The following is a 56617-nucleotide window of genomic DNA, read 5'->3' as shown; positions in this document are numbered from 1 at the left end:
GAACAGTATTGGCCACTGCTGGTCCTGACCCGCCGGGGGTGCGGGGAGCTGGGGGATACGGCCGCCCTGTGCCGGGTGCTGCTGGTGCCGGGGGACTGTACCGCGCCGCTGGAGCGCATCACGGCGGAGACGGTGGTCACCTATGGCCTGTCCTCCAGGGACGGTCTCACCCTGTCCAGCCTGGCGGAACCGGTCCTCTGCGTCCAGCGGCAGCTGCCTCGGCCGGGCGGCGGCGTGGTGGAGCCCCAGGAATTTCCCCTGCCGGAACTTCCGGCTCCTGCGGCGGAGCTGCTGCCGCTGCTGGGCCTGCGGCTGTTGCAGCTGCCACAGACAAGTGCCCCTTTGTGTGGTAGACTAAAAACAAAAAGGGGGGCTGCAACATGGCGTGGCATGAGATTCTGGCGACGGGGATCATTCTGGCGGGCACTGCGTTTTACTGTTGGGCGGCGTACAGCCGGAAGAGCGGACCTACCAGCTGCATCGGCTGTGGCAAGTGCGTGGCGGACGGCGTCTGCATTCTGACAGGAAAGAAGGTCCCGGGGATTTCCGGAGGCAAGGGAAAAAACCTGTGATTTTCCCGTTGACAACCGGGCAGAAACGTTTATAATAATTGTGTCTGAAAACAGCGAAAAGCTATGACAAAGCCAGCTTCGCGAGACCGGCCAAGCGAGAGGGGAGACGGTGCGAGCCCCTTGCCCACGCCGCGGAGCAGCCACTTTGGAGCGGCCTGCGGCGAGCGGGACGGCTCATCCCCGTTAGCGGATGACATGAGATGTCCCCATGGGACAGATCAGGGTGGTACCGTGGAAGTTCTTCCGCCCCTGACGTGCGTCAGGGGCGGTTTTTCTGCTTTAGAAAAGAGGGGATATACTGGTGTTCTTTCAGCGAGCCCAATCTCCGCACCCGTCCCGCCTGGGTGGCATCCAGATTTTTTCCGATTCAGAGGGGAGATTCCTTTTGTTTCCGGTGATCCGCAGCCGGAGCGGGCCTTCGCACATTCTTGCAGCGGTAAAGACCCTGTCCCCGCCGCTGACGGCTCCGGAGCTGGGGACGGCACTGCTGGCTCTGTGGGATCGATGGGAGGGCACTCCCTGCTGGGAGGAACTGCCGCCGGAGCTGACGGCGGTTCCCTTCTGGAAGGGAACCGCCCGGTCTTATCGGGCTTTCTTTCGGGCGCACCGGTTGATTGTCGCGGCGTTCGGACATCCGAACCCGGGAGACATCTCCTTGGCTTACTGGCCCCGGCATCTGGAGAACAACATCTGGGGCGTGGTCAAGGGACAGGTGGAGCTGCAGGTACGGCTGGACAGGGAACTGCCGGATCTGCCCCGGAAGATCGGCATGGCGGCCCGGCAGCTGCTGGCCGCGGCGGAGCTGACGGATCCCACCATGCCGGCGACTGGAAATAACAGGCGGTATTGCTTTTATTTATCATATATTATTGAGAATAAAAAGATATTTTTAGGAGGAAGAACATTTATGGCACATCCCACATACGGACTGAACGAGCTACGGGAGATGTTTCTCAAATTCTTTGAGACAAAAGAACACCTGCGGCTGCCCAGCTTTTCCCTGATTCCCCAGAACGACGCCAGCCTGCTGCTGATCAACTCCGGCATGGCGCCCATGAAGCCCTGGTTCACCGGGGAGGAGGAGCCCCCCCGCCACCGGGTCTGCACCTGCCAGAAGTGCATCCGCACCGGCGACATCGAGAACATCGGCAAGACCGCCCGCCACGGCACCTACTTCGAGATGCTGGGCAACTTCTCCTTCGGAGACTACTTCAAGCGGGACGCGATCCACTGGGCCTGGGAGTTCCTGACCTCTCCCGAATGGGTGGGTCTGGAGCCGGACCGGCTGTATCCCTCCGTGTTCGCCGGCAACGAGACCACCCCCGCCGACGATGAGGCCTTCGCCATCTGGCGGGACGAAATCGGCATCCCCGAGGATCGGATCTTCAAGTTCGGCAAGGAGGACAACTTCTGGGAGCACGGCTCCGGCCCCTGCGGCCCCTGCTCCGAGATCTACTATGACCGGGGCCCTGAGTGGGGCTGCGGAAAGCCCGGCTGCACCGTGGGCTGCGACTGCGACCGGTATATCGAGGTCTGGAACGTGGTGTTCTCCCAGTTCGACAACGACGGAGAGGGCCACTACACCGAGCTGAAGCAGAAGAACATCGACACTGGCATGGGCCTGGAGCGTTTGGCCTGCGTCAGCCAGAACGTGGCCAGTCTGTTCGACGTGGACACCGTCATGAACATCACCAACAAGGTCAGCGAGATCACCGGCGCCAAGTACGAGCAGAGCGACAAGATCGACGTCTCCCTGCGGGTCATCACCGACCATATCCGCTCCGCCACCTTCATGATCTGTGACGGTGTTCTGCCCAGCAACGAGGGCCGGGGCTATGTGCTGCGCCGCCTGCTGCGCCGGGCCGCCCGGCACGGCAAGCTGCTGGGAGTGAACCATCCCTTCTTATATGAGGTGTGCGACACCGTGGTCCATGAGAACGAGGGCCACTATCCCGAGCTGCGGGAGCGGCAAGCCTATATCACCAAGGTCATCCGCACGGAGGAGGAGAACTTCGCCAAGACCCTGGACGCCGGCATGAAGATCTATGACGATATGCTCTCCGCCCACAAGGCCCAGGGGGAGACCGTGTTCTCCGGCGCTGACGCCTTCAAGCTGTACGACACCTACGGCTTCCCCATCGACCTGACCGTGGAGATGGCGGAGGAGGCCGGCATGACCGTGGACCAGGAGGGCTTCAAGGCTCTGATGGAAGAGCAGAAGGTCCGCGCCCGCAAGGCCCGGGAGGCCCTGGGCGACCTGGGCTGGGCAGGCATCGAGTTCGGCAAGGACATGCCCGCCACGGAGTTCGTAGGCTATGATCGCTCCAGCGAGCAGGGCAGAGTCCTGGCCCTGGTGGCCGACGGGGAACTGCGGGACGAGCTGGCTCAGGGCGTGGAGGGCATCCTGGTGCTGGACCAGACGCCGTTCTATGCCGAGATGGGCGGCCAGGTGGGAGACCACGGCACCATTCAGGGACCCAACGGCACCTTCCAGGTGACGGATGTTCAGAAGAACAAGGGCGGCAAGTTCATGCACTCCGGCAAGGTGGTCTCCGGCACCCTCAGCGTGGGGGAGACCGTCACCGCATCCATCGACATGGAGCGCCGGAAGGCCATCATGCGGGCTCACAGCGCCACGCATCTGCTGGACGCTGCCCTGAAGAAGGTCCTGGGCGACCATGTGCATCAGGCGGGCTCCCTGGTGGAGCCGGACCGGCTGCGCTTTGACTTTACGCACTTTGAGGCTATCACCCCGGAGCAGCTGGCTCAGATCGACAAGCTGGTGAACGACGCCATCCTGGAGGGCTACCCCGTAGCGACGGAGGTGCTGCCCATCGAGGAGGCCAAAAAGAAGGGCGCCGTGGCCATGTTCGGTGAGAAGTACGGCGATATCGTCCGCGTGGTGGAGATGGGCGACTTCTCCATGGAGTTCTGCGGCGGCACCCATCTGGACAACACCGCCAAGGCCGGTCCCTTCCGCATCAAGTCCGAGGGCTCCGTCGCCTCGGGCGTCCGCCGGATCGAGGCCACGGTGGGCCGACTGAGCCTGGACACCATGAACCGGAATCAGGAGCTGCTGTTCCACGCCGCTCAAGTGCTGAAGACAACACCTGGTGAGCTGGCCGCCAAGGCGGAGCAGCAGGCAGCGGAGATGAAGGAGCTGCGCCATGAGCTGGAGAAGTTCAAGTCCGAGGCGTCCCTGGGCGAGGCCCGGCAATTCCTGACCGCCGCCAAGAACGTGGGCGGCCTGAAGGTCCTGACCGCTATCCGTAACGGCATGGATGCGAACGCCCTGCGGCAGATGGGCGATTTCCTGCGGGACAAGGCCCCGGATGTTGTGGCAGTGCTGGCTTCTGCCAATGGGGAGAAGATCACCTTCCTGGCAGTCTGCGGTCCCGAGGCGGTGAAGCGCGGCATCAAGGCCGGCGACCTGGTGAAGAGTGTCTGCGCCATCTGCGGCGGCAAGGGCGGCGGCAAGCCTGATAGCGCCATGGGCGGCGGCAGTGACCTGCTGAAGCTGGATGATGCACTGGCCACCGTGGATGATTTTGTGGCGGAAAAGCTGAAGTAAGCTGTAGATGACACCTTCCCCGGGGCCTCGCCGGGCAAAGGCCTGGCGGGAGCAGAGTGGAGTGGGAGAACTTTATGTCAACTCGAGAGGACGTCAAGACGTTTTTCGGCCTGCCTCTGGACTTCTCCATGCTGGAGCTGGAACCGGAGACAGACGCCGACCCGGTACGGTATTTCTGTACCCCGGAAAATGCCGAGATCATTGGCTGGGGCAGTTGCGGGACGCACTTCGTCCTCCTGCCGGGGGATGAGGCGGTGTACTGCGTGGAGCCGGAGCTGGCAGAAGAGGGCACCTTTGTGCTGCCGGTGGGGGCGGACTTCCGGGAGTTCCTTTCCCATCTGTTCTACTGCAAATGTACCAGTCCTCTGGCGCAGATCTTCATGCTGGACGCGACCCGGTTCCGGAAGCTTCTGGAGGACAACGATGCCAACACCTGGCCGGGCTGCGAGGAGGACTTCAAGAGCCGGGACGCATCCCTGGACCTGTTGGCGGAGACATTCCACATCCGGTCCCGGGACCCATTCCAGCGGGTGAAGGAGCTCCAGACGGGCTTTGACCCGTCGGTCCTGAATTTCTCCGACGCATATTATGACACACTGGGGTTAGAGAAGCCCAAGCGGGGGATGCAGAGGAAGGAAAAGCCCCTGTTTGAATTTCCACCTATCACATTTGATCTTTACCAGGAGGACGATCCATGAAAAAAGTCAAGATCACCGTCTTGAAAACCACCCTGGATGAAGAGCTGGCGGCGGAATACGGCGCTGAAGGGCTGGGCCCCTGCCCCATGCTGCGGGAAGGCCAGGTGTTCTACGCCGACTACGCCAAGCCGGATGGCCTCTGTGACGAGGCCTGGAAGGCTATCTATCAGTATGTGTTCGCCCTGGCCCACGGGGCGGGAGAGGGTCTGTTCTATTACGGCGACTGGATCCGCAGGCCCGGCGTGGCCATCTGCTCCTGCAACGATGGGCTCCGCCCCGTGATCTTCAAGCTGGAGACCACAGAGGAGGAAGCATCCGTCAACTACACACCCGTGCGGTAAAATTATTTACTTTCAGAATATCGCAAGTATTTTCCCTTTACAGAGAAAGGGGGCTGCCATGCTGCTGCCCAAGGACCCCTACATTCTTCTGAGCTTCCTCAACGCCCGCCTCCGGGACCAGTATGCGGACCTGGAGGATCTGTGCGCGTCCCTGGATGCGGACGAGCAGTCCCTGCGGGAGACGCTGGCGGGGGTTGACTATCGCTACGATCCCGTTTATCATCAGTTTATACCGATCACATCAAAGGAGGTTTGAAAATGTCCGATTGCCTATTCTGCAAGATCGTTGCCGGGGAGATCCCCAGCAGCAAGGTCTACGAGGACGACGTGTGCTACGCCTTCAATGACATTGATCCCCAGGCGCCCACCCACTTCCTGGTGGTACCCAAGGCCCACATTGGCTCTGTGTCTGAGATCACCGCGGACAACAGCACAGTGGTGGCTCATATCTTCGAGGTCATTGCCAAGCTGACAAAGGAAAAGGGGCTGGACAGCTACCGGGTGGTCTCCAACATCGGCGAGCAGGCGGGACAGAGCGTGTTTCATCTGCACTTCCATGTACTGAGCGGCAGAGATATGACGTGGCCTCCGGGCTGATGCCTGGGAGCCACGGCCCCGGCGGGGCCGCACGCGAGAGCGCGTGCAAGCGTTTTGCGAAGCAAAACCTTGGAGCGGGCGGGCTTTGCCTGCCCGCTCAAGTTTTATCCGGGGCCCCCACCGGGCTTGGCCAGGTGGGGAATGCAGGCGGGGCAGAGCGTGTTTCATCTGCACTTCCACGTACTGAGCGGCAGAGATATGACGTGGCCTCCGGGCTGATGCGGCCTTCGAGAGGGGCGGCTGTACCGCTGAGGCAAAATGATTTCAATTTCCTGATTTGCCGTCCGTTGGAGCATAAGAGAGCGCCGCGAGCTTTGCTCGCGGCGCTCTCTTACTGAATTAGAAGGGGGGGTTACAGCTCACCGCCGGAGAGGACCGGGGTCAGGTCCTCAAAGTTGGAGAAGCTGGGATAAGAGATGCGCACATCATCGCCGGTGGCGTTGACATCCATCTGCATATCCATCTGGAGCTTGGCAGTAATCTGCGCATTTTCGGTCTCCGTGACAGGCAGGCCCAGCACCAGATCCAGGTCGAAGTCCGCGGTGCAGGACTCCAGCTCTCCGTCGGAACCGACGGTGTAGACGTATGTGCAGCTCTGCAGATCTGCGGTGAGGTCCACCGGGCTCTCCATGGCGGCAAGCTCTTCCTGCAAGGCCGTCAGCAGATCCTCCAGAAGGCTGTTCAGGCTGTCATCCATCTTCATGGTGTATACGGTGCGGGAGCCCGTGCGGGAGACGTCGATGGAGTCGATCATGGGCAGCATCATGCTGTTCATCTGGCCGCTGATCTGCAGCATCTCCTGGTAAAACTCCGCGAACCCGTCCATGTTGCCAACCGGATATTTGTACCGGTCTGTGGTTCCGTCCATCTCCTCCTGGATATAGACCCAGCCGTCCTGCATCCACTCCTGAACAGAGACTTGATCCTGCATGGTCACATCGGGGCCGGCGCCTGCCGTGTTGGATTCCATGTTCATGTTCATGGAAATGGCCAGCTGGAGCGGGTCTTTCAGAATCATCTGGATGCGGCCGTTTCCGGAGACGGCCACGGACATGGTTTCGTGGATGGTCTCGGTCCCATCGGAGCCGTCAACGGCAATGTCCATCCCCATATTCATGGTATAGTCCGCGTCGATGCCGGTGGAGGAGGCCTGGCTGGCGGCGGTCAGGGCCCGGTAGGCCTCGATTTTCTCGGTAATGGGCCGGGCGGCCTCGGCGTCAATGGCGCCGCTCTCCACCAGGCTGGCCAGCAGATAGGTGCTGCCGTCCTTGAGATCAGCGCCCAGGGCCTGGTAGGTGACGGCAGCCAGATCGTCCCGCAGGAAGGGGGCGGCGTCCAGCATGGAGAGGTTGAACAGGCCGTGGAGCATGGCGAAGTCCAGCGTGTCTGCGTACAGGAAGTCCACGCCGTCCTCATAGCCTAGTGCCCGCAGCAGGAAGGCGCAATACATTTTTGCGCTGCACGGACTGGATGCGCCGAAAGTGGTGGCGGAGGTGCCGTTGGTGATGCCTTGGCTGTACAGCCAGGCGACGGAGGGGGCCGCGGTTTCGCTCACGTCGGTGAAGGGCATGGAGATCTCTCCCGCCTCATAGGCGGCTTTGGCCTCGTCCTCGGCGCCGTAGAGCCGCACCAGCATGATGGCGGCCTCGGAACGGGTAGGGGCGCGGTCCAGCTCAAAGCCGCCGGCGGTGCCCCGGAACACGCCGATGGCGGACAATTCCTCCGCAACGGAGTCGTAGGAAGAGGCGGAGGCGGTCCCGGCCATTGCCGCAGTCAGCAACAAGGTCGCGGCCAGTATGGTCAGAATGCGTTTCATGGTCAACGCTCCTCTCTTTTTTGGTGGAAGAATTTCCACTGATTACTGCTATCTTACGCCGGGCGGAGAGAGCCGTCAAGAGCAGGGAACATGATTTATGGAAAAAGGGCTGGTATTTCCCGCCGGTTCCCGGTATAATGTACCCAAATGGTTTCTCTTTCCCCATTTTTCCAAACAGCTGTGATCGGCTGGGGCGAGGCGGGAAAGCAGAATCATTGGGAGAAAGCGCGTCCGGCCAAAGGGCTGACACGGGGCAACGGAGCAGGTGCCGTGAATCCCGGCGGCCTATGCATGGATCCGGCGGAGAGAGCAAAATTGCGGCTCTTTTGCAGCCTGCCCGCTGTTCTGGGCAGCCGCTGGACGAGCTGTTTGGCAGGATGGAAAAGAGGAGAGACCATGCGCAAGCTGGCCGCGTTCACCGTGTCCTTCGCTCTGGGGATCTGTCTGGCCCAGTATCTGCTGCCGGAGAGGCTTCTTCTGCCCGTGGCGGCAGTTTTCTTTGCCGCGGCCTGCCTCGCCTTGCTGCTGCCGGGACTTTGGCGGAAGCGGGTGTTGCTGGTGGGCACGGGGCTGGCCCTGGCCCTGGGGTGGAACTGGCTGTACAGCTATGCTGTACGGGCGCCTCTTGCGGCCCTGTCCGGCAGCGAGGGCACCGCTTCCATGACTCTTTTGGAGTACGCCGTCCCCACGGACTACGGCGCCAAGGTGACAGTGAAGCTGGAGGGGGTTCCCCTGGGCAAGGTGGTCTGCTACGGCGGGGCGGACCTGCTGGACCTGGAGCCGGGCCAGACGGTGGCGGCACAGGTGAAATTTCAGGATTCCGCCCGGCTTCGGGAGGATACCATTACCAACTTCACCGCTCAGGGAGTGTTCCTGCTGGCCTACCAGCGGGGAGACGAGGCCGTCTACGGTGAGGGATCCGCCGGCTCGCCACGGTGGTGGCCCGCCCATGCGGCCCGGGCCATGCAGAACCGGGTGACGGCGCTGTTTGACGGAGATGAGGCCGCGTTCCTCAGCGCCATCCTCACCGGGGACACGTCCGGATTGTCGGAAGAAGCCCGGTCCGACCTGTCGGAGGCGGGACTCAGCCACATCCTGGCCGTGTCCGGGTTGCACTGCGGCTTTCTGATGACGCTGATTCTGCTGCTCACAGGACGGCACCGGCACCGTCTGGCGGCGGCGCTGGCGCTGCCCGTCCTGATGTTCTATACGCTGTTGACCGGGGCCAGTCCCTCGGTGGTCCGGGCCTGCATCATGGTGGTGTTCGTGCTGGCGGCACCCCTGTTTCAGCGGGACAGCGACCCGCCCACCACGCTGTCCGCCGCCCTGTTTTTGATCCTGCTGGCGAACCCCTTTGCGGCGGCCTCCATCAGTCTGCAGCTGTCCTTCGGAGCCATGGCGGGGCTTCTCTGGCTGACGCCGAAGCTCCAGGACCTGCTGTTGGGGGAGAGACCGAGTGGGAAGGTCTGCCGACTGCTGGTTTCCAGCCTGTCGGCCACCGTGGGGGCCATGGCATTCACGGTGCCCTTGTGCGCTGTCTACTTCGGGTCGCTGGTACTGATCTCTCCGGTAAGCAACCTGCTGTGCCTGACAGCCTCCAGCCTTGTGTTCACGCTGGGGCTTGGGGCAGTCCTGGCGAGCTTCCTCTGGGTGCCTCTGGGGACGGTGATCGGCTTCGTGCCGGCTTTGCTGACCCGGTATATCCTCTGGATATCCGGGGTTCTGGCGTCTGTCCCCCACCACGCCCTGTACTTCACCAACCCGTATCTGAAATACTGGCTGGTATTTCTGTATGTCCTCTTCGCCGCGGCCTTTTTCCTGCGGCCCAAGGCCCGGCGGAAGTATGCCGTGGCGGGTGTGCTGGCGGCGGTATCCCTGGCGGTGACGGTGCGGCTGGGCGCGCCCCACTACACCCGGGGCGGCCTGGACGCCTATGTGCTGGACGTGGGGCAGGGGGAGAGCGTGCTGCTGACCTCCGGCGGGAAATTTGCCCTGGTGGACTGCGGCAGCCGCAACAGCTGGTACGACGCCGGCGGCATCGCGGCGGATCACCTGGCCACCATGGGCTGCGGGACGCTGGACTATCTGATTCTGACCCACTATGACTACGATCACATCTCCGGCGTGGCGGAGCTGCTGGCAAGAGCGCGGGTGGACACTCTGCTCCTGCCGGACGTGTCCGACGATGCAGGGGCGCGGTTCCGGGTGGAGCTGGCCGCCCGGAACCACGGCGTGGACATTCAATACGTGGAGGCGGAGACGGTTTACACCCTGGGGGAGAGCAGCCTCACCATCTACCCGCCGGGGGACGTGGAGGGCGACAACGAACAGGGGCTGGCCGTCCTGTGCACCTATGGCGACTACGACCTGCTGATTACCGGGGACCGGAACATGGCGGCGGAGCGGCAGCTGATCGCCGACCATGATCTGCCCGACATCGAGGCCCTGGTAGTAGGCCACCACGGCTCCAAATCCTCCACCTCGAAGGAGTTGCTGGAGGCCCTGACGCCGGAGACGGGCATCATCAGCGTGGGGGACAACAGCTACGGCCACCCCACGGAGGACGCCCTCCGCCGCCTGGTGCTGGCAGACGTGGAGATCTACCGGACGGACAAGCAGGGTACCGTCCATCTATCTGTGAATTGAGGAGACACCATGGCATACGCGAAAAAGACATCCAAGGCCAACGAGGCCTTTCAGAAACTGAAAAACGACCTGGCCGCGGGAACGGCGGGGAACGCCTACATCTTCTACGGGGAGGAGACGTATCTCCGGGAGTACTATCTCAAAGAGCTGCGGAAGAAGCTGGTCCCCGCCGGGTTTGAGGAGTTCAACTACCACACCCTGGAGGGGAAGGACCTGACGGTCCAGACCCTGGCAGAGACGGCGGAGGCCATGCCCATGATGGCGGAGCGGACGCTGATTGTGGTGTCGGACTTCGACCTGTTCAAGCTGAACGAGGAGCAGCGGGAAAAGCTGATCGCCTTTTTGGAGGATGTGCCGCCCTACTGCTGCGTGGTGTTCCTCTACGACACGGTGGAATACAAGCCCAACCGCACCATGAAGAAGCTGTACAAGGCCGTCACCGACCACGTGGAAGCGGTGGAGTTCCGTCCGGCGGACAACAGCGACCTGGTGGTGTGGATCGCCCGGCGGTTCAAGGCCCTGGGGAAGGAGATCGACCGTCAGACGGCGGAGTACCTGATCTTCACCTGCGGCGGTCTGATGACGGGGCTGGTGCCGGAGATCGCAAAGATCGGCGCCTATGCCAAAGGCAGGGCCATCACCCAGAAGGACATCGACGCTGTGGCGGATCCGGTGCTGTCGGCGGAGGTGTTCCGCCTGTCCGACGCGGTGCTCCAGGGGAATTACGACGGGGCGGCCCGCATCCTGGGGGATCTGCTGAAAATGCAGACAGAGCCCATCATGATCCTGGCGGCTTTGGGCAGCCAGCTCCGGCGCATCTATACCGCCCGGATGGCCATTGACAGCGGCAAGGACAAGTACTGGCTCATGGAGCTGTGGGAGATGAAGAGCGACTATCCGGCCAAACTCCTGCTCTCCGCCGCCAAAAAGACCACGGCCGCCTGGTGCGCCGACGCGGTGCAGATGTGCCAGGTGCTGGACCGGCGGATGAAGAGCGAGAAGGGCGTGGACGCCGTGGGCGAGCTGAAGCTGCTGCTGGTGCGTCTGGGGGCGCAGCGGCGATGAAGAAAGCGATCCGAGAGGTCATTGTGGTAGAGGGCCGCTACGACAAAAACGCCCTCAGTCAGGTGGTGGACGCTACCATCATCACACTGGGCGGCTTCGCCGTGTTCAACGACCGGGAGAAGCTGGCCTTTCTCCGCCGCCTGGCGGAGCAGAGGGGGCTCATCGTGCTGACGGACAGCGATGGGGCAGGGTTCGTCATCCGGAACTATCTGAAGGGTGCCCTCCCACAGGATCGGGTGAAGCAGGCATATATCCCGGACATCCCAGGCAAGGAGCGCCGCAAGCGGACCCCCGGCAAAGAGGGCAAGCTGGGCGTGGAGGGTATGAGGCCCGCCGTGCTGCTGGAGGCCCTGCGCCGGGCGGGCGCCACCTTCGCCGACGAGGGGGCGACGGAGTGTCCGGGAGACCCTATCACCAAGGCGGATCTGTTCGCCCTGGGCCTCACCGGCGGAACCGACAGCGCCGCGAAGCGCCGGGCGCTGCTGAAGCAGCTGGACCTGCCGGAGCACCTGACGCCCAACGGCATGTTAGAGGCGTTGAACCTGTTATACAGCCGGGAGGAGTTCCTTTCCCGAATGGTGAAAACTCAGTAAAAAGCGGGAGGAAGCCGGGCCATCGACAGGGTTCGACAGCATTCCCCCAAACGGCAGTGCTACAATTTTTTTGTTCGTGTGTGACAACAGACAGAAGGAGGAAATCGAGGTGCGGGCCTTCCTGGTAGGAAGAAGGCCGTGCCGCGGCGTACCGGTGGACTACTTTCTGCTGGTGGAGGAGTGGGACGCCCTCTGGGAGTGCTACGGCATCCGCGTGGAGAGCGGCGGGGAGCGGACGGAGATCCCGGGGATCACCGCCTCGCAGTCTGGGATCCTGTCGCTGCTGTCCAAGCTGATGCGGGGGAGCGTGACGCCCGTCGCGGCGCGGGATGTGGTGGAGGACTGGTTGCTGGAATAGCGTGCAGTCCGGCCGTAAAAAGGAGTCCGGAGAGGATGCAGGGTGTGCATTCTCTCCGGACTCTTTTTACAAATTTCAGGGCGCTTTTGCCAACGCCGCCAGAACGGCGGACAGGAGCGGGCACAGGACCAGTCCCGCCGCCAGCAGCCGTCCCCGGCGGGAAGCGAACGTCACGCCCTTCCGTCCCGCCCGTTCCGCCAGCAGCCCCATGGGGAGGGACAGCAGATAGATGCATCCCCAGAAGGCCCAGCCGTAGTGCCCGTGTCCCATGGCCGCTCCCGGCGGGTGGGGCCCCAGAACCAGCCCCATCAAAAATCCGATGAGAAAATAGGCGCAGGTGGTGCAGGAGAGCCGGTACCACCCCAGCAGCGCCGTCAGGGCGGAGAGGGCCATGGCCCACCAGAAGAGACCGCTGCTGAGGAGCCAGCCGTAGAGATAGCTCTCCCCGCCGCTGGGCCGCTCCCACAGCAGCCAGCCCAGCAGGGAGCTGTCCTCCAGGGGGCACCAGAGGATGCGGCCCAGCAGGTAAAAGACAAGATACCCCGCAGTCACCGCCAGAGCCGCCAGGACCCGGGGACGCCAGCGGATCCGGGACCACAGGGGTGGAGGTGCCTCTGCCGCCGGAGCGTCCGCCCCCTCTGATGGGAGCAGCAGGTCCACCGTGGTGCCGAAGAGCTCCGCCAGGCGGAAGAGGTTCTCCGTGCTGGGGGCGCTCTGGCCGGACTCCCATTTGGTAACCGCCTGGCGGCTGACATCCATCCGGCGGGCCAGAGCCTCCTGGGACAAGCCTGCCCGTCGGCGGTGTTCCCTGATCCGCTGACCCAGCGTGGTCATGGACACACCTCCTTTCAGACTTTATGCTACCAGAATTCAACTCCTTTGACCACCAACTATCCGGCAACAATCGGTTGCGGCGGCGGAAAAGGGCAGCTTTACCGCTTCAGCAGCCGCCGTAGAGAAGCGGCGTCCAGCAGGTTCACCGTCTGGAAGGCACCGCCGTAAAACACGGCGTAGTTGTTGAACACGCAGGGAAGGGCCTTGGCCTTCTCCAATGTGTCCACAGGCACCAGAGAATACGGAGCCCCGGCCTCTCCACACACCTGCCGGATGATCTCCAGGCTGTTGACCGCATAGGGACACTGGTCACTGTAATAAATCGTCAGCGCCTTTTCCTCGATGGTCCCCGCCCTGGCTTGGTCCGTAAAGCGGGGGAGGGTACCGTCGAAGGATCGGGCCAGCAGGGTGTAGCCATAGCCCGTTTCATCCACCGTCTCAAAGCCGTACTTCCGGGCGAAGGACTGGTCGGAGAGCCAGGCCTTCTGTTTTTCCGCCCCCAGCATGCAGATGCCGGATTTTCCCCGGTCCCGGGCGTCCGCCAGGCAGTGCTCCATCAGCGCCCGGCCGTACCCCTTGCCCTTGTATGCACCGGCCACCCAGAGGCAGTAGAGGTACAGATAGTTGTCCCCCTCTACAGGGACCCAGGCGGTCTCCAAAGGGGCGTACTCGATAAAGACCTTTTCCTTGACATCCAGTTTCCGGAAGACGTGCCCCTCCGGCAGGCGGTCCACCAGCCATCGGCGTTTAGCCTCCACGCCGGGGTGGGGCTTTTTGCTGCGGATGATGCAGCACAGGTGCTGATCGGCGATGTTTTCCGCCGTCAGATCGATGAATCCCGGTTCCATACAGACGCTCTCTTTCCGCCGGAGACGCCGGCCTTTTTTTCGTATCGTACCAGATCCGGCGAAAGAACGCAACTGTCCTGCCGGTTCGCCAAAGGCGCTGCCAGCGGCAGGTTTATCTTAATGATACGGTGCCGGCGCATCCCGCTTTTGGGCATTGAGGAGAGGTCAATCTCCGTTTTGTGAATATGTGATCGCTTTTGACATATTCCCGCATACAGACAAGTTTTTGCTGTCCCCATGCCGCCAATGGCCGTCTAAAACAACGTATTGCATTTCCCCGTCAGATTTTGTATAATAAATATCCTAACGTGTACGCATACCAACGATACACTGCGCGAGAGGGAGGAATGACAGCGCATGGCAGAGGAGATCAAGCTGACGCAGGACGAGGCGCCGGAGAGCCGGAACTTTATCCACGCTTTCATCGAGGAGGACATCGGCCCCGGCGGCCAGTTCGAGGGGATGACCGTCCACACCCGGTTCCCGCCGGAGCCCAACGGCTACCTGCACATCGGGCACTGCAAGGCGCTGACCATCGACTTCGGCACGGCGGAGAAGTTCGGCGGCCTGTGCAACCTGCGGATGGATGACACGAACCCCACCAAGGAGGACGAGGAATTCGTAGACGCCATTCAGCAGGACATTCACTGGCTGGGCTTTGACTGGGGCGACCGGTTCTTCTACGGCTCGGATTACTTTGACGAGGATTATCGTCAGGCGGTGGGCCTCATCAAGAAGGGCCTGGCTTATGTCTGCGAGCTGACGCCGGAGCAGTTCAAGGAGTACCGGGGAGATACCACCACTCCGGCCCGCTCCCCCTGGCGGGACCGGCCCATCGAGGAGAGCCTGGACCTGTTCGAGCGGATGAAGAACGGCGAGTTCCCGGAGGGCAAGTACACCCTGCGGGCCAAGATCGACCTGGCCAGCGGCAACTTCAATATGCGGGACCCGGTGCTCTACCGGATCAACTACCTGCCCCATCACCGACAGGGGAACAAGTGGTGCATCTATCCCATGTACGACTTCGCCCACCCCATTCAGGACGCGCTGGAGGGCATCACCCACTCCCTCTGCTCCCTGGAGTTTGAAAACCACCGCCCCCTATACAACTGGGTGGTAGAGCACTGTGACCTGCCCAGCCATCCCCGGCAGATCGAGTTCGCCCGCCTGGGCATCGACCACACGGTGCTCTCCAAGCGCAAGCTCCGCAAGCTGGTGGAGGAGGGGAGGGTCTCCGGCTGGGACGATCCCCGGATGCCCACGCTCTGCGGCCTGCGCCGCCGGGGCTATACGCCCCGGTCTATCCGGAACTTCTGTGAGCGCATCGGTGTGGCAAAGTCTGCCAACGTGGTGGAATACGGCTTCCTGGAGCACTGCCTGCGGGAGGACCTGAACGAGACCGCCCAGCGGACCATGGCGGTGATCCGGCCCATCAGGCTGACCATCACCAACTATCCGGAGGGGAAAAGTGAGACTGTTACCGTGGAGAACAACCCCCTGGACCCCGCCGCCGGCACCCGGGAGATCGCCTTCTCCCGCAACCTCTGGATCGAGTCCGACGATTTCCTGGAGACCCCGGTGCCCAAGTACAAGCGGCTCTACCCCAATGGACCGGAGTGCCGCCTGAAAGGGGCCTATCTCATCCGCTGCACCGGCTGCGTGAAGGACGAGAACGGCAGCGTCACCGAGGTGCTGGCGGAGTACGACCCGGAGAGCCGGGGCGGCGACCCCGCTGACGGCCGGAAGGTGAGGGGTGCCACCATCCATTGGGTGGATGCCGCCACCGCCATCGACGCGGAGGTGCGGCTGTACGACAACCTGTTCACCGACGCGGACCCGGACGCGGCCGACAAGAACTTCCTGGAGTGCCTGAACCCCAACTCCCTGGAGGTCCTCACCGGCTGCAAGGTGGAGCCTTCCCTGGCGGATGCCGCAGCTCCCGCCAGCTTCCAGTTCATGCGCCTGGGCTACTTCTGCCTGGACAGCAAGGACTCCAAGCCCGGCCATCTGGTGTTCAACCGATCTGTGAGCTTGAAGGACAGCTTCAAGAAATAAGCATACAAAAAGACCGCCGAAGGGCGGTCTTTTTGTATGCGCTTCTCACAGCGGGATCTCCCGGTCCAGCTTGTAGAAGGTGAAGGATCCGTTCCCCAGCAGCGTCCCCGCCTGGTCCCGGATCTCCACCTCGTAAAAGCAGAGAGTTCGGCCGGGCTTGGTCTCCCGGGCCTCTGCCACCAGATGGTCCCCCAGCTTGGCGCTGCGGAGAAAGTTGTAGGAGGCGTTCACCGTCACGGCATAATATCCGTGGGAGGCCATGGCGGAGCCGCAGGCCGTGTCTGCCAGGGAGAAGTAGCAGCCCCCGTGGGCAACCCCCACAGGGTTGGCGTCCTCCGCCGTGATGTCCTTTACCGCCCGGGCGTAGCCGGGGCCGATCTCCTCCACAAAGATCCCCAGCCGCTGGGCGAAGGGGTTGGAGCTGTTCCGGGTGTCTCTGAGCTTTTTGTAGTCCATGTGTGCGGTCTCCTCGTTTTTGATGACTTGCTTTCAGCTTACTCCGAACTTGTGAAAAGGTCAATTTTTTTCCTCCTTTTTTCAGTGGAAATTCAGAAATCCATGATAGACTGCCTCCATCTTGACGGAAAGGATTTGCTGCAATGAAACGAATTGCTTCTCTCTTGCTGGGGCTGGCGATGGCTGCGGCCGCGCTTTCTGGCTGCGGCGCGCAGGGCCGCGAGACGGCCGCGCAGGAATTTCCGGACGCTGTTTCCATCGTCCTCTCGGATGACGGCATTATTGTGGACGGGAAGGCGGTCTCCACAGACGAGTCAGCCGCCGTCCACACGGCCCATGACATTGTCTGCTATGAATCCGGCCGCGACTTCACCTACGGCGAGGGCACGGAGGCCGACGAACACACCGCCGAAGAGGCGGAGGCCCACACGGTGGTCCACATCACACAACCCGGCACCTACGCCCTCAGCGGCACCCTGTCCGCAGGACAGATCGCTGTGGACCTGGGGGAGGACGCGGAGGACGACCCGGCGGCAGTGGTGACGCTGATCCTGAACGGCGTGGACATCACCTGCACTGTGGCCCCGGCGGTGATTTTCTATAACGTCTATGAGTGCGGCAGCACAGACGAGGACACCGCCTCGGAGACCGTGGACACCTCCGCCGCCGGTGCCAACGTGCTGATTGCTGACGGTACTATCAACAACGTCACCGGCTCCTATGTGGCCCGGATCTACGACCCGGACAGCGTGGTGCTCAGCGAGGACGGAATGACCGTGGAGGACAGCGAGAAGCTCCACAAATACGACGGCGCATTTTACTCCAAGATGTCCATGAATGTGGACGGGGGTGAGGCCGGCACTGGTGTGCTGAACATCACCGCCGACAATGAGGGGCTGGACACGGAGCTGCACCTCACCATCAACGGCGGCACCATCAACATCACCTCCGGCAATGACGGCATCAACACCAATGAGGACAATGTATCCGTCACCACTGTCAACGGCGGTTCCGTGAACATTCAGGTCGCCGGCGAGACCGGCGAAGGCGACAGCATCGACTCCAACGGCTGGCTGGTAATCAACGGCGGCGCCGTCACCGCCGCGGCCTGCTCCGACAGCGGGGACGCGGGTATCGACGCCACCATGGGCATCACCATCAACGGCGGCACAGTAGCGGCCTCCGGCAATATGTATGACCAAATCGACGGCGGGGCCCAGAACTATGTGGTGTTCTCCTTTGCATCCCGGCAGAACGGCGGCCAGACCTATACCCTGCAAAACGCCGACGGGGAGACTGTGGGCACCTGGACGCCGGCAAACGACTTCACCTGTCTGGTGGTGTCCTCCCCGGACCTGACGGCAGGGGACTACACCCTGTGGCAGGGAGACACCCAACTGGCCGGCACCATGTCCGACGGCGTGGGCAGCCCCGGCGGCGGTCGGCACATGGGCGGTGAGGCGCCTCCCGCGGACTTGGATCCCTGGCAGGCGCCGGAGGGCGAGGTGCCGGAGAACGCTGGCAGTGAAGTTCCGGACGATCCCCCTGAGCGCCCGGATGGGGAAATGGAGCCTGACGGTAGGGAATCTCCCGCAGGCGGCCGCGGCCCCGGCGGCGGAGAGGGCGGCCAGAGCGCCGCGGGCCTGTCCAAGACATTCACTTTGTCGGATGGCGGGAGCTTCTTTAACGGGCTCTCACCGACGGAGACAACAGAAGCCTCTGAGACGTAAAGACAGCGGGGCCGGTTTCCCGGCCCCGCCTGCTCATATATTTTTTTTGATGGTGTTGATGGCGCCCTTCTCCAGCCGGCTCACCTGAGCCTGGGAGATGCCGACCTCCGCGCTGACCTCCATCTGGGTCTTTCCCTCGTAGAACCGCAGGGAGAGGATGCGCCGCTCCCGGTCATCCAGCCGCTTCATGGCCTCTTTCAGGGCGATGCGGTCCGTCCAGGCCTCGTCGGTGTTCCGGGTGTCGCTGACCTGGTCCATGACGCAGATGGCGTCGCCGCCGTCGGAGTATACCGGCTCGTACAGCGACACGGGATCCACGATGGCGTCCATGGCGAAGACCACTTCCTCCCGGGGGATGCCCAGCTCCTGGGCGATCTGTTCCACCGTGGGCTCCCGCTGGTTTTCCGCCAGGTACTTGTCCCGGACCTGCAGGACTTTATAGGCCGTGTCCCGCATGGAGCGGGACACCCGGATGGCGCTGTTGTCCCGGAGATATCGGCGGATCTCGCCGATGATCATGGGCACGCCGTAGGTGGAAAACCGCACCGGCTGATTGATGTCAAAGTTATCGATGGCCTTGATGAGCCCCACGCAGCCCACCTGAAACAGGTCGTCGGCGTTCTCGCCCCGGCCGGCGAAGCGCTGGATGACGGAGAGCACCAGCCGCAGATTTCCCTCGATCAGTTCCCGGCGGGCCTCCTGGTCCCCGGCCTTGGTGCGGCGCAGGAGTTCCATGGTCTCCTCGTTTTTCAACACCTTCAGCTTTGCCGTGTTGACGCCCGCGATCTCCACCTTGCCCTGCATGGCTGTGCCCCCTCAAACCCTGAAACTTCATGAGTTCAGTATGGCCGGAGGGCTTTTTTCCTATACTGGAAGCTTTTGTCGCTTTCTGCCCGTCTGCATAAAACAGTGTTGGGACATTCCGTCCACTGCATAGTCTCAAGGCAGGGGGTGAGCGCGGTGCAGTGCAGGATCCGGGATTTCCGGTGCAAGGAGGTCATCAACGTCTGCGACGGCTGCCGCCTGGGCTACGTGTCGGACCTGGACGTGCGGGTGCCGGAGGGGCAGGTGGTAGCCATCATCGTCTACGGCCCGGGCCGCTTTTTCGGCCTGTTCGGCAGGGGGGAGGAGTTCTACATCCCCTGGGAGTGCATCCAGCGGATCGGAGACGACATCATCCTCATCGACAAGCCCTTTCAGCGGCGGGATCCCCGCCTGGAGCGGAAGCGGCGCAAGCGTTGCTGACAAATGCCCCCGCGGCTTTCACCGCGGGGGCATTTGCGTATGCCGGCGGAGCGGTCACGGCTCCTCCGGATAGCTGATCTTCAGCGTCATGCCGTCGTGCCAGACACCGGCGCTGCGGGAGATGGGCAGATACTGCCCCTCGGTAAAGCCGATGGTCTCCCCGTCGTGGAAGGTGACATCCTCCTCCAATACATAGCTGGCCAGATCCAACAGGAAGCTGTGCAGGTCACCCGGGGCAGCCTGGGTGTCCAGAACCTCTATCTCCTCCTTGCCGAAGGCCGCAAGGCCGTCAGTGTAGCCGCACAGGCCCTCTTCCCGGCGGTAGAGGCCCATCCACACCAGATCCAGCAGGGGCAGCTCCCCGTCCTCCATGGGTTGAGACGCGTTAAGATAGAACTCCGGCTGGTACACGGTGCCGTTGGCGTAGACACCCAGCGTTCCGCGCTGGCGGCAGGCGGCACACACCAGCTTCACCTGGAGTATGGCCGCCTCTCGGACGGATTCCTCCCGGGGCAGGACGGTCACCAACAGCTGGCCCCGGTGGCGGGCAGCAGATTCCGCTGCCTCCGGCCACAGGTAGTTGTGGGCGGCGTTTTCCTCCGCCTCGCCGTGGGGCACAGGGAATGGGTATAGGCAGACCGCCGCCAGCATTCCACTGACCTCAAAGGTCAGGGTGCTGCCGCCGTCTTCAGATTCCTCCGCCTCTGTGAGGCAGGGGATGCCGTACAGATCCCGCAGATCCCGGCGGAACTGGTCCGGGTCCCAGGCAGGCGCTTCCAGTAGGACAAAGGCCAGGAAGGCGCCGCCCTCCGGCCGGGTCAGGGCGGGCTGCCGGTCCTCGCTGCAAAGGGAGAAATCCCTGTCGAACAGGACCATCTGCTGGTCCTGCCCCCGGATGTAACACAGGCGCATCGTCCGGTCCGGATGGACCGCGAACCATTCCAGGGATAGTCCCTCCGTTCCCAGCCCCGCCTGGGCGGCCAGGAAGGTTCGGCCCCGGCGGTCCAGCTCCGGCAGCCGGCGCACAAACTCACGGACCCAGGAGAGGGGAAACTTGGACAGCGCCGCCTCGTTCATGAAGAAACGCCCCAGCAGGCTGCCGTTCTGATAGGGCAGCCGGAAAGTGCAGTAGGGGGCGTCCGCCTCCCACTCCGTGGGGGAGAGGGCGGTCTTGATGGCGGCGAGGTTCTCCGGATCGCAGCAGATCCCGGCGATGGACAGCCGCTTTTCCGCCTCGTTTTCGTCTCCGCCGGCCTGCAGAACCGCGTCGCACTCCGGATCGATCCAGTGGAACTCCATCTCCTCCAGAGTCCGGCCCTCCTGGATCTCCCGACGGAGGGTGGTGAACTCGTAGTCCCCAGGCACCAGAGCCAGCCCCCGGTCCACCGCCTCCAGAGCACCGGACGCATCGCCGAAGTGAGCCCGGAGCTTGGCGGTCTCCAGCCAGCCCCAGGGATACTCCGGGTCCAGGGACACGCCGGTCTCCGCATAATGCCGGGCCTCCTCCAAGCGGCCGCAGTACATCAGGGCGCAGGCGTAGCGATAGTACCAGATCCCGCTCCCGGCCGCCTCCGCCGCCGGTTCCGAGGCGGGCATCCACTGGGCAGCTTTATAATAGTAGTCATAGTCGTCGATGTTGTTGCAGGCATAGGCGTACCACAGGGCAAGATCCAGATCGCCCCGGGCCTGCTCCTCCGTGAACTCTCCCTGACGCACACCGTCCCGGACCCGCTGGTCTAGGTAGTCCAGCATTTTGTAAAAGTAGCCGGAGACGTCTCCGCACAGTTCCTCCAGTGCCGCCACATCCTCCGCCATCAGGACCGGCGGAACCTTTTCACCGGGAACCGTTCCACCCGGAGATGATTTCTGCTTTTCAGTGTCCATCCATGTGCTCCTTTCTGATCTGCCGCGTTTTTATATAAACTGAAAATGGGATTTTGGTCATTATAGCAGACAGACAGGCGCGGCGCAACAACAAATGGGGGGCTGCTGGGGAACTCGGACAAATTCGGACAAAACCGGGAATTTTACACGGCTTTTGGGAAAAAATACTTGCATTGCACACTGGATTGTGATACTATATTTCAGCATTCCGCACGGTGCGTCGACTTTCTGTCTGTGCCCGGGGCCCAAAACGGCCGGGTTGGCAGGGGGGATGAAACCGCCGGAGGACCAACTAAATTGAAATTGGAGGAACACACAACTATGGCAAATTCTAGCGTCGTATCCATGAAGGCCCTGCTGGAGGCGGGCGTCCACTTCGGTCACCAGACCCGCCGTTGGAACCCCAAGATGGCTCCCTATATCTACACGGAGCGCAACGGCATCTATATCGTGGACCTGCAGAAGACCGTCCGCAAGCTGGAGGAGGCATACAGCTTCGTCCGTCAGCTGTCTGAGAGCGGCCAGTCCCTGCTGTTCGTGGGCACCAAGAAGCAGGCGCAGGAGGCCATCCGCGAGGAGGCCACCCGTTGCGGCCAGTTCTATGTGAATGCCCGGTGGCTGGGCGGCATGATGACCAACTTCAAGACCATGCGCACCCGTGTGGACCGGCTGAACCAGCTGAAGACCATGCAGGAGGACGGCACCTTCGACATGCTGCCCAAGAAGGAAGTCATGAAGCACCTGGGCGAGATCGCCAAGCTGGAGAAGTACCTGGGCGGCGTGAAGGAAATGAAGAAGCTGCCCGGCGCCCTGTTCATCGTGGACACCCGCAAGGAGCGCAACGCCATCGCCGAGGCCCACAAGCTGGGTATTCCCGTGGTGGCCATCGCCGATACCAACTGCGATCCCGATGAGATCGATTATGTGATCCCCGGCAACGACGACGCCATCCGCGCCATCAAGCTGATCTCCTCCATCATGGCCAACGCCGTGCTGGAGGGCAAGCAGGGTGAGCAGACCGCTGAGGCCGCCTCTGAAGAGGCTGCTGCCGACGCTGAGTAATCTGCGCCTGCATTTGCGCGTATATACCAAAACTGTTTGGAGGAATTCAAAATGGCTTTTACCGCAGCTGATGTAAAGAACCTGCGCGAGATGACCGGCGTGGGCATGATGGATTGCAAGAAGGCGCTGACCGCCTCCGACGGCGATATGGACAAGGCCGTGGAGTGGCTGCGCGAGAAGGGCATGGCCGCCTCCGCCAAGAAGGCCGGCCGCATTGCCGCCGAGGGTATGGCCTATGCCGCCGTCATCGACGGCGTGGGCGTGGTGGTCGAGGTCAACGCCGAGACCGACTTCGTGGGCAAGAACGAGAAGTTCGTGGACTTCGTCAAGGGCGTGGCCGCCACTGTGGCCAAGGAGGCTCCCGCCGACCTGGACGCGCTGATGGAGTGCAAGTACGTCGGCACCGACCTGACCGTCACCCAGCAGCAGCAGGAGATGGTGCTGGTGATCGGCGAGAACATCAAGGTCCGCCGCTTCGCCCGCTTCGCCGAGAACGTCTCCGTGCCCTATGTGCACGCCGGCGGCAAGATCGGTGTGCTGGTGAACCTGGAGTCCGACCTGCCCGCTGAGAAGGTGGAGGAGATCGGCAAGGACGTGGCCATGCAGATTGCCGCTCTGAACCCCCGCTTCTGGGACAAGTCTCAGGTGGGCCAGGACGTCCTGGACGAGGAGAAGAAGATCATGATGGTCCAGATGGAGAACGATCCCAAGATGGCCTCCAAGCCCGAGGCCGTGCGGGAGAAGATCGTCATGGGCAAGCTGAACAAGTTCTACTCCGAGAACTGCCTGCTGCAGCAGGAGTTCGTGAAGGACAACTCCATGAGCGTGGAGCAGTATATCGCCTCCGCCGCCAAGGCCGCAGGCGGAAAGGTGACCTTCAAGGACGCCATCCGCTTTGAGAAGGGCGAGGGCATCGAGAAGAAGCAGGAGAACTTCGCTGAGGAGATCGCCTCCATGGTGAAGGGCTGATTATTAAGCCAGCTGAATCAGGAGCGGGTGCGAAAGCACCCGCTCCGCTTGTTTCCGCCTGAAAGCCCTTTGAATTCCGGTGATTTTCCTTGTATTGCGGGGGGAAAACTGGTATAATACTCCTATCTTTTGGGTTATCATCACAGGGAGACGAATATGCTGCACTATTTACAGGGATTGCTTTCCGCGCTGGACCTGACTTCACTGCTGGACGCGGTGTTGCGGGTGGCCGCGATTTTTCTCTGCCTGACAGTCCACGAGACTTGCCACGGTCTGGCGGCCCTGGCTCTTGGGGACCCCACGGCCAAATCCATGCACCGCCTGAGTCTGAATCCTCTGCGGCACATCGACTGGATCGGCCTGCTGATGATGTTCGTGGCAGGATTCGGCTGGGCCAAGCCGGTGCCGGTGGACCCCCGGTACTTCCGAAAGCCCAAGCAGGGCATGGCATTGACCGCCCTGGCGGGACCCGTCTCCAACTTTGTGCTGGCGGTTTTGGCAATGCTTATCAGTAAGGTGATTTACCTTTACGCCCCTTATTCTGCGGCGATGGACGTGGTGTTCAGCTTCTGCCTGTACACGCTGGCGCCTCTGTCCATCGGTCTGGGGTTGTTCAATTTGATTCCCATCCCGCCGCTGGATGGGTCCAAGGTGCTGGCGGCGTTTCTGCCGGACCGGCAGTACATCACGCTGATGCGGTATGAGCGGTACGGCATTGTCGTGCTGTTGGTGTTGTCCTTTGTGGGCATCGGCAGCAGTTTGATCTCCCGGGGCATCCTGGGCATTTACAGTGCCCTGTTGTCCCTGATTTTTGGTTGAGGTGAACGGTTTGCAAAACCCCGTATTCAAGCTGGAAAAGGTGGTCCGCAGCAAATCCGAGGAAGAGATGCAGGACTTTGAGGGCCCTCTGGACCTGATTCTATATCTGCTGGGCAAGAACAAAATGGAGATCCAGGACATCTCCATCTCCCTGATCTGCGACCAGTACATGGCGTGGCTGGCCCGGCGGCAGGAGATGGATCTGGAGGTGGCCAGCGAGTTCGTCACCATGGCCTCCCAACTGGTGTACATCAAGACCCGGATGCTTCTCTCCATTGAAGATGAGGAGGCCCAGAGCGAGATGGATGCCCTGATCGCCTCTCTGGAGGAGCGGAAGCGCAACGAGAACTACGCCAAGGTGAAGTCCATGGCCGCCCGGCTGGAGCCCATGGGAGAATTCGGACGGAATATCCTCACCCGTCCGCCGGAGCCGGTGAAGCGGGGAAAGATCTACGAGTACGACCAGACACCGGCGGACCTGGTCTTGGCCATGGCCGAGATCCAGGGCCGGGCGGAGCGGTCCCTGCCGCCGCCCCGCTCCGCCTTCCAGAGCATCGTCCAGCACGAGCCCTATCCCGTGGAGAGCAAGGCCCGGGAGATTCTGAGCCGGCTAAGGACTCACGGCGTCACTCGGTTTCTGCTGCTGTTTCGGGGCAGCCGCAGCCGCAGCGAGGTGGTGGCCACCTTTCTGGCGGTGCTGGAGCTGTGCCGGGCCCACATCCTGCATCTGGCAGGGAGTGAGACGGACTGCACTGTCCGGCAGGAGCGGGAGTTGCCCCAGGATCTGAAACTGTGAGAGAGGACCGTTCCAAGATGGAGATGAAAGAGATCGAATCGGCAGTGGAGGGTATCCTGTTTGCCTCTGGGGAGCCGGTGCAGACCGACCGGATCTGCGTGGCCCTGGAGATGGACCGCCCCACGGTGGAGCAGGTGCTCCAGAAGCTGATGGACTACTATGCCTACGAGCGCCGGGGCATCCGGCTGCTGCGCATGGAGGATACCTGGCAGCTGTGTTCCGCGCCGGACTACGCGGATGTGATCCGAAAAGCCTTTGAGATCCGCAAGCCCGCCAAGCTCAGCCAGCCGGCGCTGGAGGTGCTGACCATCATCGCCTACTACCAGCCCACCACCCGGGCCTATGTGGATCAGATCCGGGGTGTGGACAGCGCCTATACCATCGGCCTGCTGCTGGACCGGAAGCTCATCGAGGAGTGCGGCCGCCTGCAGGTACCCGGAAGGCCCCGCCTGTACCGGACCACCAAACAGTTTCTCCGGGCCTTCCATCTGACCAGCCTGGATGACCTGCCGGAGCTGCCGGACCTTGGCGGCGAGGGACAGATGCGGATCGGCGAGGACGGACAGATCATGGACCCGGCGGACACGGCAGAGATCACCGGAGCCGACACGCCGGAGACGGCCGGCGCCATGGAGGAAGAGGCGCCTTGAGAATCCGCTCCGCCAGAGCGGTCAGGGGGGTGATGGACGTTGCTGGGACTTTGGATCACGTTGGCGGTGCTGCTGGCACTTGCGATTTTTCTGTGGCGGCTGCGGCTGGGACTGTATGTGGTCTTCGGCAGGGGGCAGGCCGCGGCGGATTTGACGATTGGTCCCTTCCGGGTCCGGCTGGTACCGTCCAAAGAGACAAAAAAAACGCCGCAGGAAACCAAAAAAACGGGAAAGCCTAAAAAGGAGCCGAAGGACCTGGCAGAGGCGGCAAAAAAAATCCCGAAGCCCAAACTGGAAGATCTTCAGGACGCCGCAAGGACGCTGTGGCCCGCCGCCAAAAAGGCTCTGCGCCGCACCCGGCGGGGTATCCGCGTAGACCCGCTGCGCCTGTCCGCCACCCTGGGCGGGGCGGAGGACCCGGCGGCAGCCGCAGAGTTGTACGGTGGACTCCACGCCCTGGTCTGGACCGGGATGCCGGCTCTGGAGAAGCTGGTGGTGATCCGGGATCCCGGGATTCATCTCGGAATTGATTTTGACGCGCAGGAGACCCGGGCGGAAGGAGAGCTTGGCATCTCCATCCGGCTGGGGACGCTGATCGCCGTGGGAACGCAGCTGGCGGTCCCGGCCATCGGCTGGCTCCGGCGGTTCATGAAGCGGCGGCGGATGCCGCCCGCATCCAAAGCAGCAGACAACAAGGCGGCAGAACACCCCGCCGCGTGACGAGAAAGGATGGCATCCATGGACGAGACAATGGACAAGAAGAGACCCCTCAGCGATTTGATGCGTTCCACGATGGACAAGATCCGGGAGATGGCGGACACCAACACCATCGTGGGGCAGCCCATCACCACGCCTGACGGCGTGACTCTGATCCCCATTTCCCGGGTCAGTATGGGCTTCGGCTGCGGCGGCGCCGACTACGGTAAGACCCAGCCCAAGGACTTCGGCGGCGGCAGCGGCGCAGGCGTGAAGATTGAGCCTGTGGCGTTCCTGGTGATCCGGGAGGGAACGACCCGGGTGCTGCCGGTGGCGATGCCGCCCATGACCACGCTGGACCGGGTGGTGGAGATGATGCCGGATCTGGTGGACAAAGTGGAAAAATATTTCGACAAGAAGGAAGAAAAAGAACCCGTCTGAACGGGGTATACTACCATCACCAAACAAATGAGGTGATGGCATTTGCAAACCCTGCTCCGGCGGCTTGCCGCTTTGGGGATCGCTCTGGCGGCCCTGTTCAGTCTTTTTCCTTGTCAGACGCACGCGGTCAGTACGTCTGCCTCCTCCGCTATTTTGATGGACGTGGACAGCGGCCGGGTGTTGTATGAGCAGAACGCCGACGCGAAAATGCTGATCGCCAGCACTACCAAGATTCTGACGGCCCTGGTGGCTATCCGGGAGGGAGACCTGAACGATGTGGTCACAGTCTCCCGGGAGGCGGCGTATACAGAGGGCTCCTCCATGTATCTGAAGGTGGGGGAGAAGCTGACGCTGGAGACACTGCTGTATGGACTGTTGCTCTGCTCCGGCAACGATGCGGCCGTGGCCATTGCCGAGCACATCAGCGGCAGCCAGGAGGACTTTGCAAAGCTCATGAATGCAACGGCCCGGGAGATCGGCATGGAGCACTCCTCCTTCGCCAACCCTAACGGGCTGGACCATGAGGACCATTACTCCACGGCCCGGGACATGGCGCGTCTTGCCTGCGCGGCGGTGGAAAATGAGACTCTGGTACGGATGGCCTCCACCCGCAGCGTCACCATTGGCGGGCGGACCATGACCAACCACAACAAGCTGTTGAACCAGATAGAGGGGTGTATCGGCCTGAAGACCGGCTATACCATGGCGGCAGGCCGGACGCTGGTGAGCTGTGTGGAGCGAAACGGCCAGCGGCTGGTGGCGGTGACTCTCCAGGACGGCAACGACTGGGCGGACCACGCGGCCCTGTATGACTACGGTTTTTCCACCTATCCCGCCAAGCTGGGGGCCTCTCTGGGCCAGACAATCCAGCGGGTCCAGGTGGAAAACGGCATGAGCGCCACGGTGCCCCTGGTGGCGGCGGACAGCTTCGCCTGGCCGCTGGCGGAGGGGGAGTCCCTGGAGCTGGACGTGGAGCTGGCCGGATCTCTGCGGGCCCCCATCCGGGCCGGCCGGCGGGCCGGGGAGGCGGTTTTCTCGGTCAATGGAAAAGAGGTGGGCCGGGTGGCGCTGCTGTATGGCGCCGACGTGGCGCCCCGGATGGAGAGCGCCCTGAGCATTCTGAAGCAGGGGTTGCCGGGATAGAGAGAGGACAACATGGAAGAACGACTGCAGAAGCTGCTGTCCGCCGCGGGGGTTTGCTCCCGGCGGACGGCAGAGACATATTTGATCGCCGGAAGGGTGACGGTGAACGGCCAGACCGCCCATCTGGGCCAGCGTGCAGACCCGGATCGGGACGAGATCCTGGTGGACGGCCGTCCCCTGGCGCCCCGGGCGGAGGCCGTGTACATCCTGCTGAACAAGCCGCGGGGCTATGTCTCTACCCTCTCGGACGAGCGGGGGCGGCGGACAGTGGCGGAGCTGGTAGCGGACTGCGGGAGCCGGGTTTATCCCGTGGGACGGCTGGACCTGGATTCCGAGGGCCTGCTGCTGCTGACCAACGACGGTGCCTGGGCCCAGCACCTGCTGCATCCAAAGCACGAGGTGGAAAAGACGTATCACGTCTCCGTATTCGGACCGGTGGCCGGCGCGGCGGCCCGGCTGGCAGCCGTTACCGACCTGGAGGGGGAGCCCATCCGCCCCGCCCGGGTGGAGGTGCTGCGGGAAACTCCCGGAACCGCGGTGCTGGCAGTGACCATTCATGAGGGGAAGAACCGGCAGGTCCGCCGGATGTGTGCCCAGTGCGGCCTGACGGTGAAGCGGCTGCGCCGGGTCCGGGAGGGAGCTCTGGAGCTGGGCGATCTGCCGCCGGGAAAGTGGCGGTATTTGACACAGGACGAGGCTGGGGCGCTGGGAGTCACCCCTGACTGAAAAGCGGAAGGCGCCGCCCTGAATGGGGCGGCGTCTTTTCCATTCCGGCGGCGAGACGGAAAAATCCCGCAAAGCGGTTTGAATTTTGAAAAAACTGTGCTACAATAGACCGCGGAACGTCCGGCGGGCCAGCGGAGCTGCCGGGCAAGATCAAGAACGGCCCCCTGCAGGCGGCCGACGGAGGAAACAGCAGTGGCTAAGAGCATCCTACATACCATCGAGCGCAATATGCCCACCTTTTCCAAGGGACAGAAGCGGATTGCCGACTACATCCTGCAGAATTACGACAAGGCCGCCTTCATGACTGCCAGCAAGCTGGGGAAGCTCTCCGGCGTCAGCGAGTCCACAGTGGTACGCTTCGCATCGGAGCTGGGGTACGACGGCTATCCCAGTATGCAGCGGGCACTGCAGGAGATGATCCGCAGCCGCCTCACTTCCACCCAGCGCATCCAGGCGGCGGACAATCTGTTCGGCGGACAGGATGTGCTGTCCGCCGTGATCCAGTCCGATATGGACAAGCTGCGGATGGTGGCGGAAGAGGCGGACAGGACTGAGTTCAACAAGGTGGTGGACCTGATCCTGGGCGCCGGGCACCTGTACATCCTGGGGGTGCGGACCTCCTCCTTTGTGGCGGGGTATCTGAACTTCTACCTGCACCTGCTGTCCGAGAACGTGACGCTGGTGCAGTCCAACGCCGCAGGGGAGATCTTCGAGCAGCTGCTGCGGATCGGCCCCGGGGATGTGATGATCGCCATCAGCTTCCCTCGGTACTCCAAGGTCACTATGAACACAGTGAAGTTTGCCCAGGACCGGGGGGCTACCATCGTGGCCATTACAGACAATGAGCTGTCCCCCGTCTACCAGATGGCGGAGGCTGCTCTGCTGGCTCCCAGTGAGATGATCTCCTTTGTGGACTCCATGGTGGCGCCTCTGTCCCTCATCAACGCGCTGCTGATCGCCGTGGGCTCCCGGATGCGGTCGGACGTGTCCCGCACCTTTGCGGAGCTGGAGGACATCTGGAACGCCTACGGCGTGTTCGGGAAGATGGACGATGAGTAAGGGGCTGGTAGTGATCGGCGGGGGAGCCGCCGGGATGATGGCCGCTGTCTCCGCGGCGGAGCGGGGCGCACGGGTGACGCTGCTGGAGCCCAATGAGCGGCTGGGAAAGAAGCTGAACATCACCGGCAAGGGCCGGTGCAACGTCACCAACAACGCCGATGTACAGACCTTGCTGGCCAACGTGCCCCGGAACGGCAAGTTTTTGTACAGCGCCTTTTCCCGGTTCGACGGCCGGGACACCATGGCGTTCTTTGCGTCCATCGGCGTGCCGCTGAAGACCGAGCGGGGGAATCGGGTGTTTCCCGTCAGTGACCGGGCCTTTGACGTCAGCGCCGCTTTGGAGCGGCGGCTGAAGGCGCTGAAGGTCTCTCTGGCCCGGGACCGGGCGACGGAGCTGGAGATCACCTCCGGCGCCGTCACAGGTGTCCGGGGAGAGCGGGGACATACCCTGCCGGGGCGGTAGTCCTTGCCACCGGCGGCGTCAGTTACCCCGCCACCGGCTCCACAGGAGAGGGGCACCGAATGGCCCGGGAAGCGGGGCATACGGTGACGGACCTTCAGGGCTCTTTGGTGCCGCTGCGGGATTACGGCCTGGGCCGGGAGCTCCAGGGCCTGAGCCTGCGGAATGTGGGGCTGGCGGTGTTTGAGGACCGGAAGAAGATCTACACGGACTTCGGGGAGATGCTGTTCACCCACTTCGGTGTCAGCGGGCCCCTGGTGCTGTCGGCCTCCGCCCACATGCGGCACTTCGGCAAAAAGACCTACCGGCTGGAGATTGACTTGAAGCCCGCCCTGGATGAGCAGGCCCTGGACAAGCGGCTGCTGCGGGACTTTGAGAAGTACGCCAACCACGACTTCTGCAACGCGCTGGACGATCTGCTGCCCCAGAAGCTGATTCCGGTGGCAGTGGAGCGGTCGGGCATCCCGCCCCATCAAAAGGTCCATGACCTGACGCGAGAGCAGAGGCGGGAACTGGTCCAGGGCCTCAAGCATTTTTCTGTGGAGATTGCCGGACCCTGCCCGGTAACGGACGCCATCGTCACTTCCGGCGGCATAAAGATCAGTGAAATTGACCCAAAGACAATGGAATCAAAACTTGTAAAGGGATTATACTTTTCGGGAGAAATCATGGATGTGGACGCCTATACCGGCGGATTCAACCTGCAGATCGCCTGGGCCACAGGCCGGGCGGCGGGACAGGCTGCGGCGGAGGCGCTGAGACAAGGGGAAGAGAACGCATGAGTGAGAACATTCGCGTGGCCATCGACGGGCCCTCCGGCGCGGGGAAGAGCACCCTGGCCAGGAGCGTGGCCGCCAGACTGAACTTTTTATACGTGGACACAGGTGCCATCTACCGCACCATCGGCTATGCCGTGTGGCGGAAGGGGATCGATCCCCGGGACCGCTCCGCCGTGGTGGCGGTGCTGCCGGACCTGGAGATTTGCCTGACCTATGGGACGGACGGCCTGCAGCACATGGAGCTGAATGGAATGGATGTGACGGCGGAGATCCGCCTGCCGGAGGTGTCCCGCTACGCCTCTCTGGTATCCGCCTATCCGGAGGTTCGGGCGTACCTGCTGGAGATGCAGCGCCAGCTGGCCCGGGAGAACAGCGTGGTGATGGACGGCCGGGATATCGGCACGGTGGTGCTGCCGGATGCGGAGGTGAAGGTGTTTCTCACCGCTTCCGCGGAGGAGCGGGCCCGCCGCCGGATGCTGGAGCTGGAGGAGCGGGGGACGCCGGAGCCTTATGCGGCTATCCTCCGTGCCATTCAGGAACGGGACTGGAACGATACCCACCGTGACGCCGCACCCCTGCGTCAGGCGGAGGACGCGGTGCTGCTGGACACCACGGCTCTGGATTTTGTCCAGAGCGAAGACGCGCTGCTGCACATTATCCGGGAGAGGACGGGACTATGAGCGAAAAGAGGCCGTTGAATGGATTTTTCGTATGCATCTACTATCTGGTAAACTTGGTGGCGGGGATTCTTCACCCGGTCACCATCATCGGGCGGGAGAACCTGCCGGAGCACGGCGCCCTGCTGTGTCCCAACCACAACAGCAACTGGGACCCGGTGCTGGTGGCGCTGAAGGTTCCGGTGAACTACCGGCTCCACATCATGGCCAAGAAGGAGCTGTTCTGCAACAAGGTCTTTGACTGGGTACTGCGGAAGCTGGGCGCCTTCCCTGTTGACCGGGGCGAGGGGGACATCGAGGCGGTGAAAACCGCCCTGAAGGCTATCAAGAGCGGGGACAACCTGCTGATATTCCCGGAGGGAACCCGGGTGGAACACGAGGGGGCTCTGCCCGCCAAGGGTGGTGTGGCCGTCATCGGCATCCGTTCCGGGGCGCAGTTCGTGCCGGTGTACGTGGAGGGGAACAAACGCCTCTTTCGCCGGACCCGCATCATCTTCGGCCAGGCATACCGGCCGGAGGCCACCAGCCGTCGGCCTTCACCGGAGGAGGTCCAGGCCATCGCCGACGAGGTGCTCCGCCGCTCCTACGCCCTGGGGAAGGAGGCGCGATGAAGGTCCTTTTGGCCAAGAGCGCCGGATTCTGCTACGGCGTGAAGCGGGCGGTGGAGTTGGCGGCAAAGACCGGGGAGGAGACCGGCGGATGCTGGATGCTGGGAGACCTGATCCACAACTCCCACGTGGTGGAGGATCTGGCCCGCCGGGGTGTCCGGAAGACCGAGGACCCGGCTGGCCTGGCGGCGGGGGACACGGTGGTGATCCGATCCCATGGAGAATTGAAATCCGTGCTGGACGATCTGGAGGCCCGGGGCGTCCGGTGCGTCAATGCCACCTGTCCCAATGTGATCCGCATCCAGCGCCTAGTGGCCCAGGCGGAGGCGGAGGGCCGTCGTCCGGTGATCATCGGCGAACCCCTGCACCCGGAGGTGATGGGGGTGGCCAGCTGGTGCCGCCAGCCCCTGGTGTTCGACGGGCCGGAGGCCGTGGAGGCCTGGCTGGACGGGGATGAGAAAAGTCGGGAAATCCCTGTTACCGTAGTAGCGCAGACCACCTGCATCCGAAAACTTTTTGAAACTTCTTGGAAAATCATAAAAAAACAGTGTACAAACGTAAAAATCTTTGATACAATATGTAATGCTACGCATGAACGTCAGTCTGAGGCGGCAGAAATCGCCGGCAAAGCAGACGTGATGGTCGTGGTGGGAGACCGTAAAAGCGCCAACACCAAACATCTGACGGAAATTTGCCTGAGGAGATGCCCCCGCGTGGTCCAGATTGAACGCGCGGACGAGCTCTCGCCGGATTTTTTCAATGGTTGTACTGTTGCGGGCCTTACGGCTGGTGCCTCCACGCCTGCGGGCATCATTAAGGAGGTATATGCAACGATGAGCGAAGAAATCAAGGCGGCCGAGGGCAAAGAGGAGTCCTTCGAGGAATTACTGAATCAGTCTTTTAAAACTTTAAATAACGGTGACCGGGTCACCGGCATCGTTACCGCCATCACCCCCACCGAAGTGCAGGTGGACGTGGGCGCCAAGCAGGCGGCCTACATCAAGCTCAGCGAGCTGAGCGACGACCCCAATGTCAAGGCGGAGGACATCATCCACGTGGGCGACCAGATCGAGACCTATGTGGTCCGCGTCAACGACGTGGAGGGCTACGCAGAGCTGTCCAAGAAGCGTCTGGACGCTGCCAAGGTCTGGGAGAACATCGAGCAGGCCGTGGAGGAGAAGACCGTTCTGGAGGGCACTGTCACCGAGGAGAACAAGGGCGGCATCGTGGTGTCCGTCAAGGGTGTGCGGGTATTCGTCCCCGCCTCTCAGAGCGGTCAGCCCCGCGGCGCCGATCTGTCTGCCATGGTGAAGCAGAAGGTCCAGCTGCGAATCACCGAGGTCAACCGCGCCCGCCGGCGCGTGGTGGGCTCCATCCGCTCCGTCACTGAGGAGGCCCGGAAGGCCGCCCAGGCGGAGGTGTGGGCCAACATCGAAGTGGGCAAGCACTACACCGGCACCGTCAAGTCCATGACCAGCTACGGCGTGTTCGTGGACATCGGCGGCGTGGACGGCATGGTACATATCTCCGAGCTCAGCTGGAGCCGGATCAAGACCCCCGCCGAGGTCTGCAAGGTGGGCGATACCATGGACGTGTACGTCATCTCCTTCGATCCCGAGAAGAAGAAGATCTCCCTGGGCGTGAAGGATCACAGCATCGATCCCTGGCAGGTGTTCATGGACAAGTACCAGGTGGGCGACGTGGCCTCTGTCCGCATCGTCAAGCTGATGACCTTCGGCGCCTTTGCCGAGGTCGTGCCCGGCGTGGACGGCCTGATCCATATTTCCCAGATTGCTGACCGGCGCATCGACAAGCCTGAGGATGTCCTCTCCGAGGGCCAGATTGTGGACGCCAAGATCACGGCCATCGACGAGGAGAAGCAGAAGATCTCCCTGTCCATCCGCGCCCTGCTGACTCCCGCGGCTGAGGAGGAAGAAGCTCCTGTGGAGGAGTAATCCGCACGGATTTCCAGACCTAAAAAAGACAGGCTCCGGTGAGGGGCCTGCCTTTTTTTGAAAATTTTGTGATTTTTTTCACGGTATGGATTGCTTTTCAAGGGCTGGTATGTTATACTCTTGACAATCAATGTAAGACAACACCGATGACATCATACAACAAACGGGAATTACAGGAGGAAGATCAACATGAGCTACCAGGAAGTGTACAAACAGAAGCTGACAACGGCCGACGAGGCGGTCAAGGCCGTCAAGTCCGGCGACTGGGTGGATTACGGCTGGAGCGTCTGCTCGGCGGATGCCTTGGATAAGGCGCTGGCCCGGCGGATGGGCGAGCTGACCGACGTGAAGATCCGGGGCGGTATCCTGACCCACAAGCCCGCCATTTTCGATGTGCCCAATGCGGCGGAGCATTTCTGCTGGAACTCCTGGCACATGGGCGGCATCGAGCGCAAGGCCGTGAGCGAGGGCTTCTCCTATTACATCCCCTGCGGTATTCTGAGCTGCCGGGGTATTACCGCAACTGCATCAAGAGCCTGGACGTGGCCATGTTCCAGGTGGCCCCCATGGACGAGCACGGCTGGTTCAATTTCGGTCCCGGCGGCTCCCACCTGAAGGCTGTGTGCGAGTGCGCCAAGACCGTCATCGTGGAGGTCAACAAGAACATGCCCGTGTGCTTGGGCGGGTTTGAGAACTGCATCCACATCGACGACGTGGACATGATCGTGGAGGGAGAGAACCCTGCTTTGGATGAACTGGGCGGCGGCGGAGCCGCCAGTGAGGTGGACATGGCGGTGGCCAAACTGGTGGTGCCGGAGATCTGTGACGGTGCCTGCCTGCAGTTGGGCATCGGCTCTATGCCCAACGCCATCGGCAAGATGATCGCCGAGAGCGACTTGAAGGATTTGGGCGTGCACACCGAGATGTACGTGGACGCCTTCGTGGACATGTCCATAGCCGGTCGCATCACGGGCCTGCGCAAGCCCTTTGACCGGGGCCGGCAGACCTATGCCTTCGCGGCGGGCACACAGAAGCTGTATGACTTCATCGACAACAACCCTGAGTGCATGGCTGCTCCCGTCAGCTATGTGAACGACATTGCCCGGGTGTCTCAGATCGACAACTTCATCTCCATCAACGGCGCCGTGGATATCGACCTGTACGGCCAGGTGTCCTCTGAGTCCTCTGGAATTCACCATATCTCCGGTGCCGGCGGCCAGCAGGACTTCGTCATGGGCGCGTACCTGTCCAAGGGTGGCAAGAGCTTCATCTGCTGCTCCTCCTCCTACATGGACAAAAAAAGCGGCCAGCTGAAGTCCCGTATCCGGCCCACGCTGCTGGAGGGGTCCGTGGTCACCGCCACCCGCACCAACCTCCACTATGTAGTGACGGAGTACGGCAAGTTCAACGCCAAGGGCAAGTCCACTTGGGAGCGGGCCGAGGGCCTGATTGCCATCGCCCATCCTCAGTTCCGCGAGGAGCTGATCGCCGAGGCGGAGAAGATGCACATCTGGCGCCGTTCCAACAAGAGATAACAAAATCCTCCGGAGCCGGGCGGCATATCTGCCGTCCGGCTCTTTTGTACAGGGGGGACCTGTGTCTGGAGGAGCTGATGCCCTTGCCGCGGGTGGATGATTCTCTGCGGAAAGTGTAAGGCACTGGAAAAGATAGTAAAAAAATTTCAAAATAAGCTTGTAAAGCTGCTGAAAAGCCGGTATAATGAAATTTATGAAAACAGAAAAGTGGAAATAGAGAGAGCGGGTTCCAGTCACCGCCCGGCGGAAATGGGAAGGAGTTTACCATGTTCAGCGTTGGGGATCTGGTCGTTCATCCAATGCATGGGGCCGGCGTGATCGACGCCATCGTTCAGGAAAAGGTCGCGGGGAGTACACAGGACTACTATGTGTTCAAAATGCCGGTGGGTGGACTGCTGTTGAAGATCCCCACCGCCAACAGCCAGACGATTGGAGTCCGCTCGGTCATCCAGCGGCCGGAGGCGGAAGCCCTGATTGCCGCTATCCCGTCTTTGGCGGTGGAGGAGAGCAGCAACTGGAACAAGCGGTACCGGGAAAATCTGCTGCGGATGAAGAGCGGGGATCTGTACGAGGTGGCACGTGTGATTAAGGGGCTGATGTTCCGGGAACGGAAGCGGGGCCTCTCCAATGGGGAGCGGAAGATGCTTCATACGGCCCGCCAGATCCTGCTGTCGGAGCTGGTGCTGGCAGAGGACAGCGGCTATGAAGAGGTGGAGCGGCGTGTGGAGCAGGCCATGCTCCAGACACCGGAGATCCAGAGATAACGTGTTCGCGGACCATGTCCGCGAACATTCTGCTGTTTCAGGAGAAATTTCCAGGGAGGTCGGATCATGGCATTTTTCAAAAAATTCCGGGATGCCCAGCGCCCTTGCTGCGCCGCGCTGGTGGCGGCGGCAGGCAGTTCTTCCCGCATGGGCGGGGTGAACAAGCTGCTGCAGCCCCTGGACGGCATTCCTGTACTGGCCCGGACACTGACGGCCCTGCAGATGGCCCGGCGGATCGACGAGATCGTGGTAGCCGCCCGGGAGGAGGACTTTCTGGAGATCTCCCAGCTGTGCAGGACCTACGGCATCACCAAATGCACCAAGGTGATCCGGGGTGGGGAGAGCCGGGCCCACTCGGTGCTTCTGGCAGCACTGGAGGCCGGGGAGGGCATGGAGCTGCTGGCGGTGCAGGACGGCGCCCGCCCCTTGGTGACGCCGGAGCTCATCGACGATGTGGCGGAGCAGGCCGCCCGCTGCGGGGCGGCGGCCCCGGCGGTGGCGGTGAAGGACACCATCAAAGCCGTCCGGGACGACGGCACGGTGGCGGAGACGCTGGACCGGGCGGCCCTGCGGGCTGTGCAGACACCCCAGATCTTCGAGAGCGCGCTGCTGAAAGCCGCGCTTCAGGCGGCTGTTGAGGGGGCATCCCCATAACGGATGACTGCTCCGCCGTGGAGCGGCTGGGCAAGCGGGTCTATCTGGTGGAGGGGGACGAGGAAAACCTGAAGATCACCACTCCGGTAGACCTGATTTTGGCGGAGGCTATTCTGCAGGCCAGGGAGGATCGGATATGACGAATCTGCGGATCGGACATGGATATGACGTCCACCGGCTGACGGAGAGGCGGCGGCTGGTGCTGGGGGGCGTGGAGATCCCCTGGGACTGTGGGCTGCTGGGCCACTCCGACGCGGACGTGCTGACCCACGCGGTAATGGACGCCCTCTGCGGCGCCGCCAAGCTGGGGGACATCGGCAAGCTGTTCCCGGACAGCGATCCCCGCTACGCCGGTATTTCCAGCCTGGAGCTGCTGCGGCAGGTGGCAGCGCTGCTGCAGGAGAGAGGATGGGCCGTGGTGAACATCGACGCCACCCTCATCGCCCAGGCCCCCAAGGTGGGCCCCTACCGCCCGGAGATGGAGGCGAACCTCTCCGCAGCTCTTGGGACGGATGCGGACCGGGTGAATGTGAAGGCCACCACAGAGGAGCATCTGGGCTTTACTGGGGACAGCTCCGGCATGGCGGCCCATGCGGTGGCGCTGCTGGAACGGCTCCCCTGAAAAAAGGACGTGCCTCGGGCGCGTCCTTTTCGCACGTCCGCGCCTCCCGACCATAGAATGGGTAGAGAGGAGGAGTGTCTGTGGAGCACTATTTGATTATCGCCCGCTCGGTGACCTATGCCCAGCGGATGCAGCGGGCGCTGGCCCGGTCGGGGATCCGAAGCCGGATCTTCCGGGCCCCCCGGGACCTGACGGACCGGGGCTGCGCCTACGCCGTGCAGATCGCGGACTCCGACCTGACGGCTGCCCTGACGGCCCTTCACAGGGAATCTTTGGACCCTGTTCAGATATTCTTGACTCAGCGGGGGACGTTCCGGGAGGTGAGACCGTGATCTATTTTGACAGCGCGGCCACCACCTTCCAGAAGCCCCGGACTGTGGCGGACGCCATGCGGAACGCCATGGCCACCATGAGCTCTCCCGGCCGCGGCGGATACCCCGCCGCCATGCGTGCGGCGGAGGCTGCCTTCGACTGCCGGACAGAGCTGGCGGAGCTGTACCATCTGGAGAACCCGGAGCAGGTGGCCTTCACCATGAACGCCACCCACGGCCTGAACATTGCCATCAAGAGCCTGGTGCCCCCCGGCGGGAAAGCCGTGATCTCCGGATATGAGCACAACGCTGTCACCCGGCCCCTGGCGGCCCTGGGGGCCCAGGTGTCCGTGGCGGCGGCGCCCCTGTTTCAGCCTGCAGCGGTGACGGCGGCCTTTGACCGCCTGATCGTGCCCGGCACGGACGCGGTGATCTGCAACCACGTGTCCAACGTATTCGGCTTCGTCCAGCCGGTGGAGGCTATCGCCGCTATCTGCCGGGAGCGGGAGGTACCCTTCATCATCGACGCGTCCCAGTCCGCCGGGATGCTGACCCTGGACATGACGGCCCTGGGGGCGGCCTTCATCGCCATGCCGGGCCACAAGGGCCTGTACGGCCCCCAGGGAACCGGCGTACTGCTGTGCGGGAAGGACGTCCCCGTCCGCACACTGCTGGAGGGCGGCACCGGCAGCATCTCTATCCAGCAGGAGATGCCGGACTTCCTGCCGGATCGGCTGGAGGCGGGCACCCACAATATGCCCGGCATCGCAGGGCTGCTGGCGGGGGTCCGATTCGTCCGCCAGCTGGGGCCGGAGGCCATCTGCGCCGGAGAGCGGCAGCTGACCTTCCAGGCGGCGGAGGGCCTGAGGCGGCTCCCTGGACTGCAGGTGTTTGCCCTGCCAGACCTGGCGGCCCAGGCGGGGGTGCTTTCCATTGTCCCGGAGCACATGGACGCAGAGGCATTGGGCGCGGCCCTGGCAGACCGGGGCATCGCCGTGCGGGCGGGCCTTCACTGCGCGCCCCTGGCCCACCGCACCGCCGGGACGCTGGACACCGGCACCGTCCGGCTGAGTTTTTCCCACTGGAACACGCGGGAGGAAGTATCCCGTTTCCTAGTGGCTATGGGGGAGATCCTGAGGTGACTTTCTGAACAGACCGTGAATTTTAGCTTGGTTTGCCTTGCATTCTACAGGCAGATTTTATATAATCTAGATATTCATGGCCTGAAAGGGATGATGACGTCCAATGGAATTTGTCACGCTCTCCACACTGCCCGGGATCATCGGCCGGTATCTGATGATGCTGAAGGTCACGGACATTTTGGATATAGCGATTATGGTGTTTGTGTTTTACAAGGCTCTGACGCTGATTCAGAGCACCCGGGCCGCCAGCCTGCTCAAGGGCGTGCTGGTGTTTCTGGCGGCGCTGATGCTGTCCATGGTCCTGAATATGAACAGCATCAACTTTATCATGAACCAGCTGGTGAGGTGGGGCGTGGTGGCGCTGATCGTCCTCTTCCAGCCCGAGATCCGACGCATCCTGGAGGAGGTGGGCAGCCGCCGCTTCATCGCCTTCTTCTCCCGGGCGGAGGCCGGCACCGCCGTGGAACAGGCCATCGACCAGACGGTGCTGGCCTGCACCGAGATGTCCCAGTCCCGCACCGGCGCCCTGATCGTGTTCGAGCGGGAAAACCTGCTGGACGACATGGTCCGCAGCGGCACGGTGCTGGACGCGGCGGTCTCCAGCGAATTGCTGAAAAACATCTTCTTTGTAAAGGCTCCCATGCATGACGGCGCCGTCATCGTCCGGAACGGGCGGGTGCTTGGCGCCGGATGCATGCTGCCTCTCAGCAAGAACGTGAACCTCTCCCGGGAGCTGGGGATGCGCCACCGGGCCGGTATCGGCATGAGCGAGAACGCCGACGCCGTGGTGGTCATCGTCTCCGAGGAGACCGGGTCCATCTCCGTGGCCATCGGGGGAATGCTCAAGCGGCACCTCAAGCCGGAGACGCTGGCCAATATCCTGCGGAACGAGTTGCTTCCGCAGGAGGCCGGGGAGGACAAGCCCAAGTTCAGCCTGATGAATCTGCTGCGGGCCGGAAGCACGGGAGGCGACAACCATGAAAAGTAATCCCAAGCAGAAGGCGGTGTATCTCGCCCTGTGCATCCTGGCGGCCATCGTGGTGTGGATCTTCGTGGACAACTTCGGAAACAACGGCGGTGCGGTGATGCATACCAAGTGGTTCCGGGATGTGCCCATCACCTACACTGGGGAGACGGTCCTTACAGAGCGGGGCTTCATGCTGCTGGACGAGGATACCGTCAGCACCGTGGATTTGGAGATGGAAGGGACCGCGTTTGACCTGGCTCTGCTGGACAAAGACTATATCCGGGTGACAGTGGATCTCTCCAACGTGAGCCGGACAGGGGTGCAGACGGTGACCTCGGTGATTTACGGCTATACGGAAGAGTATTTCCGGCAGAATATTACGGTGAGCGACCGGACGCCCTCCGTCATCACCATCAACGTGGCGGAGCTGTACCACAAGACGGTGGATGTCCGGTGCGAGATCTCCGGCAATGTGGCAGAGGGTTACTCCGCCGGAGAGCTGCAGGTCAGCCCCACGGAGATCGAGGTCCGGGGCGATCAGGAGGATGTGGATGCCGTCAGCTATGCCAAGGTGACCCTGGATCTGGGAGAGGACGCCACCTCCACGGTCACGGGAGAGCTGCCCATCCAGTTCTATGACGCAAACGACCAGCTGCTGGAGAACACCAGCCTCCAGACCACAGAGGAGACCATTCAGGTGACGCTGCCGGTATATGTCACCCGGGAGCTGCAGCTGACCATGAACTTCGTGGAGTCCGCCGGCGCCCGCATGTACAACGTGGACTGGGGGATCGAGCCGTCCACCATCTTGGTGTCCGGCCCGGCAGATGTGCTGAACAGCATGGACAGCATCGTTCTGGACGATTTCAATCTGGCGGAGCTGGGCAGCACCACCAATTACAGCTATGCCATTCCCATCCCGGAGGGATGCGAGAATCTCAGCGGCGTCACACGCGCCACGCTGCGCATCTCCTTCAAGGATATGCAGCGCACCACGGTGACGGCCACCAACTTCATTCTGGAGAACGCGCCGGAGGACCGGACCGTAGACCTGCTGACAGAGCAGCTGGCCGTGTCCATCTTCGGCACCAGCGGGGATGTGGGGGCCATTACCTCGGACAACATTCTGGTGACGGTGGATCTGGCGGACTTCGGCTCCGCCGTGGGCACCTACACTGTCCCCGCGGAGGTGACGGTGGTGGGGCACGACGTGGGCGTCTCCGGCGGGACGTATCAGGTGCGTGTCACCATTTCTGAACAGACATCCGATCAGCCGGCGGAGCCTGATACGCCCGCCGGAGAGACCCCAGATACAGGAGACGAGACAACATGACGCAGATCGCAACAGTTGAACGAATTTTAGATGCGGACCACGCGGAGATTTCCGTACCCCGGAAATCCGCCTGCGGACACGACTGCGAGGAGTGCGCCGGCTGCGGCGTCACCGGCGCGGCGGTCCACGCCCGGGCCAGCAACCCCATCGGCGCCCGGCCCGGACAGAAGGTGGTTGTGGAGAGCAGCACCAAGAATATGCTGCGGATCGTGGTACTGGTGTACCTGATCCCGGTGGTGCTCTTCCTGGCGGGGTATGTCATCATGTCCCTGCTGACGGACAGCGTGGCGGCGCAGTACGCGGTGGCTGCGGCCGGATTCGCGGCGGGCATCGTCTTTGCCATCTTCTATGACCGCAGGCTGCGGGCCAGGGGCGGCCTGACCTTCAACATCGTCCGGGTGTTCTGAGGCGGTGTTCGGCTATGTACGCCCCCGCTGGAGATCCTGCCTCAGGAGGAGGCAGACCGGTTCCGGCGGGCATACTGCGGGCTGTGCCACACCTTGGGGGAGCGGTACGGCCCGGCGGCCCGGATGATCCTGAACTACGACTTCACCTATCTGGCCATCCTGCTGTCGGATCCGGAAGAAGCTGCACCCTGCCGGAGGCGGTGCGTGTCCAGCCCCGTCCGGCTCCGGGCGTACCAGCCCGCAACCGCGGCTCTGGAGCTGGCGGCGGATGAGAGCGTGATTCTGGCCTACTGGCAGCTGCGGGACGGCGTGGAGGACCACGGCCTCTGGAAGGGGTTGGGCTACCGGGTCTCCGCCGCCGCACTGCGGGGCGGCTATCGAAAGGCTGCCGCGGCCCGGCCGGGGTTTGACGGCCGGGTGCGGGAACAGCTGGCGGCTCTGAGCCGCTTGGAGGGGGAGTGTTGTCCCTCCATGGATCAGGCGGCAGATACCTTTGCCCAGCTGCTGGCGGCAGCGGCTGCCGGGGTGGAGGACCCGGTGCGGCGGCGGGTGCTGGAGCAGATGCTCTACCACCTGGGCCGGTGGGTGTATCTGATCGACGCGGCGGACGACCTGCAAAAAGACGCCGTCTCCGGGAATTATAATCCCGTGGCCCTGCGCTATGGCCTGCGGGACGGCAAATGGGACGAGGAGAGCCGCCGGGCCTTTGCCAGAACGCTGGACCACTCCATCCACATGATCGCCACGGCCTTTGAGCTGTGGGACTTCGGCGTCTGGCGCCCCCTGCTGGAGAGTACGGTGTACACCGGGCTTTTTGCCGTGGGCCGGGCCGTGCTGGAGGGCACCTTCCACAAAATGCCCCCCAGGGAACAGAGAAAGAAACACAAGAAGGCTGAGGAGACCACATGAACGATCCCTATCAGATACTGGGTGTGTCGGAGAACGCCTCCGACGAGGAGATCAAAAAAGCATATCGGGAGCTGGCCCGGAAGTACCACCCGGATAACTACCACGACAATCCGCTGGCGGATCTGGCGCAGGAGAAGATGAAAGAGATCAACGCCGCCTACGAGCAGATCACCAAGGAGCGGGCCTCCGGCAAGCGGGGGAGTGGCTCCGGCGGGGCCTCTTACGGCGCTTCCGGCTACGGCGGATACGGCGGCTATCAGGGCTACGGCGGATATGGGGGCTCCCAGAGTTACAGCGGTCAGAGCTCCGTGCTCCAGCAGGCCCGCATCGCCATCAACACCGGCAACATCAGCCGGGCGGAGGCGCTGCTGGCCAATTACAGCGACCACAATGCGGAGTGGAACTTCCTGAAGGGGGCGGTCTGCTACCGCCGGGGCTGGCTGGACGAGGCGCTGCGGTACTACCGGACCGCCTGCCAGATGGACCCCACCAACGCCGAGTACCGGCAGGCGCTGGAGTATATGGAGGGCACGGACGACACGGCATACCGCCCCGGCGGCGGGAGTTTCGGCACCTTTTGCGGCGGAAATCCCTGTATGAGCCTGTGCTGTCTCTGGGCGCTCTGCAATGGCGGCGGCTATTGGTTCTGCTGCTGAGAGACCACAAGAGAGGAAGTAGGGATCACATGATTAAGAGCATGACCGGCTACGGCCGGGCAAGACAGGAGCTGCACAAGCGGGACATCACGGTGGAGGTCCGCTCCGTCAACAACCGGTATCTGGACTGCACCGTGAAGATGCCCCGGATGTATGCCTTTGCGGAGGACGCGGTGAAAAAGCACGTCCAGCAGGCGGTGTCCCGGGGAAAGGTGGACGTGTTCATCACCGTGGACGCCACTGCCGCGGATGTGGTCAAGGTTGCGGTGAACCGGGAGCTGGCGGCCCAGTATGCCGCCGCCCTGGGGGAGCTGTCGGACGTCTGCGGCACAGCGGACTATCGGCCCGCGCCGGAGACGCTGGCCCGGTTCCCGGACGTCCTTACCGTCACGAAGGCGGATGAGGACCTGGAGACCGTCAGCGCCGACCTCTGCGCGGTCTTGGACGAGGCGCTGGCCGCGTACAATGACATGCGGGCCGTAGAGGGGCAGAAGCTGGCGGAGGACATCTCCAACCGGCTGGACGCCATTGAGCGCTACACCGGACAGGTGGAGATGCGGTCGCCGGAGACGGTGGCGGAGTACCGCGCCAAGCTCACCGCCCGGATGGAGGAGGTGCTGCAGAGCACCACCGTCGACGAGCAGCGGATCCTGATGGAGGCCGCCATCTACGCGGACAAGGTGGCTGTGGACGAGGAGACCGTCCGCCTGCGGAGCCACGTGGCCCAGCTGCGTACCATGCTGGCAAGCGACGAGCCCATGGGCCGGAAGATGGACTTCCTGATCCAGGAGGTCAACCGGGAGTCCAACACCATCGGCTCCAAGTGCAACGATGTGGCCATTGCCAATGTAGTGGTGGGGCTGAAGGCGGAAGTGGAGAAGATGCGGGAGCAGGTCCAGAATGTGGAGTGATGGAAGATGAAGCTCATCAACATCGGATTCGGCAATCTGGTCTCCGCTGACCGGCTGGTGGCTGTGGTGGGGCCGGACTCGGCCCCCATCAAGCGCATGGTGCAGGAGTCCCGGGAGCGGGGAATGCTGATCGACGCCACCTACGGCCGCAAGACCGCGTCCATTTTTATCATGGACAGTGACCACGTGGTACTGTCGGCCCTGCCGCCGGAGCGGTTCGCACCGAAGGAAGAGAGAGAGAACGAAGAATAGGAGCGTGTGTATATGAGAAAGGGGAGGACCTTTGTGGTCTCCGGCCCCTCCGGCGTGGGGAAGAGCACGGTGCTCAAGGCCCTGCTGGAGTCCCGGAAGAATCTGTATTTTTCTGTGTCGGCCACCACGCGGGACCCGCGTCCCGGAGAGCTGGACGGCATCCACTACCACTTCATGGACGTGGAGTCCTTCCGGAAGTGGATCGCCATGGACCAATTCCTGGAGTACGCGGAGTATGTGGGGAACTTCTACGGCACACCCAAGAAGTTTGTGGACGATGCCATGGAGGCCGGGAAGGACGTGATCCTGGATATTGAGATCCAGGGCGCCATCCAGGTGTGCAGCAAGCGGCCGGACACGGTGCGCATCTTCATCGCCCCTCCCAGCTGGGCGGAGCTGGAGCGCCGCCTGACAGAGCGGGGCACCGACAGCCCCGAGAAGATCCAGAAGCGGCTGCTGCGGGCCAAAGTGGAGTTTCAGACGGCCCACACCTATGATTACTTTGTCATCAACGACACCGTGGAGAATGCGGTGGGGGAGCTGAACGCCATTATCACGGCGGAGCACTGCAAGCCCCAGGAGCGCATGGAGATCATCAGCGGACGCTGAGACGCCCGCTTTGTCCATAAATAAATTTACGCCTGCAAGGCAGATAGGAAGTTGATCCATTATGATGCTGTATCCCGCAATGAACAAGCTGACCGGCTATATCCCCAACCGCTATATGCTGGTGGACGTGGTGGCCCGCCGGGCCCGGCAGATCGCCGACGAGGCGGAGGAGACTGGCGAGCATCTGACGGAGAAGCCCGTCACCCTGGCCATCCAGGAAGTGGCGGACGGCAAGCTGGACGCCAGAAACATGGACCTGACCATTGAGGAACCGGAGGATCTACAGCCGGCGGAGGAAGAGGCACAGTAACAACAGGAGGGGCGAGGCATGGAAACCGCTGAGATCGTGAAAATCGCGGTGAGCGCCGCGCCCTATTCCATTGACAAGCCCTATGACTACTTGGTTCCCCCGGAGCTGCTGGAAACGGCGGTACCCGGCGTCCGGGTCACCGTGCCCTTCGGCCGGGGCAACCGCACCAGTGAGGGCATTATTCTGGCCCGGACGCCAGGTGAAAAGATGCAGGGGCTCAAACCCCTGCTGTCGGTCCTGGACCGAGGGCCGGTACTGGACGGCGATGGCATCGCCCTGGCATTGTGGCTGCGGCAGCGGTACTTCTGCACGCTGTTTGAAGCGGTGAAGGCCATCCTGCCCGCCGGACTCTGGTACCAGATCCGGGAGGTCTGGCATGTGGCAGAGGGCATGGACCGCTGCGCGGCCGACGGCGCGGCCACCGGCATCCGACGGGCCGCCCCGGTGCTGGACGCCTTGTTTGCCGCCGGAGGCTCCGCAGAGCTGTCAGTGCTGGAGGAGGCCTGCGGCAAGGAGGCTGGCACTGTGCTGCGGGCACTGCAGAAGGCCGGGGTCACGGTCTGCGAGACTGCGGCCCGCCGGAGGATCGGCGACAAGTCCCGTCGGATGGTGGAACTGGCCGTCAGCGCCGAGGAGGCCGCATCTCTGACGGAAAAGCGATCCTCCCCCAGCGGCGGGAGGCGGTGCGTCTCCTGGCGGCAGAGGGGCGGATGAGCGCGGCGGAGGTATGCTACTTCACAGGCGTCTCCATGGCCGCCCTCCGGGGGATGGAGAAGGCGGGGATCGTGGCTTTTTCAGCGGAAGAGGAGCTGCGGCTGCCGGACCTGACGGCGGTGGAACCCAGCGGTCCTATCGTCCTCAATGAGGAACAGGAGGCGGCCTTTCAGTGTATCCGGACCCTGACGAAGACCGGGAAGCCGGAGGCGGTGCTGCTCCAGGGCGTCACCGGCAGCGGCAAGACCCAGGTCTATCTCCGTCTGGTTCAGGAAATACTGAGCCGGGGGAGGCGGGCCATGGTCCTGGTGCCGGAGATCGTGCTGACGCCCCAGATGATGCGGCGGTTCTCCGCCTGTTTTGGGGACCAGGTGGCCATGCTCCACAGCTCCCTGCGGATGACGGAGCGCTACGACCAGTGGAAGCGTATCCGCCGGGGCGAGGTCCAGGTGGTGCTGGGCACCCGGTCCGCCATCTTCGCCCCGCTGAAAAACGTGGGCCTGATCGTCCTGGACGAGGAGCAGGAGAGCAGCTATCAGTCGGAAAACCCGCCCCGGTATCACACCCGGGACGTGGCCAAATACCTCTGCGCCCGGGACAAGTCCACCTTGGTCCTGGGGTCTGCCACTCCGGCGGTGGAGACCGCCTGGAACGCGGAGCATGGGATCTATCACAAGGCGCTGCTGCGCCGGCGATATAACCGGCAGGCATTGCCGGAGGTGCTGGTGGCGGACCTGAAACAGGAAATCCGGGCGGGCAACGCCGGGATGGTGGGGCAGGTCCTCCGCACTGAGCTGGAGGAAAACTTGCGGCGGGGAGAGCAGAGCATCCTGCTGCTGAACCGCCGGGGCAGCAACAGGTATCTGCTGTGCGGGGAGTGCGGCCATGTGCCGGAGTGTCCCCGCTGCAGCGTGGCGCTGACGTATCACTCCGCCAATGGACGGCTGATGTGCCACTACTGCGGCCACTCGGAGCGATCCAGCGACACCTGCCCCGTCTGCGGCGGCATCATGAAGCACGTGGGCACCGGCACTCAGAAGGTGGAGGAGGAGCTCCACGATCTGTTCCCGGGTACGGAGGTGCTGCGGATGGACGCAGACACCGCCGCGGGCCGTCATGAGCAGCTGCTGGACAAGTTTGAGCGGGAGCAGATTCCCATCCTCCTGGGCACCCAGATGGTGGCCAAGGGGCTGGACTTTCCCCAGGTGACACTGGTGGGGGTTCTGGCTGCGGATCTGTCCCTGTATGTAGACAACTACCGGGCCGCCGAGCGGACCTTCAGCCTGCTGACCCAGGTGGTGGGCCGGGCGGGCCGGGGCGGCAGTGCCGGCCGGGCGGTGATCCAGACCTACACCCCGGAAAACGATGTGATCCAGTGCGCGGCTCGGCAGGATTACCAGGGGTTTTATGAGCGGGAGATCCGGATGCGGCGATTGCGGCGGTTTCCGCCATTTGCAGACCTCTTCACCTTCACCGTCTCCGGTACCGAGGAGGGCGCCGTCCTCCGGGCCGCCGTCGCAGTGCGGGAAGAGCTGCGCCGCCTCTGCGCCCTGCCGGAGCTGGCGGCCGGAGAACCGGAGGTGCTGGGTCCCGCCCCTGCGCCGGTGATGAAGCTGAATAACCGCTACCGCTACCGCTGCCTGCTGGTGGGAAAGAACGACAGGCCCACCCGAGAGGCGGTGAGCTGGCTGCTGAAGGCATTTGCAAACGACCGCGCCAACCGCGGGATGAATCTATTTGTGGACTGCAACTCCATGGAGTGAGCAGCGTTTTGAAGGAGGTCAAGGACTTATGGCTTTACGGAAGATCGTGGTGCAGGGAGAGGAGTGCCTGACAAAGGTGTGCCGCCCTGTGACGGAGTTCAACCCTCACCTGCACCAGTTGCTGGACGATATGCTGGAAACACTGGAGGATGCCAATGGCGCTGGGCTGGCTGCTCCCCAGGTGGGAGTGCTGCGCCGGGTGTGCGTGGTGCTGGACGAGGACTCTGAGGAGTATATCGAACTGGTGAACCCGGAGATCGTGGCTCAGAGCGGCGAGCAGACCGGGCTGGAGGGCTGCCTCAGCGTGCCCGGCAAATGGGGCATCGTCACCCGGCCGGACGTGGTCCGGGTCCGGGCCCAGGACCGGTATGGCGACTGGTTCGAGGTGGAGGGCGAGGGCCTGACGGCCCGAGCCTTCTGCCACGAGATCGAGCATCTGGACGGCCATCTGTTTGTGGAGCACATCGACCACTTCCTCTCTGATGAGGAGCTTCGGGACTATCTGGAGCAGGAAGAGCGGGAGGCCCGTGAGGCCGCAGAAGCTCAGGAAGGGGAGTGAGCCCATGCGGATCCTGTTCATGGGCACGCCGGACTTCGCCGTGGCGTCCTTGCGGCGGCTGGTGGCCGACGGCCATGAGGTCTGCGGCGTGTTCACGCAGCCGGACAAGCCCAAAAACCGGGGACATAAGCTGGTGCCAACGCCTGTAAAGGAATTTGCTTTGACAGAAAATATTCCCGTCTATCAGCCTTTGAAGATGCGGGACGGCACGGCGCTGGAGCTGGTGCAGTCCCTGGCACCGGAGCTGACGGTGGTGGCGGCCTACGGCCGCATCCTGCCGGAGGACATTCTGGAGGTGCCCAGATACGGCTCTATCAACGTCCACTCGTCTCTGCTGCCCAAGTATCGGGGGCGGCCCCCATCAACTGGGCCATCCTGAACGGGGAGGAGACTACCGGCGTCTCCATCATGTATATGGCGAAGGAGCTGGACGCAGGGGACGTGATCCTGCAGAAGGAGACTCCCATCGGCCCGGACGAGGACGCCCAGGCCCTGACGGTGCGCCTGGCGGACCTGGGGGCAGAGGCCCTCAGCGAGGCGGTGGCGGCCATCGGAAACGGCACAGCCGCCCGGACACCCCAGGATGAGAGCCGTCAGACCTACGCCTCCATGCTGACAAAAGAGATGTCCCCCATCGACTGGACCCGCTCCGCCCGGGAGATCGACTGTCAGGTCCGGGGACTGATTCCCTGGCCCTGCGCGGCCTGCGATCTGGCAGGGCAGCGGTTCAAGGTCTACCGCACCGCCCCCGGCGAACAGACCGGCGCGGCGCCCGGTACAGTGCTCTCCGCCGGGAAGCAGGGCATCCAGGTGGCCTGCGGCAGGGGAGAGAGCCTGTATCTCACGGAGATCCAGGCGGAGGGCGGCAAGCGCATGGCTGCGGCGTCCTATCTGCTGGGCCACCCGTTGGAGGTCTGAGCTCCGCCAGTTTCACAATTCGGGAGGTTTTTATGCCCTATTACGGTCATATCTATTACGGTTATGGCGACTTTCTTGCAAATAATCTGTACGTCCTGCTGCTGATCCCAGTGCTGCTGCTGTCCCTGTGGGCCCAGTTCCAGGTGTCCGGCAGCTTCCGGCGGTACAATGCCGTGAACAACCGGCGCCGCATCACCGGTGCCCAGGCGGCGGAAGCGGTGCTGCGGGCTCACGGGGTATTCGGTGTGCCTGTCCGGCCCTGCCGGGGAAATCTGACAGACCACTACGACCCCCGGGACAATACCATCTACCTGTCTGAGACAGTCTACGACGCCCCCACCATCGCGGCGGTGGGCGTGGCGGCCCACGAGGCGGGCCACGCTGTCCAGTACGCGGAAAACTACGGGCCTGTGCGGCTGCGCACGGCCATCATCCCCGCCACGCGGATCGGTTCCAGCCTGTCCTTCATCCTGTTGCTGGTGGGGCTGGTGCTGTACAACCAGTCTCTGTTCTTCATCGGCATCGTGCTGTTTTCCTTCACCACGCTGTTCCAGCTGGTGACGCTGCCGGTGGAGTTCAACGCCTCCGCCCGGGCCATCGCCACCATCGACGGGGCAGGCCTGCTGGATGAGGATGAGCTGCCCGGCGCCAAAAAGGTGCTGCGGGCCGCGGCGTTGACCTATGTGGCGGCGCTGCTGATGAGCCTGCTGCAGCTGATGCGGTTTGTGCTGATCTTTATCGGCCGCGGCGGCCGCGATCAGGGAGGCAGCCAATGAGGGCCCCTAATGCCCGGGACACCGCCCTGCGCGTCCTGGTGAGCTGCCGCACGGCCGGGGCCTGGGCGGATGCGGCCCTGAGGGTCCAGCTCCGCCGGGACGGCCTGTCCGGACCAGAGGCGGCGCTGTGCAGCCGCATCGTCTACGGCGTGATGCAGAACCGGCTGCTGCTGGACTTCTACCTGGGTGCCTACTGCTCCCAAAAGGCCGACCACTTGCAGCCGCCGTTGCTGGAAATTCTGCGGATTGGGGCTTATCAAATTCTGTTTCTGGATAAAATTCCCCACAGCGCCGCTGTCAATCAGGCGGTGGAGCAGGCCAAGGACAACGGCCGGGCCAAGGCAGCCGGACTGGTGAACGCGGTGCTGCGGCAGCTCTCCCGGAACAAGGTGCACCTGCCGAGGATCCCGGACCAGGATGCACTGCACAGCCTCTCCATCCGGTACAGCCATCCCAAGTGGCTGGTGAAACGCCTCCAGGCCATTCTGGGGCCGGAGACGGAAGCCTGCCTTGCGGCCGACAACGCTCCGGCGCCGCTGACGATTCAGGTGAATCCGCTGAAAGCTGCTGCGGAGGAGCTGACGGCGGAGCTGGTGGCATCCGGCGTGATTGTCCGGCCCCATCCTTGGGTGTCCGGATGCCTAGAGCTGGACCACGCCGGGGACCTGACGGCGCTGGAGCCCTTCCGAACGGGAAAATTCCTGGTCCAGGACCCGGCGGCTCGGTTGGTATCCCAAATCGCCGGGGTGGGGCCGGGAATGCGGGTGCTGGACGTGTGCGCCGCACCGGGAGGCAAGTCTTTCTCCGCCGCCTTCGCGATGGAGGACCAGGGGGAGATTTTGGCCTGCGACCTTCACGAGAACAAGCTGAAGCGCATCCGGGAGGGAGCGGACCGGCTGGGACTCGCCTGCATCCGGGCAGAAGCCGCCGACGGCCGGACATTCCGGCCGGAGTGGGAGGCGCGGTTCGATGTGGTGCTGGTAGACGCCCCCTGCTCGGGTTTCGGCATCATCCGGAAGAAGCCGGATGTCCGGTACAAAAAGCCTGACGACCTGTTCGCCCTGCCGGTGATCCAGCGGGCGATCTTGGACAACGCCGCCCGGTACGTGAGGCCCGGCGGCACGCTGGTGTACTCCACCTGCACGATCCTGCCGGAGGAGAACGAGGGTGTATCCGACAGCTTCCTGGCAGAGCACCCGGACTTTTGCCGCACGCCCTTCTCCCTGTCCGGACCGGTGGGGGAGACCGAGGGCCAGGTGACTCTGTGGCCCCACCGCCACGGCACCGACGGCTTTTACATCTGCCGCATGACGCGGAATTGAGGAACGATCCATGACCGATTTGAAATCACTGACCCTGCCGGAGATGACGGCCTTCCTCCAGTCCCTGGGGGAGCCGGCCTTCCGGGGCAGGCAGGTGTTCACCTGGCTCCACCGGGGGGTGACGGACTTCGATGGGATGACCAATCTCTCCAAGTCCCTGCGGGAAAAGCTGAAGGAGACCTGTTTCATCACCGCCCCCAGGTGGCCCGCAAGCAGGTGTCCCGGTTGGACGGGACCATCAAATACCTCTGGGAGCTGTCCGACGGCAACTGCATCGAGACAGTGCTCATGCAGTACCACCACGGCAACACCGTGTGCATCTCCTCCCAGGTGGGGTGCCGGATGGGGTGCGCCTTCTGTGCCTCCACCATCGCCGGCAAGGTCCGGGACCTGACCCCGGCGGAGATGCTGGACCAGGTGCTGTTCACCCAAAAAGACTCCGGCCTGCCCGTCTCCAACATCGTGCTGATGGGTATCGGCGAGCCGCTGGACAACCTGGACACGGTGCTGAAATTCCTGGAGCTGGTGAACCACCCCGACGGGATGAACATCGGGATGCGGCATATCTCCCTCTCCACCTGCGGCATCGTGCCGGGCATCCGGCGGCTGGCGGAGCTTGAACTTCAGCTGACTCTCTCTGTGTCCCTCCATGCGCCGGACAGCGAGACCCGATCCAAGATCATGCCCATCAACCGGGCCTATGACGTGGAGGAGCTGTTCCGGGCCTGCCACGACTACTTCGACAAGACCGGCCGCCGCATCTCCTTTGAGTACGCCATGATCGACGGGGTCAACGACCACGACTGGCAGGCGGACCTGATCGCCAGGAAGCTCCGGGGGATGCCGGGCCACGTGAACCTGATTCCCCTGAACGACGTGGTGGAGAGCCCCTACAAGCCCTCCCGCCGGATCGGGGCCTTTCAAAAACGGCTGGAATCCCACGGCATCACCGCCACCGTGCGGCGGAGCCTGGGTGGAGATATCGACGCCTCCTGCGGACAGCTCCGCCGGAAGGCCATGGAAGAAGCGCAGAAAGGGGAGTGTTCCCAATGAACCAAATGAACGTCTGGGGCATGACCGACATCGGCCTTGTCCGGAAGGAGAACCAGGACGCCTACGTCACGGCGCAGCACACGGCCTCCGGCCGCACGGTGGGCGTGGTGTGCGACGGCATGGGCGGCCCCGCCGGGGGCCGTGTGGCCAGCCAGATCGCCGTCTCCGTCTATCTGGAGGAGCTGGAGAAGCTCCTGACGGCGGATCAGACCCCTCAGCAGCTGCTGGAGGCATCCGCCCAGGCGGCAGCCCTGGCCAATCAGGCCATTCAGGCGGAGGCAGAGCGCCGGGAGGAATGCCGGAACATGGGCACTACCCTGGTGTCCGCCATCTCCTATGACGGCGGCGTGGTGGTCACCAACGTGGGGGACAGCCGGGCTTATCACATCACGGAGGACGGCATCACCCGCATCACCAAGGACCACTCCCTGGTGGAAAGCATGGTAGACCGGGGAGACATCACCGCTGAGGAGGCCCGCCGCCACCCCAGCCGCAATCTCATCACCCGGGCCCTGGGACCGGACATCTCCGCCGACTGTGACGGGTACATATGCCCGATGAACGCCGGGGAGTACCTGCTACTGTGTTCCGACGGACTGGTGAACACCGTCACCGATCAGGAGATGCTCTTCGAGGTCATCCACGGGACGGGCCGGACACCTGCCTGGACCGGCTGCTCGCCATCGCCAAGCGCCAGGGCGCGCCGGACAATGTCACGGCCGTCCTGATGCAAAAACAGTAAAGGGGGAGACACATGGAACACAAGGACCCGTATATTGGAAAAATGCTGGACAACCGCTATGAGATTCTGGAGCGTATCGGCACCGGGGGCATGGCGATTGTGTACAAGGCCAAGTGCCACCGGCTGAACCGCCTGGTGGCCGTCAAGATTCTCAAGAGCGACCTGGCCCAGGACGAGGACTTCCGCCGCCGGTTCAACGCAGAATCCCAGGCAGTCGCCCAACTGTCTCACCCCAACATCGTATCGGTGTACGACGTGTCCAAGGGCGGCGATATCGAGTATATCGTCATGGAGCTGATCGACGGCATCACGCTGAAGCAGTACATGGAGAAGCGGGGGCAGCTGAACTGGCGGGAGTCGCTGCACTTCATTACACAGATCATGCGGGGCCTCAGCCACGCCCACAGCCGGGGCATCGTCCACCGGGATATCAAGCCCCAGAACGTGATGGTGCTGCGGGACGGCAGCGTGAAGGTAGCCGACTTCGGCATCGCCTGCCTGGAGAACGCCGCCCAGACCCTGACCCAGGAGGCTCTGGGCTCCGTCCACTACATCTCTCCGGAGCAGGCCCGCGGGGACCGCACCGACGCCCGCAGCGACATCTATTCCGCCGGCGTGGTGCTGTATGAGATGCTCACCGGCCGCCTGCCCTTTGAGGGGGACAGCGCCGTATCCGTGGCCATCCAGCACCTGAGCTCCGTGCCCCTGGCTCCCCGGGAGGTGAATCCGGACATCCCCGAGCAGCTGGAGCTGATCTGCATGAAGGCCATGGCACCGGATCTGGAGAAGCGCTACCCCTCCGCAGACGCGATGATCGCAGATCTGGAGGCCTTTCGGAAGAACCCCGGCGTGAATCTGGACTTCGAGCTGTCCGACCTGCGGCCGGAGGAGACCGACGAGCCCACTCAGAAGCTCCGCTCCGCTGTGCCGCCCCAGCTCCACCGGCAGGGCCGGGAGCCCTCCTATGAGCGGGGACGCCGGTGGGAGGAGGATCGCTACGAGGACGAACAGCCCTCCCGCCTCAGCGGCGGCAAGAAGATCGCGTTGATCGGCGGCGGTGCCGTAGTGGTCGTGGTGGTCCTGTTCTTCCTGTTCCGGGCCATCTTCGCCTCCTTTGTCCCGGCGGCGCCGGACACCTACACCGTACCCAAGCTGGTGGGCATGACGGAGGAGCAGGCCAACGAGCAGGCCAGTGTGGCGGACGGCACCTTCCAGGTGGTGGTGGCGGGCACCGAGGCCAGCGACGCCGCCGTGGGTGAAATCGTCCGCCAGGACCCGGAGCCGGACACGGAGAAGAAGGGTGAGCTGCCCATCACCATCAACGTCTGGGTCAGCGCCGGTGAGGACGTGGGCACCATGCCGGACCTGACCACCAAGCCCATGACCTATGACCAGGCCATGACCATCCTGCAGGATCTGGTGGCGGAATATGAACTGAACGTCCAGCCCTATGAGGAGACCCAGAAGGAGTACGATGACGAGCTGGCCGTTGACGTCATCAAGTCCACCACCCCGGCGGCGAATGAAGAACTCCACAAGGGGGACACCATCACCTTTGTCCTCAGCCGGGGACCCCAGACCGTGCCGCTGATCGATTTCACGAATAGGGAACGTGCCTGGGCGGAGGACCAGCTGAAGAACGTGCTGGGCCTGGAGGTCGAGGTCCATGAGGAGGCCAACGACACTGTGGAAGCGGGTCTGGTTATCCGTCAGAACCCGACGGCTACCACGCAGGTGCCTGCCGGCAGCACAGTGGAGCTGTGGGTCAGCACCGGCCCGGAGAGCGGCGGCAATGAAGACCTGCAAATGGAACCGCTGATTATCGCCCTGCCCACAGACCGGGAGACAGCAGAAGTTCAGATCGTGGTGGACGGAGTGATCAAGGTCAACGAGTCGGTCCCCTGCCGAGATGGCAACTATGTCTATGAGCTGTACGGCACCGGAACGGTCTCCGTGGAGGTGTACGTGGACGGCGTGATGGATGTGAACAATACCCGTGAGGTGACCTTCGGTGAGTGAGGGACGGATCCGAAAGGCCCTCAGCGGCTTCTACTATGTGGACACCGGCAGCGAGGTGCTCACCTGCCGGGCCCGGGGCAAGTTTCGGAAGGAGGGCATCTCCCCTCTGGTGGGGGACCGGGTGGAGGTCCGGGAGCTGGGGAACGGCGAGGGCTTTGTGGAGGCCATCCTGCCCCGGAAGAACGCATTTTCCCGGCCGGCGGTGGCCAACATCGACCAGCTGGTGGTCATCGCCTCCGGTGCCATCCCCAAAACAGACCCGTTCCTCATTGACCGGGTGGCGGCCATCGCAGCACTGAAAGGATGCAGCGTGATGGTGCTGCTGAACAAATGCGATCTGGACTGTGCCGATGCGCTGTACGCCATTTACGCAGCCGCCGGATTTCCAACTCTGCGGGTCAGCGCGGAGACCGGGGAGGGGATCGAGGAATTGAAGCCCCTGATCGCCGGGAAGCTGTCTGCCTTTACAGGGAATTCCGGTGTGGGAAAGTCCAGCATCCTGAATGCCCTGGATCCGGCGTTTCAGCTCCAGGTGGGGGATGTGAGCCAGGCGCTGGGCCGGGGACGCCACACCACCCGGCACGTGGAGCTGTTCCACCTGAGCTGCGGGGCGGACGTTGTGGACTCCCCGGGCTTCTCCTCCTTTGAGACCGATGAGCTGAATCTGGAGCTGAAGCACCGCCTGCCGGAGACCTTTGTGGAGTTCCGGCCTTATCTGGACCAGTGCCGCTTCGTGGGGTGCAGCCACACCAAGGAGAAGGGCTGCGCCGTGCTGGAGGCGGTGCGCGCTGGCAAGATCCAACGGAGCCGCCACGCCAGCTATGTGCGCCTGTATGAGGAGCTGAAGCCCCTCCAGGACTGGCAGGAGCGGAAGAAGTGAATCGCGCGGAAGAGGCGGGCATCTGCCCGCCTCTTTTTGTGTGCCCTGCCTTTTGTACCAGGACAGGCAGCGGCGTATATAATGGGAGTGAGAAAGGGGCGTGGGGCGTATGTTTCGGAGAGGCGGCGGATGCTGGATACTGGGCGTCTGTGCGGTGGCGCTGGGGGCCGGGATCCTGATTGCGGCGATCTTTCCGGTAGGGGCGCTGATGTTTTTGGTGGCGGTCCTGCTGATTGCGTGCGGCTGCGCCTGCTGCAGGCGTTAGAAAGGAGCAAATATCATGCGAATTGTAGTGTGGAAGTCCCCCAAAGCCCTCAGCGGCATTCTGCGGAAGCTGTTC

At 63.0% G+C, this 56617-nt stretch carries 59 protein-coding genes and 5 pseudogenes (2 of these 64 only partly in view); 58 read left to right on the top strand and 6 right to left on the bottom strand.

What is annotated here, in order from left to right; all coding sequences use genetic code 11:
- The 7 genes and pseudogenes from EIO64_RS00635 to EIO64_RS00605 all read left to right on the top strand — a co-directional run.
- Positions 1-522: the 3' portion of a hypothetical protein gene (locus EIO64_RS00635; protein WP_136890652.1), read on the top strand. The gene continues 90 nt to the left of window position 1, outside the view; 522 of the gene's 612 nt are visible here — the last part of the coding sequence; its start codon lies off the left edge, out of view; it ends in the stop codon at positions 520-522.
- Between the two features lie 957 nt (positions 523-1479).
- On the top strand, positions 1480-4143 hold the full coding sequence (alaS, locus tag EIO64_RS00630; RefSeq protein ID WP_119311039.1) for an alanine--tRNA ligase: 2664 nt from the start codon (positions 1480-1482) through the stop codon (positions 4141-4143).
- Positions 4144-4217: 74 nt separating this feature from the next.
- Positions 4218-4841 (top strand): hypothetical protein, encoded by a 624-nt coding sequence (locus tag EIO64_RS00625; protein ID WP_119311038.1) that lies wholly within the window; start codon positions 4218-4220, stop codon positions 4839-4841.
- Positions 4838-5182 carry a TIGR04076 family protein gene (locus tag EIO64_RS00620; RefSeq protein WP_119311037.1) on the top strand — a complete coding sequence of 115 codons (345 nt, stop codon included), beginning with the start codon at positions 4838-4840 and terminating at the stop codon, positions 5180-5182. Before EIO64_RS00625 ends, EIO64_RS00620 begins: the two co-directional genes overlap by 4 nt.
- Positions 5183-5240: 58 nt before the next feature.
- On the top strand, positions 5241-5438 hold the full coding sequence (locus tag EIO64_RS00615) for a DUF4250 domain-containing protein (RefSeq protein ID WP_025544731.1): 198 nt from the start codon (positions 5241-5243) through the stop codon (positions 5436-5438).
- A 2-nt stretch (positions 5439-5440) separates the two neighbouring features.
- Complete coding sequence (locus tag EIO64_RS00610) at positions 5441-5779, top strand: histidine triad nucleotide-binding protein (RefSeq protein ID WP_021749307.1); 339 nt, start codon at positions 5441-5443, stop codon at positions 5777-5779.
- Positions 5780-5917: 138 nt separating this feature from the next.
- Positions 5918-5998 (top strand): annotated as a pseudogene (locus EIO64_RS00605) (HIT domain-containing protein); the annotation flags it as partial.
- 133 nt (positions 5999-6131) lie between these two features.
- On the opposite strand, the gene EIO64_RS00600 reads toward EIO64_RS00605, so the two are convergent.
- Entirely contained in the window at positions 6132-7595 is a 1464-nt protein-coding gene (locus tag EIO64_RS00600; protein WP_136890651.1) for an S-layer homology domain-containing protein, read from the bottom strand.
- Positions 7596-7991: 396 nt separating this feature from the next.
- On the opposite strand from EIO64_RS00600, the gene EIO64_RS00595 reads away from it, so the two are divergent.
- From EIO64_RS00595 to EIO64_RS00580, 4 genes are all read left to right on the top strand, one after another.
- Positions 7992-10241, top strand: a complete 2250-nt coding sequence (locus EIO64_RS00595) for a DNA internalization-related competence protein ComEC/Rec2 (RefSeq protein ID WP_119311035.1) — start codon at positions 7992-7994, stop codon at positions 10239-10241.
- Positions 10242-10250: 9 nt separating this feature from the next.
- Positions 10251-11306, top strand: a complete 1056-nt coding sequence (holA, locus tag EIO64_RS00590) for a DNA polymerase III subunit delta (protein WP_021749854.1) — start codon at positions 10251-10253, stop codon at positions 11304-11306.
- Positions 11303-11899 (top strand): ribonuclease M5, encoded by a 597-nt coding sequence (locus EIO64_RS00585; protein ID WP_136890650.1) that lies wholly within the window; start codon positions 11303-11305, stop codon positions 11897-11899. The genes holA and EIO64_RS00585 overlap by 4 nt, the downstream gene beginning before the upstream one ends.
- Positions 11900-11975: 76 nt before the next feature.
- Positions 11976-12257, top strand: a complete 282-nt coding sequence (locus tag EIO64_RS00580) for a DUF6514 family protein (protein WP_145985076.1) — start codon at positions 11976-11978, stop codon at positions 12255-12257.
- 75 nt (positions 12258-12332) lie between these two features.
- Here the strand turns inward: EIO64_RS00580 and EIO64_RS00575 are convergent, their stop codons facing one another.
- Together EIO64_RS00575 and EIO64_RS00570 are read right to left on the bottom strand one after the other, a co-directional pair.
- The gene (locus EIO64_RS00575; protein WP_136890649.1) at positions 12333-13091 is read right to left on the bottom strand and encodes a helix-turn-helix transcriptional regulator; all 759 of its coding nucleotides are present in this window, start codon (positions 13089-13091) and stop codon (positions 12333-12335) included.
- A gap of 98 nt (positions 13092-13189) precedes the next feature.
- On the bottom strand, positions 13190-13939 hold the full coding sequence (locus EIO64_RS00570; protein WP_136890648.1) for a GNAT family N-acetyltransferase: 750 nt from the start codon (positions 13937-13939) through the stop codon (positions 13190-13192).
- A gap of 357 nt (positions 13940-14296) precedes the next feature.
- Between EIO64_RS00570 and EIO64_RS00565 the strand changes: the two genes are divergently transcribed.
- Entirely contained in the window at positions 14297-15994 is a 1698-nt protein-coding gene (locus EIO64_RS00565) for a glutamine--tRNA ligase/YqeY domain fusion protein (protein ID WP_021749860.1), read from the top strand.
- Positions 15995-16039: 45 nt separating this feature from the next.
- Here the strand turns inward: EIO64_RS00565 and EIO64_RS00560 are convergent, their stop codons facing one another.
- Entirely contained in the window at positions 16040-16450 is a 411-nt protein-coding gene (locus EIO64_RS00560) for a PaaI family thioesterase (protein ID WP_021749861.1), read from the bottom strand.
- 143 nt (positions 16451-16593) lie between these two features.
- On the opposite strand from EIO64_RS00560, the gene EIO64_RS00555 reads away from it, so the two are divergent.
- Positions 16594-18180, top strand: a complete 1587-nt coding sequence (locus EIO64_RS00555; RefSeq protein ID WP_136890647.1) for a carbohydrate-binding domain-containing protein — start codon at positions 16594-16596, stop codon at positions 18178-18180.
- Between the two features lie 33 nt (positions 18181-18213).
- Here EIO64_RS00555 and sigG read toward each other — a convergent pair whose 3' ends face one another.
- A complete protein-coding gene (gene sigG, locus EIO64_RS00550) occupies positions 18214-18984 on the bottom strand; it encodes an RNA polymerase sporulation sigma factor SigG (RefSeq protein ID WP_021749864.1) in 771 nt (256 codons plus the stop codon).
- 156 nt (positions 18985-19140) lie between these two features.
- Here sigG and EIO64_RS00545 point away from each other — a divergent pair, with 156 nt between their 5' ends.
- Positions 19141-19425 (top strand): YlmC/YmxH family sporulation protein, encoded by a 285-nt coding sequence (locus EIO64_RS00545; RefSeq protein WP_025544543.1) that lies wholly within the window; start codon positions 19141-19143, stop codon positions 19423-19425.
- Between the two features lie 54 nt (positions 19426-19479).
- Here the strand turns inward: EIO64_RS00545 and EIO64_RS00540 are convergent, their stop codons facing one another.
- Positions 19480-21309 carry a DUF4261 domain-containing protein gene (locus tag EIO64_RS00540; RefSeq protein WP_249390746.1) on the bottom strand — a complete coding sequence of 610 codons (1830 nt, stop codon included), beginning with the start codon at positions 21307-21309 and terminating at the stop codon, positions 19480-19482.
- A gap of 321 nt (positions 21310-21630) precedes the next feature.
- Between EIO64_RS00540 and rpsB the strand changes: the two genes are divergently transcribed.
- The 44 genes and pseudogenes from rpsB to spoVM all read left to right on the top strand — a co-directional run.
- Entirely contained in the window at positions 21631-22371 is a 741-nt protein-coding gene (rpsB, locus tag EIO64_RS00535) for a 30S ribosomal protein S2 (protein WP_036630655.1), read from the top strand.
- 51 nt (positions 22372-22422) lie between these two features.
- On the top strand, positions 22423-23340 hold the full coding sequence (gene tsf / locus EIO64_RS00530) for a translation elongation factor Ts (RefSeq protein ID WP_021749870.1): 918 nt from the start codon (positions 22423-22425) through the stop codon (positions 23338-23340).
- A gap of 156 nt (positions 23341-23496) precedes the next feature.
- Positions 23497-24159, top strand: a complete 663-nt coding sequence (locus tag EIO64_RS00525; RefSeq protein ID WP_025544547.1) for a site-2 protease family protein — start codon at positions 23497-23499, stop codon at positions 24157-24159.
- 10 nt (positions 24160-24169) lie between these two features.
- Positions 24170-24955, top strand: a complete 786-nt coding sequence (locus EIO64_RS00520; RefSeq protein WP_119311030.1) for a segregation and condensation protein A — start codon at positions 24170-24172, stop codon at positions 24953-24955.
- A complete protein-coding gene (scpB, locus tag EIO64_RS00515; RefSeq protein WP_021749874.1) occupies positions 24952-25605 on the top strand; it encodes an SMC-Scp complex subunit ScpB in 654 nt (217 codons plus the stop codon). The genes EIO64_RS00520 and scpB overlap by 4 nt, the downstream gene beginning before the upstream one ends.
- A 39-nt stretch (positions 25606-25644) precedes the next feature.
- Positions 25645-26325, top strand: coding sequence for a DUF2953 domain-containing protein (locus EIO64_RS00510; RefSeq protein ID WP_021749875.1), 681 nt, complete (start codon positions 25645-25647; stop codon positions 26323-26325).
- Between the two features lie 18 nt (positions 26326-26343).
- Entirely contained in the window at positions 26344-26742 is a 399-nt protein-coding gene (gene ytfJ / locus EIO64_RS00505) for a GerW family sporulation protein (protein WP_174232996.1), read from the top strand.
- Between the two features lie 42 nt (positions 26743-26784).
- On the top strand, positions 26785-27885 hold the full coding sequence (locus EIO64_RS00500; protein ID WP_249390744.1) for a D-alanyl-D-alanine carboxypeptidase family protein: 1101 nt from the start codon (positions 26785-26787) through the stop codon (positions 27883-27885).
- Between the two features lie 12 nt (positions 27886-27897).
- Positions 27898-28611, top strand: coding sequence for a pseudouridine synthase (locus EIO64_RS00495; RefSeq protein ID WP_136890646.1), 714 nt, complete (start codon positions 27898-27900; stop codon positions 28609-28611).
- 192 nt (positions 28612-28803) lie between these two features.
- Complete coding sequence (locus tag EIO64_RS00490) at positions 28804-29670, top strand: MurR/RpiR family transcriptional regulator (RefSeq protein ID WP_021749879.1); 867 nt, start codon at positions 28804-28806, stop codon at positions 29668-29670.
- Complete coding sequence (locus tag EIO64_RS19335; protein WP_488174987.1) at positions 29663-30133, top strand: FAD-dependent oxidoreductase; 471 nt, start codon at positions 29663-29665, stop codon at positions 30131-30133. Before EIO64_RS00490 ends, EIO64_RS19335 begins: the two co-directional genes overlap by 8 nt.
- 32 nt (positions 30134-30165) lie before the next feature.
- Positions 30166-30912: pseudogene (locus tag EIO64_RS19330) on the top strand (aminoacetone oxidase family FAD-binding enzyme); the annotation flags it as partial.
- Positions 30909-31589, top strand: coding sequence for a (d)CMP kinase (cmk, locus tag EIO64_RS00480; RefSeq protein ID WP_025545046.1), 681 nt, complete (start codon positions 30909-30911; stop codon positions 31587-31589). The pseudogene EIO64_RS19330 and the gene cmk, both read left to right, overlap by 4 nt.
- Complete coding sequence (locus EIO64_RS00475; protein ID WP_021749882.1) at positions 31586-32197, top strand: lysophospholipid acyltransferase family protein; 612 nt, start codon at positions 31586-31588, stop codon at positions 32195-32197. The genes cmk and EIO64_RS00475 overlap by 4 nt, the downstream gene beginning before the upstream one ends.
- Positions 32194-34149 carry a bifunctional 4-hydroxy-3-methylbut-2-enyl diphosphate reductase/30S ribosomal protein S1 gene (locus tag EIO64_RS00470; RefSeq protein WP_119311027.1) on the top strand — a complete coding sequence of 652 codons (1956 nt, stop codon included), beginning with the start codon at positions 32194-32196 and terminating at the stop codon, positions 34147-34149. The genes EIO64_RS00475 and EIO64_RS00470 overlap by 4 nt, the downstream gene beginning before the upstream one ends.
- Before the next feature lie 189 nt (positions 34150-34338).
- Positions 34339-35684 (top strand): annotated as a pseudogene (locus EIO64_RS18720) (butyryl-CoA:acetate CoA-transferase).
- 266 nt (positions 35685-35950) lie between these two features.
- On the top strand, positions 35951-36448 hold the full coding sequence (locus tag EIO64_RS00455; protein WP_021749886.1) for a CarD family transcriptional regulator: 498 nt from the start codon (positions 35951-35953) through the stop codon (positions 36446-36448).
- A 66-nt stretch (positions 36449-36514) separates the two neighbouring features.
- Positions 36515-37102 carry an IspD/TarI family cytidylyltransferase gene (locus tag EIO64_RS00450; protein ID WP_283251954.1) on the top strand — a complete coding sequence of 196 codons (588 nt, stop codon included), beginning with the start codon at positions 36515-36517 and terminating at the stop codon, positions 37100-37102.
- A gap of 17 nt (positions 37103-37119) precedes the next feature.
- Entirely contained in the window at positions 37120-37242 is a 123-nt protein-coding gene (locus EIO64_RS18715) for a 2-C-methyl-D-erythritol 4-phosphate cytidylyltransferase (protein WP_283251953.1), read from the top strand.
- A gap of 5 nt (positions 37243-37247) precedes the next feature.
- Positions 37248-37724: a 2-C-methyl-D-erythritol 2,4-cyclodiphosphate synthase gene (gene ispF / locus EIO64_RS00445; RefSeq protein WP_136891752.1), complete on the top strand. Its 477-nt coding sequence runs from the start codon at positions 37248-37250 to the stop codon at positions 37722-37724.
- An 80-nt stretch (positions 37725-37804) separates the two neighbouring features.
- Positions 37805-38056: a putative Se/S carrier protein gene (locus EIO64_RS00440; RefSeq protein WP_021749889.1), complete on the top strand. Its 252-nt coding sequence runs from the start codon at positions 37805-37807 to the stop codon at positions 38054-38056.
- On the top strand, positions 38053-39177 hold the full coding sequence (locus EIO64_RS00435) for an aminotransferase class V-fold PLP-dependent enzyme (protein ID WP_119311025.1): 1125 nt from the start codon (positions 38053-38055) through the stop codon (positions 39175-39177). The genes EIO64_RS00440 and EIO64_RS00435 overlap by 4 nt, the downstream gene beginning before the upstream one ends.
- A 103-nt stretch (positions 39178-39280) precedes the next feature.
- A complete protein-coding gene (gene cdaA, locus EIO64_RS00430; RefSeq protein ID WP_021749891.1) occupies positions 39281-40165 on the top strand; it encodes a diadenylate cyclase CdaA in 885 nt (294 codons plus the stop codon).
- Positions 40155-41477 (top strand): CdaR family protein, encoded by a 1323-nt coding sequence (locus EIO64_RS00425; RefSeq protein WP_119311024.1) that lies wholly within the window; start codon positions 40155-40157, stop codon positions 41475-41477. The genes cdaA and EIO64_RS00425 overlap by 11 nt, the downstream gene beginning before the upstream one ends.
- Positions 41474-41884, top strand: coding sequence for a SoxR reducing system RseC family protein (locus EIO64_RS00420; RefSeq protein WP_021749893.1), 411 nt, complete (start codon positions 41474-41476; stop codon positions 41882-41884). Before EIO64_RS00425 ends, EIO64_RS00420 begins: the two co-directional genes overlap by 4 nt.
- 93 nt (positions 41885-41977) lie before the next feature.
- A complete protein-coding gene (locus EIO64_RS00415; RefSeq protein ID WP_249390743.1) occupies positions 41978-42793 on the top strand; it encodes a DUF5685 family protein in 816 nt (271 codons plus the stop codon).
- On the top strand, positions 42790-43449 hold the full coding sequence (locus EIO64_RS00410) for a J domain-containing protein (protein WP_119311022.1): 660 nt from the start codon (positions 42790-42792) through the stop codon (positions 43447-43449). Before EIO64_RS00415 ends, EIO64_RS00410 begins: the two co-directional genes overlap by 4 nt.
- A 29-nt stretch (positions 43450-43478) precedes the next feature.
- Complete coding sequence (locus EIO64_RS00405) at positions 43479-44360, top strand: YicC/YloC family endoribonuclease (protein ID WP_021749896.1); 882 nt, start codon at positions 43479-43481, stop codon at positions 44358-44360.
- Between the two features lie 6 nt (positions 44361-44366).
- Complete coding sequence (locus EIO64_RS00400; RefSeq protein WP_021749897.1) at positions 44367-44612, top strand: DUF370 domain-containing protein; 246 nt, start codon at positions 44367-44369, stop codon at positions 44610-44612.
- A 12-nt stretch (positions 44613-44624) separates the two neighbouring features.
- Positions 44625-45221 carry a guanylate kinase gene (gene gmk, locus EIO64_RS00395; RefSeq protein ID WP_021749898.1) on the top strand — a complete coding sequence of 199 codons (597 nt, stop codon included), beginning with the start codon at positions 44625-44627 and terminating at the stop codon, positions 45219-45221.
- Between the two features lie 61 nt (positions 45222-45282).
- Positions 45283-45531, top strand: a complete 249-nt coding sequence (gene rpoZ, locus EIO64_RS00390) for a DNA-directed RNA polymerase subunit omega (RefSeq protein ID WP_021749899.1) — start codon at positions 45283-45285, stop codon at positions 45529-45531.
- A gap of 18 nt (positions 45532-45549) precedes the next feature.
- A complete protein-coding gene (locus EIO64_RS00385; protein WP_249390742.1) occupies positions 45550-46245 on the top strand; it encodes a primosomal protein N' family DNA-binding protein in 696 nt (231 codons plus the stop codon).
- Complete coding sequence (gene priA / locus EIO64_RS00380) at positions 46242-48008, top strand: replication restart helicase PriA (protein ID WP_249390741.1); 1767 nt, start codon at positions 46242-46244, stop codon at positions 48006-48008. The genes EIO64_RS00385 and priA overlap by 4 nt, the downstream gene beginning before the upstream one ends.
- A 28-nt stretch (positions 48009-48036) precedes the next feature.
- Complete coding sequence (gene def, locus EIO64_RS00375; protein WP_021749901.1) at positions 48037-48567, top strand: peptide deformylase; 531 nt, start codon at positions 48037-48039, stop codon at positions 48565-48567.
- Positions 48491-49050: pseudogene (locus EIO64_RS18930) on the top strand (methionyl-tRNA formyltransferase); the annotation flags it as partial. The gene def and the pseudogene EIO64_RS18930, both read left to right, overlap by 77 nt.
- 126 nt (positions 49051-49176) lie before the next feature.
- Entirely contained in the window at positions 49177-49485 is a 309-nt protein-coding gene (locus EIO64_RS19105) for a methionyl-tRNA formyltransferase (protein WP_429835872.1), read from the top strand.
- Positions 49486-49517: 32 nt separating this feature from the next.
- The gene (locus EIO64_RS00365) at positions 49518-50261 is read left to right on the top strand and encodes a zinc metallopeptidase (protein WP_119311020.1); all 744 of its coding nucleotides are present in this window, start codon (positions 49518-49520) and stop codon (positions 50259-50261) included.
- Positions 50258-51583 carry a 16S rRNA (cytosine(967)-C(5))-methyltransferase RsmB gene (gene rsmB, locus EIO64_RS00360; protein ID WP_136890644.1) on the top strand — a complete coding sequence of 442 codons (1326 nt, stop codon included), beginning with the start codon at positions 50258-50260 and terminating at the stop codon, positions 51581-51583. Before EIO64_RS00365 ends, rsmB begins: the two co-directional genes overlap by 4 nt.
- 10 nt (positions 51584-51593) lie before the next feature.
- Positions 51594-52636 (top strand): annotated as a pseudogene (gene rlmN / locus EIO64_RS00355) (dual-specificity RNA methyltransferase RlmN).
- Positions 52633-53364, top strand: coding sequence for a protein phosphatase 2C domain-containing protein (locus EIO64_RS00350; protein WP_249390740.1), 732 nt, complete (start codon positions 52633-52635; stop codon positions 53362-53364). Before rlmN ends, EIO64_RS00350 begins: the two are co-directional and overlap by 4 nt.
- Before the next feature lie 26 nt (positions 53365-53390).
- Positions 53391-55397, top strand: a complete 2007-nt coding sequence (gene pknB / locus EIO64_RS00345; RefSeq protein ID WP_136890643.1) for a Stk1 family PASTA domain-containing Ser/Thr kinase — start codon at positions 53391-53393, stop codon at positions 55395-55397.
- Entirely contained in the window at positions 55390-56277 is an 888-nt protein-coding gene (rsgA, locus tag EIO64_RS00340; protein ID WP_136890642.1) for a ribosome small subunit-dependent GTPase A, read from the top strand. Before pknB ends, rsgA begins: the two co-directional genes overlap by 8 nt.
- Positions 56278-56386: 109 nt before the next feature.
- A complete protein-coding gene (locus EIO64_RS00335; protein ID WP_021749909.1) occupies positions 56387-56542 on the top strand; it encodes a hypothetical protein in 156 nt (51 codons plus the stop codon).
- A 15-nt stretch (positions 56543-56557) separates the two neighbouring features.
- A protein-coding gene (gene spoVM, locus EIO64_RS19100; RefSeq protein ID WP_119311903.1) for a stage V sporulation protein SpoVM crosses the window boundary here: on the top strand, positions 56558-56617 show its 5' portion. The gene runs 15 nt beyond the window's last position; 60 of the gene's 75 nt are visible here — the first part of the coding sequence; its start codon is at positions 56558-56560; the stop codon falls past the right edge of the window.

This window comes from Dysosmobacter welbionis (assembly GCF_005121165.3).
GTDB lineage: Bacteria > Bacillota > Clostridia > Oscillospirales > Oscillospiraceae > Oscillibacter > Oscillibacter welbionis.
The sequence above is the reverse complement of the archived record's forward strand: the minus strand, read 5'-3'. Positions and strand labels throughout refer to the sequence as shown.

Coding starts and splice junctions, on each gene's coding strand:
- EIO64_RS19105 (WP_429835872.1), top strand. CDS start 49,177: ATGCTGACAAAAGAGATGTCCCCCATCGACTGGACCCGCTCCGCCCGG.
- EIO64_RS00410 (WP_119311022.1), top strand. CDS start 42,790: ATGAACGATCCCTATCAGATACTGGGTGTGTCGGAGAACGCCTCCGAC.
- EIO64_RS00600 (WP_136890651.1), bottom strand. CDS start 7,595: ATGAAACGCATTCTGACCATACTGGCCGCGACCTTGTTGCTGACTGCG.
- EIO64_RS00540 (WP_249390746.1), bottom strand. CDS start 21,309: ATGGACACTGAAAAGCAGAAATCATCTCCGGGTGGAACGGTTCCCGGT.
- EIO64_RS00570 (WP_136890648.1), bottom strand. CDS start 13,939: ATGGAACCGGGATTCATCGATCTGACGGCGGAAAACATCGCCGATCAG.
- ytfJ (WP_174232996.1), top strand. CDS start 26,344: ATGGACGAGACAATGGACAAGAAGAGACCCCTCAGCGATTTGATGCGT.
- EIO64_RS00425 (WP_119311024.1), top strand. CDS start 40,155: ATGAAAAGTAATCCCAAGCAGAAGGCGGTGTATCTCGCCCTGTGCATC.
- EIO64_RS00620 (WP_119311037.1), top strand. CDS start 4,838: ATGAAAAAAGTCAAGATCACCGTCTTGAAAACCACCCTGGATGAAGAG.
- EIO64_RS00625 (WP_119311038.1), top strand. CDS start 4,218: ATGTCAACTCGAGAGGACGTCAAGACGTTTTTCGGCCTGCCTCTGGAC.
- holA (WP_021749854.1), top strand. CDS start 10,251: ATGGCATACGCGAAAAAGACATCCAAGGCCAACGAGGCCTTTCAGAAA.
- EIO64_RS00555 (WP_136890647.1), top strand. CDS start 16,594: ATGAAACGAATTGCTTCTCTCTTGCTGGGGCTGGCGATGGCTGCGGCC.
- EIO64_RS00405 (WP_021749896.1), top strand. CDS start 43,479: ATGATTAAGAGCATGACCGGCTACGGCCGGGCAAGACAGGAGCTGCAC.
- pknB (WP_136890643.1), top strand. CDS start 53,391: ATGGAACACAAGGACCCGTATATTGGAAAAATGCTGGACAACCGCTAT.
- EIO64_RS00475 (WP_021749882.1), top strand. CDS start 31,586: ATGAGCGAAAAGAGGCCGTTGAATGGATTTTTCGTATGCATCTACTAT.
- EIO64_RS00335 (WP_021749909.1), top strand. CDS start 56,387: ATGTTTCGGAGAGGCGGCGGATGCTGGATACTGGGCGTCTGTGCGGTG.
- EIO64_RS00400 (WP_021749897.1), top strand. CDS start 44,367: ATGAAGCTCATCAACATCGGATTCGGCAATCTGGTCTCCGCTGACCGG.
- EIO64_RS00365 (WP_119311020.1), top strand. CDS start 49,518: ATGCCCTATTACGGTCATATCTATTACGGTTATGGCGACTTTCTTGCA.
- EIO64_RS00610 (WP_021749307.1), top strand. CDS start 5,441: ATGTCCGATTGCCTATTCTGCAAGATCGTTGCCGGGGAGATCCCCAGC.
- EIO64_RS00560 (WP_021749861.1), bottom strand. CDS start 16,450: ATGGACTACAAAAAGCTCAGAGACACCCGGAACAGCTCCAACCCCTTC.
- EIO64_RS00575 (WP_136890649.1), bottom strand. CDS start 13,091: ATGACCACGCTGGGTCAGCGGATCAGGGAACACCGCCGACGGGCAGGC.
- rpoZ (WP_021749899.1), top strand. CDS start 45,283: ATGATGCTGTATCCCGCAATGAACAAGCTGACCGGCTATATCCCCAAC.
- EIO64_RS00385 (WP_249390742.1), top strand. CDS start 45,550: ATGGAAACCGCTGAGATCGTGAAAATCGCGGTGAGCGCCGCGCCCTAT.
- EIO64_RS00420 (WP_021749893.1), top strand. CDS start 41,474: ATGACGCAGATCGCAACAGTTGAACGAATTTTAGATGCGGACCACGCG.
- def (WP_021749901.1), top strand. CDS start 48,037: ATGGCTTTACGGAAGATCGTGGTGCAGGGAGAGGAGTGCCTGACAAAG.
- EIO64_RS00470 (WP_119311027.1), top strand. CDS start 32,194: ATGAAGGTCCTTTTGGCCAAGAGCGCCGGATTCTGCTACGGCGTGAAG.
- EIO64_RS00495 (WP_136890646.1), top strand. CDS start 27,898: ATGGAAGAACGACTGCAGAAGCTGCTGTCCGCCGCGGGGGTTTGCTCC.
- EIO64_RS19335 (WP_488174987.1), top strand. CDS start 29,663: ATGAGTAAGGGGCTGGTAGTGATCGGCGGGGGAGCCGCCGGGATGATG.
- EIO64_RS00565 (WP_021749860.1), top strand. CDS start 14,297: ATGGCAGAGGAGATCAAGCTGACGCAGGACGAGGCGCCGGAGAGCCGG.
- EIO64_RS00450 (WP_283251954.1), top strand. CDS start 36,515: ATGGCATTTTTCAAAAAATTCCGGGATGCCCAGCGCCCTTGCTGCGCC.
- EIO64_RS00595 (WP_119311035.1), top strand. CDS start 7,992: ATGCGCAAGCTGGCCGCGTTCACCGTGTCCTTCGCTCTGGGGATCTGT.
- priA (WP_249390741.1), top strand. CDS start 46,242: ATGAGCGCGGCGGAGGTATGCTACTTCACAGGCGTCTCCATGGCCGCC.
- sigG (WP_021749864.1), bottom strand. CDS start 18,984: ATGCAGGGCAAGGTGGAGATCGCGGGCGTCAACACGGCAAAGCTGAAG.
- EIO64_RS00585 (WP_136890650.1), top strand. CDS start 11,303: ATGAAGAAAGCGATCCGAGAGGTCATTGTGGTAGAGGGCCGCTACGAC.
- gmk (WP_021749898.1), top strand. CDS start 44,625: ATGAGAAAGGGGAGGACCTTTGTGGTCTCCGGCCCCTCCGGCGTGGGG.
- EIO64_RS00615 (WP_025544731.1), top strand. CDS start 5,241: ATGCTGCTGCCCAAGGACCCCTACATTCTTCTGAGCTTCCTCAACGCC.
- rsmB (WP_136890644.1), top strand. CDS start 50,258: ATGAGGGCCCCTAATGCCCGGGACACCGCCCTGCGCGTCCTGGTGAGC.
- cmk (WP_025545046.1), top strand. CDS start 30,909: ATGAGTGAGAACATTCGCGTGGCCATCGACGGGCCCTCCGGCGCGGGG.
- cdaA (WP_021749891.1), top strand. CDS start 39,281: ATGGAATTTGTCACGCTCTCCACACTGCCCGGGATCATCGGCCGGTAT.
- rpsB (WP_036630655.1), top strand. CDS start 21,631: ATGGCAAATTCTAGCGTCGTATCCATGAAGGCCCTGCTGGAGGCGGGC.
- EIO64_RS00525 (WP_025544547.1), top strand. CDS start 23,497: ATGCTGCACTATTTACAGGGATTGCTTTCCGCGCTGGACCTGACTTCA.
- EIO64_RS00455 (WP_021749886.1), top strand. CDS start 35,951: ATGTTCAGCGTTGGGGATCTGGTCGTTCATCCAATGCATGGGGCCGGC.
- EIO64_RS00350 (WP_249390740.1), top strand. CDS start 52,633: ATGAACCAAATGAACGTCTGGGGCATGACCGACATCGGCCTTGTCCGG.
- alaS (WP_119311039.1), top strand. CDS start 1,480: ATGGCACATCCCACATACGGACTGAACGAGCTACGGGAGATGTTTCTC.
- tsf (WP_021749870.1), top strand. CDS start 22,423: ATGGCTTTTACCGCAGCTGATGTAAAGAACCTGCGCGAGATGACCGGC.